Raw genomic sequence first — 57671 nt, 5'->3', positions numbered from 1 at the left:
GAACCAGACATGCACAAGCCCCTTGGCGACCTCGACCGTCTGAAGGCTGTGCTTGCCAAGGACTGGGGCTGGAAGGATCTGCGCGTCGCCCAGCACCTGATCCCGGAAGTCCAGAAGATCCTGCGTAAGGAAAACTGGGCGGTCACCGCCACGATCCACAAGGACATGGAATTCTCGCGCGCCACATTGATCGCGCTATATCCCGGCTTGAAAAACGAAGCCTACGGCGTCGCCTGCGATATCGGCTCAACCACCATTGCCATGCATCTGGTGTCGCTTTTGTCAGGCCGCATCGTTGCATCGGCGGGCGCGCCGAACCCGCAGATCCGTTTCGGCGAAGACGTGATGAGCCGCGTCTCCTACGTCATGATGAATCCGGACGGCCGCGAAGCCATGACCAAGGCTGTGCGTGAAGCGGTCAATGGCCTGATCGGAAAGGTCTGCGAACAGGGCGGCGTCGACCGCAAGGATATTTTCGACAGCGTTTTCGTCTGCAATCCGATCATGCACCACCTGTTCCTCGGCATTGACCCGACTGAACTCGGCCAGGCGCCGTTCGCGCTCGCAGTTTCCGGCGCTGTGCAGGGCTGGACGCACGACATCGGCATTGAGGTCAATCGCGGCGCCCGTTTCTACCTGCTGCCCTGCATCGCCGGTCACGTCGGCGCGGATGCCGCGGGTGCAACCTTGTCGGAAGGCCCTCATCGGCAGGACAAGATGATGCTGCTCGTCGACGTCGGCACCAATGCCGAGATCGTGCTTGGCAATCGCAATCATGTCGTGGCCGCATCCTCCCCCACCGGGCCCGCCTTCGAAGGTGCAGAAATCTCCTCCGGCCAACGCGCCGCTCCGGGCGCCATTGAGCGCGTGCGCATCGACCCCGAAACATTCGAGCCCAAGTATCGCGTGATCGGTGTCGACAAGTGGTCCGACGAAGAGGGCTTCGAGGAGGCCGCAAAGGCAACCGGCGTTACCGGCATCTGCGGGTCGGCAATCATCGAGGTCGTTGCCGAAATGTATTTGAGCGGGCTCATTTCCGAGGACGGCGTCGTCGACGGAGCACTCTCGGCACGCACGCCCCGCATTATCGAAAACGGTCGTACCTTCTCTTACCTGCTTCGTGACGGCGAACCACGTATCACCGTGACGCAGAACGATATCCGCGCCATCCAGCTCGCCAAGGCCGCGCTCTACGCCGGCATCAAGCTCCTGATGGAAAAGCAGAACATAACTGGCGTCGATACAATCCGCTTTGCAGGCGCTTTCGGGTCTTTCATTGACCCGAAATACGCCATGGTGCTCGGTCTGATCCCCGATTGCGATCTCTCGGAAGTCAAGGCCGTCGGCAACGCCGCCGGCACCGGCGCGCTGATGGCGCTGCTCAATCGCGATCACCGTCGTGAAATCGAACGCGAGGTCTCGAGGATCGAAAAGATCGAGACGGCGCTTGAGCCTGATTTCCAGCAGCTCTTCATCAACGCCATGGCATTGCCGAACAAGGTCGATCCATTCCCACGGCTTTCCGAACAGGTAACGCTGCCTGCGCGCAACACAGCCAGTGAGGAAGGTGGATCGATCGAAAGCGCCACTCCGCGCAGGCGTTCGCGGGAGGAACGCGCCGCGAGGCGTGGGCGGGGATGATGCCCTGGCGCTAGACTAGAACTTGCCGGTTTCGCGAAACACCTCAAACGTTGCCCGGATATGATCCGCAACCGCCTTTACCGGAGCACTGGCATCCGGTGAGACGACCATGGCAAGGTTGTAGTTGCCGATATTGGGCAGGCCATCCTTGGGGCCAAGCTCGATCATGTCGCTGCCGAGGAACGACTTAGGCAGCGGCGCAACAGCCAGGTCGGCCATGATTGCCGCACGCTGGCCTGCTGTGTGCGAGCTCATATAGGCAACGCGATAGTCACGCCCCTCGCGCCCGAGCGCTTCAAGTGCCCCGGCCCTCCAGGCACACCCCTCCTCCCAGATCGATACTGGAAGCGGTTCCCGTAGATGCGCGCAGCCGCCCTTGGCGCCAGCCCACACAATAGCTTCGGTCAAAAGCACTTCCGCCCCGTTTGCGCTGGACTTGTAGGAGTTGGTGAGCAGCGTGATGTCCAGCGCACGGTCGTCCATGCGCCGGCGCAGGTTGACGCTCTGGTCTATCGTGACATCGACGGCGATCGACGGATGGGATTGCGCGAAACGCTTCAGCACGTGCGGCAACACCCGTTCGCCATAATCGTCCGGGGAACCTAACCTTACGATCCCGACGATGTCGGGAATGATGAACTTGGAAACCGCCTCACGGTTGATAGCAAGAAGCCGACGGGCGTAGCCCAAAAGCATCTCGCCATCGGTGGTAAGCGTCACGGAGCGCGCGTCACGCGCAAAGACTGACCGGCCAAGGATATCCTCGAGCTTCTTGATCTGCATGGAAACGGCAGAGGGCGTGCGGAACACGGCAGTGGCCGCCGTGGTGAAACTGCCAGTCTCTGCGATGGCCACAAAGGTGCGCAGGACATCGAGATCCAGCAGCGGCAGGGGATGGTTCAGTGGAGCGTTCATTCGGATCAGCTTTCAATTTTTCTGATACAAAGCATCATTCCATTTCGATTGATTGAACATCAATTCGGGCAGATAGTCAACTCCATCGAAGGCAAAGCGATGAAACAGCAAGACCTTCTTCCGCCGCAACACTTCGATGGAACCGCGCACCCAGCGTATCGCGCACCCCCTCACACCACCGGGGATTCCCGGCCATTTTGGAAGGAGAATGAAATGTCCATCCTGTCCTCCATCGGCCGCATCGCGACCGAATTCAAATCAGCCCGCGCCCGCTACCAGACCGAGCGTGCGCTTCGTTCCCTGCCGGCCGAACTTCAGAAGGACATCGGCTGGCCGGAAGTAAGCGGCAACGAGCCGTCCTCACGGAGCTTTTCCACCCGCACCGGCGTCGGCGTCTGGGCCGGAGCGAAGTAAACATGTGTACTGAGCACCAGGACCTGCCATGCAGCAAACATGGCGGGTCCTTTTTTGTCTCTGAGACGAGCCATACCCGCGCTGCATGACGCATATGAACAAATCGCATAGCGCTTAAATATCACCATAACATACTGTATTAATTGTACTTTATCAAAAGGCGGCAACTACAACCACGAAACCGATGTCGCTTTTCCTGCTAACCGCTTCGTTTTTGCGATTTAATTTGCATACAAACAGGCTTATATGCAGTGCAACAAACGAGCTGCCCCACTCCATCAAGCGAAGGCGACCCGTCTTGGCAACCGAATGGAGATTGCAATGAAGCTTTTCGCTCGCCTGTTCGCCCGCCGCGAGATGAACCTGACGACCGCTTTGGAGCGTCAGCGCCTTGCGAAGACCATGCCCGGCCAGACCGGCGCTGTGGCTGCCGCCCGTCTCGGCTTCATCGCCTGATTATTGAAGCTTCAAGTCGCCGCGCACAGTTCGCGCCAGCTTTGACCAAGTAGCCGCGTCGGCCATCCGGCGCGGTTTTGCTTTGCGCGCATTCCATCGACGGCTCTCTCGCAGGTGCAAGCAACTGTCCGCATCCGCCATTGGTTGAAAACCGACCTCCCCATAAAAAAATATCCTGTTACCGACAGTCTACCGAATTGACACGAAAGCGTTTTCCTGATGACGCTGTGCTGATAGCGACGTTCTGTCTGCGTCATGGCATCGGGAGGGTACCTTGAACGCTGTTAAACAACCGATCAAAAGATCGTTTGTCTTTTTTCTCGTTCCCGACTTCACCATGATCGCCTTTGCAACGGCGCTCGACCCGTTGCGCTCAGCCAACCGAATGCTCGGCTACGAGGCTTACACCTGGCGTTTGGCGAGTATCGACGGCAAGCCGGTGCGCGCTTCCAACGGCGTCGAATGCGCGGTCAACACCTCGCTGGAAGAAGAACGCAAAAAGATGTCCGGCGCGGACCGGCCATCGATGGCTATCGTCTGTAGCGGCCTCGAGGTCGAAAAATACCACAACAAGTCGGCCTTTGCCTGGCTTCGCGAGGAATACAATCGTGGCGTCGCCGTAGGCGGTCTGTGCACGGGGGCCCATATCCTCGCCGCCGCCGGGCTGTTGTCCAACAAGCGTTGCGCCATCCATTGGGAGAACCTGCCGGGCTTTTCGGAAGCGTTTCCCAAGGCCAATGTCTTTGCCGACCTCTTCGAAATCGACCAGAACATCTACACTTGCGCCGGCGGCACCGCAGCCCTCGACATGATGTTGAAGTTGATCGGCGACGACTTCGACGAAAACCTCGTCAACCGTGTCTGCGAACAGGTCCTGACCGACCGCGTGCGCAGCCCGACTGACCGCCAGCGCTTGCCGCTGCGCGCCCGCCTCGGCGTACAGAACTCAAAGGTCCTGACCATCATAGAACTGATGGAAGCCAATCTGGCGGAGCCGCTGTCGCTGATCGAGATCGCCGATCACGTCGATCTGTCTCGCCGCCAGATCGAGCGCCTGTTTCGCTCGGAGATGGGACGATCCCCTGCCCGCTACTATCTCGAAATCCGCCTCGACCGGGCTCGCCACCTGCTGATCCAGTCGTCGCTACCGGTGGTTGAGGTGGCGGTCGCCTGCGGCTTTGTCTCCGCCTCTCACTTCTCAAAATGCTATCGCGAACTTTACGCCCGTTCCCCACAGCAGGAGCGTGTCGACCGCAAACAGCTACTGGCAGCCTGATGCATGTCTCCCGAAAGTGGAAACCGGTTTCGGGACAAAGACATGCATAAAATCAGAGAAGCAAAATAAGTTTGCGTCAGCTAGCGGCTTTCGTCATACATCCAGTAGCGATTGCGCCAAGCCTTTTCCCCCGCAAGGCAATCGGTGGCGACCTCGGCTTGCGCCTTTACAATTGGCGGGAACAGCGCCTCTTCGCTGGCCCAACGAGGCGATAGCGGCCCGGCAAGTTCAAGCACGAGCTTGCGCCGCACGGCCTCCGGGAACTGGCTCCAGTCGTTGACGGGGATCATGAAAGCCCCCGGGCCGCCAATCACGCAGTCGGTGTAGTACTGGTCCAGGTTGCTTACCTCGTATCCCCAGGCAGGGCCGCTGTTGGTCATCAGTGGCAAGCCGTTGATGGTTATTCCCTGCGCAACGAGTCTGTCTCGAACCACGGTCACGGGGGCACCCTGGTTGTTCGGCCCGTCACCGGATACGTCGATGACCCGCTTGGTTCCTTGATGGCCACTCTCCGCAAAAAGGTCCGCACCGAATTCCAGGCCGGCCGAAATCGACGTGCGGCGCGCACTGTTCGGCGGATGGGCCGAAAGCTGGGCAGCAACCGTCTCGGCGTCCGCCCTGCTGGCGATAATCGTCCAAGGCACGATCACATGCTGCGAGGTCACGCCTGCCCATTCAACGTAAGTTACGGCGATCTTGCCGTGAACCCCATCGGCTATAGCCTGCAGCACACTGTCGTGAACCAGGGCAGCGGCATAGCCATGTCGCTGGATTTCCAGTTCCATCGGAGACATTGACAGCGAGACATCCACGGCGAGAACGAGTTCGATATCGACGGGTTCGGCAGAAGCGCTCAGCGAGCCGCACAGACTTGCCAGCGCCCACGCAACGCCGGCCAAAAGGCAATGTCCTGCAGTACGCCGGAAAGCAGACATGCCGTAAGGTACGTGAGAATTGTTGCAGGTAAAAGAAAAGCCCGTCCAGCGGCCGGGCTCATCCCTTCACATTTTTGCGAACATGCAGCCTATCGGCGCAATACCTTGCCCGATCTCAGCTTCGCGGCTTGAGGTTTTGCGGGTCGTAGAGCGGCTTGTAGCCCACTCCAGCGACTTCCACCGGATAGGTCTCGCCGAAATACTCCACCGCCAGCTTGCGGCCTTCCTGGCAATAGGCCCACGGCAGATACGCAAGCGCGATGTTCTTGCCGAGGGTCGGACCGTAGGCGACCGAAGTCGTGAACGAACGGCGGCCAAGCTCATCGACCAGCGTCTCGCCCGTCGCCGGATCCATGACCGGCATGTTGCCGACCGGATAGCGGGCAACGCCTTGGCGGTCCACGTTTGCAGTCATCACCAGCGTGCAAAGCATCGCCGGCTGGTGTTCCCGCGCCTTGTATTCCTCATGCTTGGCTTTACCGCGGAAGTCCGCTTCCTTGACCTTCGGACGCGACAAATCTGCCTCGAACAAATTGTATTCGGTGAGCAGGTCGGCGTTCTGCAGGCGCAGGCTTTTCTCCATGCGCCGCGTATTGGCATAGGTTTCCACGCCGAACGGCATCACACCGGTCGAGCGCAGCGCGTCCCAAACAGCAAGGCCGTCCTCATAGCGCATGTGCAGTTCCCAGCCCTGCTCGCCCACGTAGGAAATGCGGAAGGCCATCACGTCCTTGCCGCCGATGCGGATCTGCTTGATCGCAGCAAAGGGGAAATTCTCAATCGAAAGCCCGTCCGGATTCTCGACCACCTTCTGCAACGTCGTGCGCGCATTAGGCCCCCAGATGCCGACGGTCACGTATTTTTCGGTTGTGTCGGTGACAGTTACGTTCAGCCCGCGATCCTGCGCCGTACGCTTGAGATAATTGAAATCGCGCGGGCCGGCATCCGCACCGTCGATGACGCGGCAGCGATCCGCCATGCGAATAACGGTCAAATCGGCCCGCACCATGCCCTCGTCATCGAGGAAATGGGTGTAGATGCCTTTGCCGATATTGGCATCGCCACCAATCTTGGCCGCGCAAACCCACTCCATCAGTTCGACATGGTCAGGGCCTTCAACGTCATACATGGCAAAGTGCGACAGGTTGACGATGCCGCAATCCTCGCTCATCGCCAGATGCTCGGCATTCGAAACGCGCCAGAAGTGGCGGTTGTCCCATTCGTTTTCGCGTAAGGGCACGCGATTGCCGTACTTTTCCAAGAGATGCTCGTTGGCGGCGTAGCCGTGGGCCCGCTCCCAACCGCCGAGTTCCATGAAATAGCCGCCGAGTTCCTTCTCGCGCTCGTAGAAGGGCGAATGGCGCACATTGCGGCCGGTAGCGTAGGGTTCGCGCGGATGAACCGCCGGATTGTAGATCTTCTGGGCGGCCTCGCCGCAACGGCCTTCGATGAAGCTCTCGTTCAACTGATGCGGTGAGAAACGCGCATAGTCGATCTTCGCGTGATCGATCTCCGTGCGGCCGTCCGTCATCCAGTCGGCGACCAGCTTGCCGAAGCCTGGGCCGTCCTTGACCCAGATCGCCACCGCGTACCACAGGCCGCGCACCTTCTGGCTTTCACCGATCGACGGGCCGCCGTCTGCGGTCACCTGCAGCAAGCCGTTGAAGGAATGGCTTTCATTATAGCCCAGCTCACCCAGGATTGGCGTCAGTTCCATCGCGCGCTCAAGCGGCGCAATGATCTGCTCCATATCCAGATCGCGCTGCGACGGAGACAAACGCGCCTGGTCCTTTTCCAGAAGGTCGCGCGGATGGCACAGGCGCGGATTGGTCTCCTCGTAGTACCCCCATTCGATCTGGCCGCCTTCAGCAGTCTTCGGATCGCCTGTGTCGCGCATATAGGCCGAATTGCCCTGGTCGCGCATCAGTGGCCAGCCGATTTCCTTGCTGGTGCCGGCGAACTCATTGTAGGGGCCGAAGAAAGTCAGCGGATGGTCGACCGGCATGACCGGCAGATCTTCACCTGCCATCTCGGCGATCAGGCGACCCCAAATACCGGCGCACACCACCACGTAGTCGGCCATGACCGTGCCGCGGTCGGTAACCACACCCTTGATGCGGCCGTTCTCGATGACGAGCGACTTGGCGGGCGTGTTGGCGAAGGCTTGCAATTTGCCCGCCGCAACCGCCTGATCGACAAGCTTGCCCGCCACGGTCTGCGAGCGCGGAATGACAAGCCCCGCATCCGGGTCCCACATGCCGCCCTGCACCATGCTTTCCTCGATCAGAGGGAACTTTTCCTTGATCTCGGCAGGCTCGATCAGGCGGGCGCGCGTGCCGAACGCCTTGCCGGACGTCACCTTGCGCTTGATTTCATCCATGCGGGCGTCATCGCCGACACGTGCGACCTCAAGGCCGCCGATGCGCGCGTAGTGGCCCATCTTCTCGTAGAAATCGATGGAATAGAGCGATGTCCAGCATGACAGGAAATCGTGGCTGGTCATGTAGCAGAAGTCGGAGGCGTGCGCGGTCGAACCGATGTCGGTCGGGATGCCGGACTTGTCGATACCGACGATATCGTCCCATCCGCGCTCAATCAGGTGATGAGCGATCGAGGCCCCGACGATACCGCCCAGCCCGATGATGACGACCTTCGCCTTTTCAGGAAACCCTGCCATTGCCTGTGACTCCGAAATCTGAATTTCGGGCAGACTATAGAGCAGTTAGGTCCGATTACAGCCTGTTTGCGACACGGCGCACATGCCCCGCGACCAGTACGATCAAGTCGGTCACGCTCGGGCGATTTATGGGGCTTCAGGCAAACGCCCAGACGTCTTCCGCATAGATGCCGACGCTGTAGCCGGCCGTTTTCAGCTTGACCACGACCTCGCCGATTTCGGCCGCGGGCAAGGCACCTACTTCGACCTTGATGAGCCCAGGCCGGTAGCGTTCGAGGTCGAGCTGATCGAAGACCGTCCAGTCCGCGCCCTCACAGTCTACGAGGAAGGCATCAATATGGTCGATGCCGTTGCGATCCAGCAGCACTTGCAAAGGCTCGGAGGCAACCTCGATATCCTTCAAATAGGGCTCAAACTTCGCGAAATTGTCATCCGCTTCGCCCCAGGCGTTCTTGCCGGACATCAGGTTCGTGTCGGTGGTGGAGGAACAGCCGATGAATTCGATGGGAAGTGTGCCCGCTTCAAGTGCGGCGGCGTCGAACGTCTTGACCTTGATCGTCCCCTTGGAACGGGTGACGGCGACCGGTTCGATGATGAATCGCTCCGCATCGGGATAGTTGGCGCGCAGGCGCTTCTGATTGTACGGGATCGGCTCGACCAGAAGCGCGCGCGAATTGGCGATGCGATGCAGCCAAGGCGTGACATCGTCAAACAATGCACCGTCGCAGGCGCCCACATTGACCATCTGGAACGGACGTCCTCGCCCCAAGCGCGCCTTCAAGGCAGCCTGGGCAAGGAACTTGGTTCCTCTAAGCGCCGCTCCACGGTCAAGAATGCCGACCGGCAGCCCGAAAGCCAGCACAATCCGCACGAACTCCAAGAATATCGACGCTTCGCCGCCATCCATCATGAATTTTCCTTCGGCGCACAGTCGAAACGCGGTTTCCATATCACCACGAGCAGCATCGCCATGCCCGCCGTGAAAACAAAGTAGAAGCGGTCGTCTGGCAGTGGGAAACTGGCGAATTTCCCAAGCAGGCCAATCGTCAGCGCAAACATCAGCGCCGTTTCGCGCGGAGTCCCCGCCCTGCCAGCGCGCCAAAGCAGCGCCCATCCCGCCAGCATCGCCACCATCAATGGTGGCCAGTCATTGTCGAGCAGTGCCACAGCGGCACCGCGCGCATAGCCCTTGGCGAAGTCGACGATCGAGAAATCTGGATGAAAACCCGTCATCGAGTTCTGGATTTCCACGCAAGAAAAATAGAAATGCGTCCACCAGCCCGGATGTCCGCCGTAGCGAGAAATCAAAATACATGCGGCAAACGATGCCACGAACGTCACGGCGATCGGCAACAACCGCCAGCCAAACAAGATTGCGGTCAAAAGCAGCGCGAAGATCAGGATGATGTTGTCCGGTCGCACGAGTATCGACAGGAACAGCAACAAGCACGCCGCCAAGTCGCGCTGCTTGGCCAAAAGGTACAACGCGGCCATGGAAACGACTGCCAGAAGCATGTCCGGCGTCGCCGCCGTCATCATATGGAAAACGTCGGCCAGTATCAGCAGCGGCGCCAGGATGATCGCCCCTTGCAACGCCTGCTCGCGGCCGAGCCACCACAGGCACAGGCCGGCAAATCCAAGCGCCGGAATGATCGACAGCAGGATCGCTCCGGACACGATACCGGTCACGGGCTCCAGCGCCCGCATCAGCCAGATGTAGCCAACCTTCACGCGGAACATGGAAAGCTGCGATTCAAAGTCGGCCGGGTTTTCCCATTGGTGCCGGTTGTACGGATTGCCGTACTGAAGATTGTAGAGTTGCGCCTCGCGCGCGCCTTCGCTGATCGCCGCCCATGTCTCGGCATGAAGCTGCTCGGGGGTTTCCGTGCGGTTTTCCAGCGCCGTCGCCACATAGGCGACCATGTCCCAATTGTAGTCGGGACGGACCCAACTATAGATCGACACCATCACGAACACGGCAATGAAAGCCGCAGCCGCTAGCTTGTCGAGTAGGCTGCGTCTAGCCCCTGCCCGCGCCAGCGCGTCGGCTGCACCGGTGCGCATCGCCCAGCCAACGGCTGTGCCCTGAAGGCCGCTCATCACTGCGCCTCCAAGTGGTCATGCACTGACATTACTTCACCTGGCTTTTCACGAAATCCTTCACGATCGCGATGATGCCGCGCGACAGCAGGCCATCCAAAGCGTCAATGAAGCGGTCGACATGTTCGCGCTGGCAAACCAGCGGTGGCTCCAGCCGGATGACGTTGCGGTTGTACTCGGTGAAGGCAACCAGCACGTCATAGTCGCGAAGTAGCAGCGCCCCGACAAAGCCCGACAGCGAACCTTTCAGCTTCTCGTCCAGCACGCTGACGATAGGCCGCAGCACCATGGGCAGCGTCTGCGAGAAATCGTGGAACTCGAGGCCCACCATGAACCCCTTGCCGCGAACATCCTTGATGATCTTGGGATGCTTCGCCTGCACCGCCTGCAAGCGCTCAAGCAGGTAGGCGCCGGTGTCGGCGGCATTGTCGATCAAGCCTTCATCGTAGAGCACGTTGAGGCCTTCGATCGCCGTAACGCAGGCTTCGCCCATGCCGCCGAATGTCGCCTGCGCATGGATCATCGCCGTCTTCGGCGTGCCATAGGCCTTCATGTAGACGTCGCGCTTGGCGATCATCGCGCCGACCGCCGCCTTGCCTGCACCCAGCGACTTGGCAAGGGCAGTGATGTCCGGCACCACGCCATAATGTTCAAAGGCGTAGAAACGTCCCGAGCGACCGTAGCCGCACTGCACCTCGTCCGCCACCCAAAGCACGCCGTACTGATCGCACAGTGCGCGCAGCTTCTGCCAGTATTCGGCGGGGGCCTGGATAATGCCACCGCCGCCCTGGATGGTTTCAAGAACGATGACCCCGATTTCGGGATCAGCACGAAACAGGCGCTCGACCGCATCAATATCGCCGAAGGGAACGCGCGCGGTGTTGTCCACCAGCTTGAATTCACCACGGTAAAGCTGCCCGTCGGTGATGGTCAAAACACCCTTGGTCTTGCCGTGGAACGAATTCTCCGCGTAGACGATCTTCGGTCGCTTCGGTCCAGCCGCGCGCTCGGCAAGCTTCACCGCAGCTTCCATCGCCTCCGAGCCGGACGAACCGAGGAACACCATATCGAGGTCACCCGGAGAGCACGCAGCGATGTTGTGCGCCAGCGCCGCCGCATATTGCGACATGAAGGCGATGGCGATTTCCTGCCGCTTCTCTTCCTGGAACCTGCGGCGCACCTCTAGGATGCGCGGGTGATTGTGGCCGAATGCCAGCGAACCGAAGCCGCCGAAGAAATCGAGGATCTTGCGGCCGTTCTGGTCGATGTAGAACATGCCTTCCGCACGCTCGATCTTGATCTTGTGGAAGCCGAGCAGCTTCATGAAATGGAGCTGGCCGGGGTTGATATGCGCCTTGAACAGGTCGGTGATGCGAGCCACGTCCATTGCCTTGGCCTGTTCGACGCTGATCAGGTTCGGCCTTGGAGTGGTTTCCGGCGACAGGCCAGGAGCGGTCACGACGGCGCGGGCTTTCGACTGTTCTAGTTTGGTCATGACGGTCATCCGATACTCCTGTCTGCTTGCGCCACCGGCAACCCTTCGCCAGCGTCGCTCGAAATGAAATTACTCGGCCGGGACGTGTCGCGCGGCTACCTTTTGCCCGTCCCTCTTGGCGCGATACTCGCTGTAGGCGGCAATCAGCATGTCTTCGTCGCGGTACTTCGGCACCCAGCCCAGTTGCCGCTCCGCCTTCGACACGTCGAGCACGCATTCCTCATCGGCTATCAGGTACTGTTCGGGGTCCATGATCGGCATGTTCATCAGATCGAACAGGTCGAGCGTGCGCTTTACCGCCCAGCCAGGCGTCGGAATGAGAAGCGACTTCGACCCGGCATGCTTGATCAGGTCGCCCAGCAGCTTCTTGACCGGCGGCGGATTGAGAGAGCCAAGATTATAGGCCTCGTCCGGCACGCCTGCCTTCCACGCCGCTCTCGCAGCTTCAGCGCAGTCGAACACAGAGATGAACTGGTAAGGGTTCTTGCCCGAGCCGATCATCGGCACCGGAAGGTTCATGTCGATCAGCTTGAACAGCTTTTCCAGGATGCCAAGCCGGCCGGGTCCGATGATGAGACGCGGGCGAAACAGCGAAATCTGCATGCCGCGCTTGCGCCATTCGGCAGCCAGTTCCTCTGTCATCTGCTTGGAAAGACCGTATTCGCCAAGCGGCGCGACCGGGTGGTCTTCCGTCATCGGCGTCACGACGGTGTGGCCATAGATCATGTCGGTGGTGAAATGCACCAGCTTCGAGGCGCCGACGGCATCCATCGCCTCGATGATATGAAGTGTGCCGTAGTAGTTCACCGGAAAGAAGAAGTCGTGCCGCTTCGCCCTTGTCTGGATCGGGGACAGCATCTTGGCCGACAGGTTGTAGACCATGTCGGCAGCCTTCAGCCCAACCGCCTCCACCGAAGCCGCATCGGTAACATCGCATTTCACGAAGCGGGCGGAGCGGTAATGCTTGAGATCGCTCTTGACGATGTCCGCCACGACCACTTCAGCACCGTCCGCAAGCAGCTTGGGAGCAAGGTGACGGCCAACAAACCCGTCGCCGCCAAAGATAACGTGTTTCATCGTGTGATCTCGCTGGTGGTAATCTTGTCGGTGGATTGGGCGGCCGTGACCTCATCGTGCCCGGCTCCACTTTCGCGGCCGCTCTGCGCGATCAGCACTGTGCCAACGCAGATGAAGGCGATGCCGGCGATGCGCCAGCTATTGAGGTCTTCGCGGAACACGAAATAGGCAAAAACCGCCACCGCCACATAGGCAAGGCTGAGGAACGGATAGGCGAAGGACAGTTCCACTTTGGAGAGCACATAGAGATGCGACGCCATCGAAATGACGAATGTGCAAAGGCCGAGGAATACCCACGGGCTGAACACGATCTGCAGCAGTCTCACCAGTGGATTGACCCCCTCAAAAGAAATGGGGCCAAGCGACATCATGCCTTGCTTCAGCATGAGTTGTGCCGCAGCGTTGGTCATCACCGTAAACAGAATGAAAGCCAAGTATTTCATGTTTGTCCCACGTCGTTCCAAGCAATACTGGGAACAGAAAAATATTCCGTGAAGCAGCGCGAATATTTTTATTAAATTGCTTGGTAGCTTCGTTTCTACCAACAGCAATTCAAGTCCTGTCTATTCCGCAGCTTCTATCAAGCTCGCTCCATTTGCTCCCAGCCGGCCGGCCGTCCGCACCCAGAACGAAGATCGAAACGCCGGGTCGCGCACCGATTCCAACCTACGCCAATCGGGGAAGGACGCCGCGAATGTCTCTGCGCTCATACGCGCATCCTTGTAGGGATTGACCGCGCCACCGGATCTGACCGTTATGTCGTCAAGTTCGGCTAAAAGCTTCAGCGTCGCCTCGCCGCGATTGGGAAAGTCAAGCGTCAGCGTGTAGCCGGGGCGTGGAAATGACAGAAGCGCCGGCGAGCGCACCGAACCGAAGCGCTTCAAGACCGTGAGGAACGAGCCCTGCCCTGCCCGCCGGGTTGCTTCCAGCAAGGCCGGCACCACTTCACGAGCCAAGGCTTCGGGCACCACGCTTTGATGCTGGAAAAGGCCCTTTGGCCCGTAAAGTAGGTTCCAGTCGCGAACCCCGTCCAGCGGAAAGAAAAATCCCTGGTAGCTGCTCTGGTGCGGTTGGCCGGATCGTCCTTTACTCCAGCGGTAGGCAGCGTTGAAGGCGCGCAGGAACGGACGGTTGAGCGCTGTGAAAGACGGCTGGAACGGAACGCGCAGCCTCGCGGACGTATCGCTTGCCGCCCGCGATCCGGTCTCGGCGTGGTTACCGGTGAAGAGCAGACCGCGGCCAGCTTTGCGCCCACCTGCCAGTTGGTCGATCCAAGCCACCGCATACTCATTATCCTGATCCGCCGCCTCGGCGAGATCGAAGAATTCCGCAGTGCTTCGAAACGGCGTTACCTGCTCGACAATATCGAGCGACGGAACGCGCATCAGGCGGATCGAAGCGGACAGGATCAGGCCTGTCAGCCCCATGCCGCCGATCGTCGCCCAGAAAAGACGCGTATTCTCCACCTGCGAGCAACGGTATGTCTGCCCGTCCGAGCGCAGCAGCGTAAGGGCTTCGACATGGCATCCGAAAGTGCCGCGCCGATGGTGGTTCTTGCCATGGACATCGTTGGCGATTGCGCCGCCAAGGGTAACGAACTGCGTGCCCGGCACGACTGCCGGGAAATAGCCGAACGGCGCGGCAAACCCGATGACGTCAGACAACAGCATGCCTGCATCGGCTTCCAGCAAGCCCGTTTCAGGATCGAACGCGCGTAAGCTCTTGAGAGAGCGCATGTCCACGACCGTCCCGGTCAGGTTCTGGCAGGAATCGCCGTAGGAGCGGCCATTGCCGTAGCCCAGCAAGGAATTATCCGGCACCTTGCCAGACTTGAGCAGGTCGATAGCCTCGCCGGGCGTCATGGCTTTCGGGGCCGGCAATGTTGCGCGGCCAAAGCTTGAATAAGTGCTGGAGCGCTTCACGGCCACAGGCTTCCCACAACCAGAAGCAGCGCACCCGCAACAATCACGATCTGGCTGCGCCAGTCGCGAATGACGAAGACGACCGGATCGTCATGCATCTCGTCCCTGCGCGCCAGGATCCACACACGCATGGTCATGTAGAGTACGATGGGCGGCAGCGGCCACATCATCCAGGGATGAGCATAGAGTTCGCGCACAGCCGTGCTGTCCAGGTAAAGCGCAAGAACGAGCGCCGACGAAAACGCCGACGCCATGCCGGCTTGGGCCACGATTTCCTGGTCTTCGTAGCGATAGCCACGCCCGGCGATCCGCTCTCCTGCGGTTAGCCTTGTCGAGCGCAGTTCCACAAAGCGTTTCACCAATGCCAATGACAGGAAGTAAAAGATCGAGAATGCCAGAAGCCAGAACGAGACATCGGTGCCCGTGGCGGCTGCCCCTGCCACGACGCGGATCGTATAGAGACCGGCCAGCGTCAGCACGTCGATCAGCAGCATGCGCTTCAGCGACAGCGAGTAAGCAGTCGTAATGACGAGGTAGCCACCCAGCACGATCAGGAACTCCGGCGGCAGCAAAAACGCGCAACCAAGGCCGATGCCAAGCAGGCCGACGATCGACCACAGGCCGAACGGAATGGACAGCGCGCCGCTTGCGAATGGCCGATTGCGCTTGGTGGGGTGCTGGCGATCAAGCGACAGGTCGAAAAAATCGTTGAGAATGTAGATCGCCGAAGCCACCGCGCTAAACGAGACGATGGCGAGCATGCATTGCAGCACCATCTGCACATTCAGATACTCATGCGACAGCACCATAGGCACCGCGATCAAACCGTTCTTGAGCCATTGATGGCAACGCAGCATCCTGACTATGGTTTTTGCCGTTGGCTTAGCCCCGGCCATCGCCTCGCAATCGTGCCTCGCCTGCCAGCGCGCCGCGCTACGGTCAGGCGCCACGACGATTGCCGTGCGCGCTGCATCGAACACATCGAGGTCGTGGCGGCTGTTTCCCGCGTAGTCGAAACCGCCGTCGCCATAAGCGGCGACGAGCGCCTCGCGCTTGCGCGATGAAGTCAGGTTATGCGGCCCATCCGTTGCAAGCACATGGTCGAAGATACCGAGATGCGCCGCGACCGCTTCCGCAAACTTGCGTGGCGTGCCAGTCGCTAGGACGATCTTGCGGCCATCGGCGTGATCGGCTTGCAACCTGGCCAACAAATGTTCGCGATAGGGCAGCGATGCAGCGTCGATATCGACCCTTTCCGCAATTTTCTGCTTCAGGCGCGCGGGACCGGCGGCAAGCCAGATCGGTATCAAGAACAGGTAAAGCGGGTTCTGCCTGAGCAGCGCAAACAGACCTTCCCAGAGAAGGTCGGTCGCGATCAACGTGCCGTCGAGATCGACGGCAAGCGGCATCGCATTCCTTTCCGACCTTACGTCCATGTTCGCTGCCCCAGTCTGTTGCCTGCCCGCTGTGGATATAGCGGCGCGTGGCCAAGCGAACGTTAAAAAGACGGATGGAGAGCCGAACAGCCAATCGGATTTCAGGCGTTATCGTTAAGCATGTCTTGCGCGAAAACATAAGAGGCCGGGCGATTGCCCGGCCTTTCCTGCTCGCGAAAGAAGCACGGCGGTTACTTCACCTTGGCGACGCCACCGGAAATTTCGACCGTTTCAGAACCGGTCAAGGCTTCCAGGTCACCATTGGGCAAGGTCACGAAGCAGCCGCTCGGGCAGAATTCCACGGTCTCGCCGGCCGCCAACGCCAACTCGGACTTGCTGCCGCCTTCCGTAACCACGAGCGTCCGCGTTTCCGCGTCCTTGTTGACGGCGCTTGCTGCGAAAGCCGCGCCGCTCGCGGCCAACAGCATTGTGCCGGTGATCAGTGACTTCCACATTGCATTTCCGGTGTTGCCACCGCCTCTGTTGCCACTTGCAAGGCGTTTTTCGCCATTGCGGACAAGCTTATAGGAGAATGAAGCTGAACCGCAACTGAATGCCCTATTCATGCCGCAATTGGTTTCGGAAACGTTCAGGAGCTTGGCAAGAAGCCTAATTCGGGTCGGGTTTTCGTGGTTTGCGGCGGCTTTTCAGCGCCTTCTGCTCCGCCTCGGCTTTCAGCCGTTCGCGTTCGGCGTGTTCCACTTCCATCTTGTCGTCGTCACCCGGCCAAGGCTCCAGCTTCGGCATTTCGACGACGGCGCGCGGCGTCGATGGTATCTCGATGCACTCGCGATTGAAGGCTTCGAGGATGGCGAACCGGATATCGTTCTGGACACCGCCGCCGTTCAATATATCCGCAAGATAGATGCGAACCTCGAACTCCAGAGCCGCCGTGCCAAAATTGGTGAACTGAACAAACGGCTCTGGATTCTTAAGAACCATTGGATGGCTGCGCGCTATTTCAAGCAGAACTTCATGCACCCGCTTCACATCGCTGCCATAGGCAACGCCAACCTTGATCTCGACCCGGCCAAGCTTGTTGCGGTGCGTCCAGTTGCCGACGGCGCCATTGATGAGGTTGGAGTTGGGAAGGATGACCGACTGGCGCTGGAACGTCTCGATCTCGGTAGCGCGCACGCTGATCTTCCTGACGGTGCCGCTGACGTCGCCCGCCACGATCCAGTCACCGACCTTGAACGGGCGTTCGGCCAGCAGGATGAGGCCGGAGACAAAATTCGAGACGACATTCTGGAGACCAAAGCCGATACCAAGCGAAAGCGCACCTGCGACCAGAGCAAGGTTGGACAAATCTATGCCGGCTGCCGAAACGCCGACCAGTGCGGCCACCGCGACACCGGCATAGCCCACGGCCAGGCGTATGGAATTGCGCACGCCGGCGTCCACCTTGCCGCGCGCCATCACCGAGCCATCGAGCCAACCCTGGAACCAGCGGGTGAGGAAATAGCCGATGGCGAAAACGACAAGGCCGGAAAGGATGCCGGTGAAGGATATGGTCACCGAACCGATGCTGAGGCCGGTCGCCAGCTTGTAGCCCCAAGTCTGGATATCACCGGGCTGGAAACCCCACATCAACAGGATCAACGGCAGGAACACCACCACGATCAAAAGGTTGAGTGCGACGCTTACGGCAAGGCCGAGCTGATCGAGTGTGTTGTCTTCCATATTGGCGTTGGAGGTCAGCCAACGACCAGCGGACGAGCCGCCAAAACCGCCCTCCTCGCCGATCGCTTTGGCCGACAGGAAGCCGATATAGGCAGTAATCAGGATCGTGCCGGTGACGACGACCTGAAGGGAGACAAACAGCGCAAGTCCGATGTAACCGAAAAGCGCTGCGCCGATGGTAAAACCGCCGAGCAGGAAGGCACTGTAGCGCAGCCACGCCGGCCACGGTCGCCACACGCCTTCATGGGTCCTGAACGGCTTCACCAACCCCATCAGGATCAGGATCACGCCGACGATGATCGTGGCGATGAAGCTGCGGGCGATGGTCAGCGAGAGCGGCGAACCCATCTGCTCGTTGACGACTGAAAGGAAGTTGCTGATTCCGACGACGACGGCCATCGCCGTCGCCAGATGCACCAACCAACGAGCCGCGCTGGATTCGACCGGGATCAGCCGCCAGTTCGGCAAATTCGGCGCAAGTGCTGCATTTGCCAGCCTGTTGACCAAGAAGATCGTGGTCAGGATCAGCATCGCGGCACTCAGGAAAACGCCGATATCGCCACGCAGCACATTGGATGAATTGAAGAAGAAGTAGGTCGCCGAGAAGAACACCCCAACTGCGGCTGTGGGAAGCAACGTCGACCAGAACGCAACCGAGAGACGGCTGAGATAGGATGGCTCCTCCGCTGCAGGATCTGCTTCGATCAACCGGCCAAACAAGCGTTTGCCGCCAATCAACAGCACAGCCGCAGCAATCAGCGCCAGGAAGGTGGCAATCACTACGGCCTGGAATTTGAACTTGAAGGCAAACGAAATCCACGACGACAGCGAACTTACGAAGTTCCGGAATTCCTGGTTGGCGTCCGAGATCACCTCGCCGCTCAGCGCATCGGTAAGCTGACGGCGCTTGGTCAAAAGGCTGCGGAATAACTCGCTGCGCATCAAGGCGATCTTGTCGATCATCCCGTTGCTGCGAAGCGAAAGGTTTTGCGCCGCGGCAAGCACGCCATTGATCTGGGCCTTTTCGGCCGCCAGTTGACCACGCTCGGTCGTGACTATGTCAGGCTCTGGGGCTTGGCCGTCGGCGGGAGCTGGCCCCAGTTGCTCGAGCCTCGCATTGATCTCGGCAAGCCTTGGCCTGAAGGCGAGCGCGCTCTGCAGCGCCTCGCGCGATATGTCCTCAAGCCCGAGACGAATCTCGACCAGCTTGGCGTCGTCTTCCCCCTCAAGAGATATCTGCTTCTCAAAGCCATCGGCCATACGCGTAAGCGTGTCGAGGGCTTTTTGCTGTTCAGCGACAAGCGGCGTCGAGGCCGGAGCCTGGTCCTGCGCCGTTGCGGTCTGTGGCAACAGCACCGTGACCGCAAGCGTCAGGGCAACAATGTAGCGAAGCATCCGAAAGGGCATATCGAGGCTAGCGACTCGCTGACGAAACAAGGGGATGAAACACCTCCATTGATAGAGACGGGAGCTTGAAGGAGCAAGCCGCCTTGCCATAACTGCCGGAGTCGGTTTGTTGAAAAGCGGCGGCGCAATATTGGCCTTTTGAAGTTACCCTGCTCTATAGTCTGCCCGCGCACAGAACGAACAATTGGAAAACGGCGGAATATCGACGATGGCGGAATATTCGGCCTTGGCGCTGATCAAGAACGCGCTCAACGGCAACAAGGACTGGAAGCCGGCCTGGCGCAAGCCGGAGCCGAAGGCCTCCTATGATGTCATCGTCATTGGCGGCGGCGGCCACGGCTTGTCGACGGCCTACTACCTCGCCAAGGAACACGGCATCAACAATGTCGCCGTGCTTGAGAAAGGCTATCTCGGATCCGGCAATGTCGGCCGCAACACCACCGCCGTGCGCTCCAACTACCTGCTGCCCGCCAACACCCGCTTCTATGAGCATTCGATGAAGCTATGGGAAGGCTTGTCGCATGACCTCAACTACAATGTGATGTTTTCCCAGCGTGGGTGCCTGAACCTCGCTCACACCCCGGCCCAACTTGATGATTTCGCCAGGCGCGGCAATGCCATGCGCCATCTGGGCGTCGATGCCGAACTGATGACGCCGGCTGAGATATCACGGCTGATTCCCGCCATGGACGTCTCACCGGATGCCCGTTTTCCAATCTATGGCGGCCTCATGCAGCCACGCGCTGGCACGGCGCGCCACGATGCCGTCGCCTGGGGTTACGCCCGCGCCGCCGACCGCCGTGGCGTCGATATTGTCGAGAACTGCGAGGTGACCGGCTTCATTCGCGAGGGCGACCGCATCGTCGGCGTAACGACCACACGCGGTGACATCCGCGCCAGGAAGGTTGCGCTTGCAGTAGCCGGCAGCACGGGCCGCGTCATGCAGTTGGCCGGCATCGAGCGCATGCCGATAGAGAGCCACCTCTTGCAGGCCTTCGTCACCGAATCGCTGAAGCCGTTTATCGACACGGTCGTGACCTTCGGCATGGGCCACTTCTATATGTCGCAGTCCGACAAGGGCGGTCTCATCTATGGCGGCGATCTCGACGGCTACAACAGCTACGCCCAGCGCGGCAACCTGCCCATCGTGGAAGAGGTGATGGCCGAAATGCTGGCATTGTTCCCGAGCCTCGGCCCTGCGCGGGTGCTGCGGTCCTGGGGCGGCGTCTGCGACATGACCATGGACGGCTCGCCCATCATCACGACCGGCCCGTTGCCCGGCATGTATCTCAACTGCGGTTGGTGCTACGGCGGCTTCAAGGCGACGCCTGCTTCAGGTTGGTGCTTCGCCCATACGATTGCCAAGGACGAACCGCACGAGCTCAATGCCGCCTTCACGCTTGAGCGTTTCCATCACGGTGCCATCATTGACGACAAGGGCCAGGGCGCAACGCCCCGGCTGCATTAGTCCATGACCTTGGCCGAGCAAAAAGATTCGAAGCCATGCTGATCACCTGTCCATATTGCGGGCCGCGCGACGTGTCCGAATTCACCTACCAGGGTGACGGCAACCGCGAGCGCCCTGCGCCTGCTTCGCAGAACCTCGATGCTTGGAACGAGTATGTTTATGACAGGCTGAATCCGGCCGGTGACCACAACGAGGTCTGGCAGCACTCCGGCGGATGCCGGTCGCATCTCAGGGTGGTGCGCAACACGCTTACCCACGAAATCTCGAGCGTCGTATTCGCGCGCGGACATGTTCCGCACCGGTCCCCGTCCAAGCGGGGAGCCAAGGCATGAGTGCGCGCCGCGCGACTTCCGGTGGGCGCATTGACCGACTGCGCACTATCCGCTTCACCTTCGATGGCAAAGCCTTCACCGGCCACGCCGGCGACACGCTGGCCTCCGCCCTGCTCGCCAACGGCGTTACACTGTTCGGCCGTTCATTCAAATACCACCGCCCCCGCGGTGTGTTGACTGCCGGCGTCGATGAGCCGAACGCATTGGTGACAGTATTGCGAGGCGACGTGCGCGAGCCGAACGTGCCGTCAACCGCCGTCGAAATCTATGACGGCCTCGTGGCTGAAAGCCAGAACCGCTTCCCGTCTCTTAAGTGGGACGTCAGCGCCGTCAACCAGCTTGCTGGCAAGCTGATCTCGGCCGGCTTCTACTACAAGACCTTCATGGGTCCCGCGATCGGTCCCTTCAAGGGAACGCGCTTCTGGATGTTGTGCGAGCACTTCATTCGTCGCGCGGCGGGTCTTGGCCGCGCGGGCCGCGCAGCCGATCCTTCGCGCTACGAGCGCATGAATGCGTTTTGCGACGTTCTGGTGGTGGGTTCCGGGCCAGCGGGATTGATGGCGGCGGCCGCAGCAGCCGACAAGGGCGCGCGCGTGATCGTGGCCGAACTCGATGCAAGGCTTGGTGGTTCGGCCAACTGGTCGGGCGAAACCATCGACGGCATGCCCGCTGCGGAATGGGCCGCCGGTCTTGCCGAAGGCCTCAAGACCCACGCGAATATCCGTGTGTTGCCGCGAACCACTGTATGGGGCTTTTACGACGGCAACACGCTTGCCGCGCTTGAGCGCGTCACCGATCACAAGGAGCGGCCCGGCAAGGGCGAGCCGCGCCATCGTCATTGGGTCATCCGGACCAAGAAGGTGGTGCTGGCGACCGGTGCCATGGAACGGCCGTTGATATTCCCAGGCAACGACAGGCCAGGTGTCATGCTGGCAAGTGCAGCACGGCGTTATGCCAACGAATTCGGCGTTCTGGCTGGCAGCAAGGTGGCGCTTTTCACCAACAACGACAACGCCTACCACGCTGCCGTTGCGCTGCAGAAGGCCGGGGCTGGTATCGCCGCGATCATCGACGTGCGCGCAAATATTTCCGATGCCATGCGCAATCTGGCCAGCGACGCGGGTGCGCAGATCCACACGGGTCACGCCGTCGTTGCAACCGATGGCAGCACAGCAGTTGCCGGCGTCAAGGTCCAGCGGTTCGACGCCACGAACGGCAGCTTGAGCGGTGAAGCGCGCACCATTCAGGCCGATTGCCTGTTGATGTCGGGTGGCTGGTCGCCGGCGATCCATCTCGCCAGCCAGGCGGGCGCAAAAGCCCGGTGGGACAACGAACTGCAAGCGTTCCTGCCGCCCGAGCCAACGCAAAGCTGGATCGGCGCCGGCGCCTTCAACGGCAGCTTCTCCACCACGGAGGCAATCGCCGAAGGCCATGCTGCGGGACTTGCGGCAGCGGGCGCAAAGGCCGCTGCCAATGACGATTTGCCCGTTGCCGATGCCGTTGCCGGCGATCCTGCGCCAGCGCCGGTGTTCGAGATCCGGGCCAACGGCAAAAGCTTCGTCGACTTCCAGCACGATGTCACTTCCGAAGATGTGCGTCTGGCTCACCGCGAAGGCTTCGTCTCGGTCGAGCACCTGAAGCGCTACACCACCCTTGGCATGGCGACTGATCAGGGCAAGACCTCGAATATCCCCGGCCTCGCCATAATGGCCGCAGCGCTCGGAAAGCCGATTCCCGAAGTCGGCACCACGCGGTTCCGCCCACCCTTCGCGCCGGTGTCGATCGGCTCGCTCGCGGCGGAACGGTATGGCGACATCCGCCCCGAGCGGTTGACGCCGATGCACGACTGGCATGTCGCAAATGGCGCGAGCTTCTATGCGGCAGGTCTCTGGCACCGCCCGATGATCTATGGTCATGCCGGTGAAGCGATCGAGCAAGCCTATGTGCGCGAGGCCAAGGCCACGCGTGAAACCGCCGGCATCGTCGACGTCTCCACGCTCGGCAAGATCGCCGTGCAAGGGCCGGACGCCGCCGAATTCCTCGACCGCGTCTACACCAACATGTTCTCCACGCTCGCCATCGGCAAGGCTCGCTACGGACTGATGCTGCGCGAAGACGGCATCGCGATGGATGACGGAACAACCTGGCGTCTGGGAAAGAACGATTTCCTCATGACCACCACCACCGCCAACGCGGGCAAGGTCATGCAGCATCTGGAATATTTCCTCGACATGATCTGGCCGGATCTCAAGGTCACCCTGACCTCCGTCACCGACCAGTGGGCAGGTGCGGCAATCGGCGGGCCGAAAGCCCGGGACATACTGGCAAGCTGCGTCAAGGGAACGCCCGTCGACAACGCCGCCCTTCCCTTCATGGGAATTGTCCACGGCAAGATTGCCGATGTCCCGGTGATGATCTGCCGTCTTTCCTTCTCCGGCGAGATGGCCTTTGAAGTCTACTCCGGCGCCGACTACGGCACCCATGTCTGGCAAGCCCTCATTAATGCCGGCAAGCCGTTCGGGCTGGTTCCTTACGGGCTGGAAGCGCTAGGTACGATGCGCATCGAAAAGGGTCACGTGACCGGCGCGGAAATCGACGGGCGAACGACCGCGCGCGACCTGCATCTCGACTGGATGCTATCGTCCAAGAAGCCGTTCATCGGTTCGGCGATGATGGACCGCAACGGCCTCACCTCGTCAGACCGCCTGCAATTGGTCGGCCTGCTCTCGCTTGACAACCGCCCGTTCAATGGCGGTGCGCATATCGTTGAAGAACTGGACGAGCGGAACCCGCATGGCTCCATTGGGCACATAACGGCGGCCTGCTACTCGCCCGCACTCGGCAGGTACATTGCGCTCGCCTTGGTCAAGGGCGGAAAGGCACGCCACGGCAGCCGTGCTTTCGTCTCCGACCCGCTGCGCAAGCGCTTCGGACCTGTCCAGATCGTCAGCCACCACTTCTATGACCCGGAAGGGAGCCGCATGCATGGCTGAGCGCTTGTCACCACTGGAGCCTGTTCTGCGTCCGGGTTCGCACGGCCAGTTCGAAAACGGCGTTGGCGTGGTGCTGTCCGAGATCGCACCCGGCTCCATTGTTCAACTGGCCGCTTGGCCCGGCCAGGAAAAAGCGATCATCGCAGCTATCAAGAAGGTCACCGGCCTTGCGTTGCCGGACGGCGCGGGTGGCGGTGTCGCGAACGGTTCAAAAGCCGCCTTTGGCTTCGCGCCGGCCAAATTCATGGTCGTGGACGACGTCGAAAGCATCTCCGAGGCTCTCACCAAGGCCGTGTCGCCGGAAATCGGGACGGTTACCGACCTTTCACATGGCCGCACTGCCATTCGCATCAGCGGCGCCAAGGCGGCATGGGTGCTCGCCAAGTTCTTCGCCATCGACTTCTCGCTCGTCGCCTTTCCCGTTGGCGCAGGGCGTTCTACGGTGCACCACGACATCTTCTCCCAGATCCAGCGCTCCGCCCCTGATCAGTTCGATGTCTACGTGTTCCGCTCCTTCGCCCGCAGCTTCTGGCACGCACTTTGCCGTGCCAGCGAGGAAGTCGGCTACGAAGTAAGATAAGTACCCCCTCGATCAGTTTTGCATGGGTCAGACCACCGTCTGGCCCATGAAATTTTTCTTGATTCCTTCATGAGATTCCCATCTCATGAAAACACAGGTCATTTTTTCATGAGCTTCCCCGTTTCCATCAAGGTCGTCACCGTGCCATCGACAGCAATCGCCATTGAGCCAGAAAGCCAGGAAGGCGAACGCCTTCTCGCCAGCGACATTCGTGCGCTGCGCAAGGCGCGAAGCTTGACGCTCGCCGAAGTGGCTTTGAAGCTTGGCCGTTCGATCGGCTGGCTGAGCCAGGTTGAGCGCGGCATGTCGATCCCTTCGCTTGGCGATCTGCGCGCTTTTGCAGAACTGTTCGAAGTCCCGGTCAGTCTTTTCTTCAGTCACGACGTTCCCGATGAAAGCGAGCGCGGCTTGATCGTGCGCGCGGAGCGCCGCCGGTCACTGGGAACAAGCGAAACCGGGCTGGTTGAAGAGCTCCTCTCGCCGGACCTTGGCGGCAGCTTCGAGATGCTGCGTTCGGTCTTTGCGCCGGGTGCGGAGCTGCGCGAGCCGTCGCTACGCCCCACGGAAGAAGCAGGCTACGTCGTCTCGGGTATTTTCGAACTGGAGATTGCCGGCGATTGGCATCGGCTGGAAGTCGGCGACAGCTTCCGCTTCGAGCACAAGCCGTTCCGTTGGCGCAATCCAGGCACCGAACCGGCTGTGGTGATCTGGACCGTTTCACCGCCGGTTTATTGAAGCGGATTTGGGAGGGTTGAATGGCTGATTTTCCAAAAACAGCGCGCGTGGTGATCATCGGCGGCGGTGCGGTTGGCACCTCCTCGCTCTACCATCTTGCCCAGGCCGGATGGACGGACTGCGTGCTTCTGGAGAAGAACGAACTTACCTCCGGCTCAACATGGCACGCGGCAGGCAATGTCCCGACGTTTTCGACCTCTTGGTCGTTGATGAACATGCAGCGCTATTCGACCGAGCTCTACCGCGGGCTTGGCACGGCGGTCGACTATCCGATGAATTACCACGTTACCGGTTCGCTGAGGCTTGCGCATGGCAAGGAGCGCATGCGCGAATTCCAGCGCGCCAAGGGCATGGGCCGCTATCAGGGCATGGATATTGAGGTCGTCGGCACCGACGAGATCAAATCCCGTTATCCATTCATCGACACACAAGACCTGCTGGGTGCGCTGTACGACCCAAGCGACGGCGACATCGACCCGGCCCAGCTTACACAGGCGCTGGCCAAGGGCGCCCGCGACATGGGCGCTAAGATCATCCGCTTCTGCCCCGTCACCGGCGTGCGTCGCGACAAGGGCGAATGGGTCGTAGAGACCACACAAGGCGAAATCCGCTGCGAGATCGTCGTCAATGCGGCAGGCTATCGTGCAGCCGAAGTCGGCAAGATGTTTGGCCGCAAGGTGCCGATGATGGTGATGAGCCATCAATACATCCTGTTCGAAGAGATCCCCGAACTCGCCGCATGGTCGAGGGAAGCCGGCCACAAGCTGCCGCTGCTGCGCGACGTCGACACCTCATGGTATCTGAGGCAAGAGAAGAACGGCATGAATCTCGGCCCTTACGAGCGCAATTGCCGCGCGCATTGGGCGAGTGCCGACGATCTGATGCCGGATGACTTTTCCTTCCAGCTTTTCCCGGATGATCTCGACCGGCTCGAACATTATCTGGCCGACGCGGTGTCCCGCGTGCCGATCCTCGGCACTGCCGGCCTGTCCAAGGTCATCAATGGCCCGATCCCTTACGCCCCGGACGGCAACCCGCTGATCGGGCCGATGCCGGGCGTGCCCAACGCATTCGAGGCTTGCGTCTTCACCTTCGGCATTGCCCAGGCCGGCGGCGCAGGCAAGGTGCTGGCTGAATGGGTCACCGAAGGCCAGACGGAATGGGACATGTGGTCGTGCGATCCGCGCCGGTTCACGCCGTTTGCCTCCGACCCCGCTTACGCCGTCGCCAAGGGCAAGGAAGTCTACGGCCACGAATATGCCATCTACTTCCCGCGCCACGCTTGGCCGGCAGCACGTGACCGCAAGCTCTCGCCGATCCACGACCGCATCAAGGCGCTCGGCGCGCAGTTCGGCGCAGCCAACGGGTGGGAGCGCGCCAATTGGTACGCACATCCGGGTGACGACACGTCCGAGGAGGCAACCCAAACCTTCCGCCGTGAAGGCCCATGGCAAAAGCGCATTCGTGAGGAGTGCCTCGCCGTGCGCGACGCAGCCGGCATCCTCGATTTGCCCGGTTTCTCGCGTTTCGAATTGGAGGGGCCGGGTGCTACCGAATGGCTGAGCACCCAGATCACTGGTTCCGTGCCGAAGCCGGGGCGCATCGGCCTCGCCTATTTCGCTGACGACAAGGGTCGCATCGTCACCGAAATGTCGGTCGTGCGCCATTCCGAAGATGCGATGACGTTGATCACGGCAGCCGTCGCGCAACTGCACGATTTCGAATGGCTGAAGCGTCATATGCCTGATGATGCGCCGTTCACCCTCACCGACCGGACGGAAGAGTATTCGACGCAAATCCTGTCTGGCCCGAAGTCGCGCGAAATCCTTGCCGAAGTCTGCGCAGCAGATCTTGCCATGCCTTGGCTGACCCATCAGGAAACAGCCATTGCGGGCCGCGCGGTGCGCCTGATCCGCGTCTCGTTCGCGGGCGAACTCGGCTGGGAAATCCACTCGAAGGTAGCCGACACGCCCGCTGTTTTCGACGCGATCTGGCAGGCCGGCCAAAAGCACGGCCTGAAGCCCTTTGGCATGTTCGCGCTCGACTCGCTCCGGCTGGAGAAAGGCTACCGCGCCTGGAAGCAGGACCTTTCGACCGACTATTCGGCACTTCAGGGCGGCATGGAGCGCTTTGTTCGTTGGCAGAAGCCCGATTTCAGGGGCAAGACCGCGCTCGCAAACGAGAAGCAGCAGGGCGTCTCCAAGCGCTTTGTCACGCTGATAGTCGAAGGCCCCGGCGAATGCGATGCGCCTTACATGTCGACGCTCTGGCATGACGGCAAGATTGTCGGCGAAACGCTGTCAGGAGGCTGGGGTCACCGGATAGACAAATCAATCGCGTTGGGCATGCTGCGCGCAGACCTCACCGAACCGGGAAGCACCGTCGAGATCGAAATCTTCGGTGATCGCTTCAAGGCCATCGTCCAGAAGGACGAGCCGCTTTGGGACCCGGACAATCAAAGATTGAAAGCCTGATCCATGCCCAAACCTTCAAACCGCATCTCCGGCATCATTCCATCCGGCAAGGATGGCTGGGAAGTTCACTTTGCCGCATGGACCCGCAAGCAGGCTGGCGAAGACATCATCATGCTGTCGGTCGGCGACCATGACTTCCATACACCAAGCGAGACCGTGGAGGCCTGCGTCAGCTCGGTGCGCGCCGGCCACCACCACTACACCCAGCTTCCCGGCATTCCCGCACTGCGCGCCGCCATGGCCAAGCTGTCTACCCGCTGCACCGGCGTTGAGACCTCACCCAACGAGGTGATCGCCACGCCCGGAGGGCAAGCGGCCCTTTATGCTGCTGTGCAAGGCACCATCGATCAGGGCGGGCACGCCATCGTAGTCGCGCCTTACTATGCTACCTACCCCGGCACATTCCGGTCGGCCGGTGCGGATTTCACCGTCGTTGAAACGCGCGCCGAAGACGGCTTCCAGCCTGACGCCACAGCAATCGAAAAGGCCGTAAGGCCAAATACGCGCGCCATCCTCATCAACTCCCCGAACAATCCAACAGGCGCGGTCTACACCCGCAAATCCTTGGAAGGCATCGCCGACGTCTGCCGTCGTCATGACCTGTGGCTGTTTTCCGACGAAGTCTATTGGACGCTGAGTGGCAGCGAACACCTTTCGCCTCGCGCGCTGCCCGGCATGGCCGAACGCACTCTGGTCATCAATTCGATGTCGAAGAGCCACGGCATGACCGGATGGCGCGTCGGCTGGCTGACAGGTCCCGAACATATCATCACCCTACTCATCGACCTCAACCTCGTTTCCACCTACGGCATGCCGGACTTCATCTCGCGCGCTGCCGTCGAGGCAATCGAGAATGACTACGGCGTGGCAGAGATCGCCCGGCTTTATGAGGGCCGCCGCAATCTGTTCATCGACGCCATGCACGGCATGAACGACGTTACCGTACGCGGCTCGGAAGGCGGCATGTACGTGATGCTCGACATCAGCGCCGTTGAGCCTGACGACGAAAAATTTGCTTGGGCCTTCCTTGAAGCGGAAAAGGTCGGAATCATGCCGGGGTCGAGCTTCGGTGACGCCGCTGCCGGCCATCTGCGCATCAGCATGTGCCAGCCGGAGCCTGTGCTTCTGGAGGCTGCGCGCCGCCTTCGCCACTTCATTTCAATCTATCGTCGCGAGGCGGCATGAACGCTCAGTCTGCAAAGCCGCTGCCGTCGAAGGCACGCGCCGTCATAATCGGCGGCGGCGTTTCCGGTTGCTCCGTCGCCTACCATCTGGCCAAGCTTGGCTGGACCGACATAGTCCTTCTGGAGCGCAAGCAGCTCACTTGCGGCACGACATGGCATGCGGCAGGCCTCATCGGTCAGTTGCGCGGCTCGCAGAACATGACGCGCCTGGCGAAATATTCCGCCGACCTCTACGTCAAGCTCGAGGAAGAAACCGGCGTCGGCACCGGCATGCGGCAGGTCGGCTCGATCACCGTGGCGTTGACCGAGGAGCGCAAGCACGAAATCTACCGGCAGGCCACCGTTGCCCGCGCCTTCGATGTCGATGTGCGTGAAATCTCGCCCACAGAGGTCAAGCAGATGTACCCGCATCTCAACACCTCGGACGTCGTAGGAGCCGTGCATCTGCCGCTCGACGGCCAATGCGACCCGGCCAACATCGCAATGGCGCTTGCCAAAGGTGCGCGCCAGCGCGGTGCAAAGGTCGTCGAAGGGGTCAAGGTCACCAAGATCCACACGAGAAATGGACGCGTCAGCGGCGTATCGTGGGCTCAGGGCGACGACCAGGGAACGATCGAAACCGATATCGTCATCAACTGCGCCGGCATGTGGGCGCGGGAACTCGGCCAGCAGAACGGCGTCAACATCCCGCTTCACGCCTGCGAACACTTCTACCTCGTCACCGAGCCGATTCCCGGCCTATCCCGACTGCCGGTGCTGCGTGTTCCCGACGAGTGCGCCTACTACAAGGAAGACGCCGGCAAGATGATGCTGGGGGCCTTTGAGCCGGTCGCCAAACCCTGGGGAATGAACGGGATCAGCGAAGATTTCTGCTTCGACCAGTTGCCGGAGGACATGGATCACTTCTCGCCAATCCTCGAAATGGGCATCAACCGCATGCCGATGCTGGAAACGGCCGGCATACATACGTTTTTCAACGGTCCGGAAAGCTTCACCCCCGACGACCGCTACTACCTCGGCGAAGCCCCGGAACTCGCCGGCTATTGGGTCGCGGCGGGCTACAACTCCATCGGCATCGTCTCGTCCGGCGGCGCCGGCATGGCGCTGGCGCAATGGATCAATGACGGCGAAGCGCCTTTCGATCTCTGGGAAGTCGATATCCGCCGCATGCAGCCTTTCCAGAAGAACCGCCGATATCTGAAGGAGCGCGTCAGCGAAACGCTCGGACTACTCTATGCAGATCATTTCCCTTATCGGCAGGTGACGACTGCACGGGGCGTCCGTCGCTCACCGCTGCATGAGCATCTGAAGGCGCGAGGTGCAGTCTTCGGAGAGGTTGCCGGCTGGGAGCGTGCCAACTGGTTCGCGCGGGACGGCCAGGAACGCGAATACCGCTATTCCTGGAAGCGGCAGAACTGGTTCGACAATCAGCGCGACGAGCATCTGGCCGTTCGCAATGGCGTCGGCCTCTTCGACATGACGTCCTTCGGCAAGATCAGGGTCGAGGGTCGCGACGCCTGCGCGTTCCTGCAGCGGCTCTGCGCCAATGACCTCGATGTCGAGCCGGGTCGCATCGTCTACACGCAGATGCTCAATCAGCGCGGCGGCATCGAGAGCGACCTCACAGTAACCCGGCTTTCCGAAACCGCCTTTTTCCTCGTCGTTCCGGGGGCAACCCTGCAGCGCGATCTTGCTTGGCTGAGAAAGCATCTGCGCGATGAGTTTGTCGTCATCACCAATGTCACCGCAGCGGAAAGTGTCCTCTGCCTCATGGGCCCTCGCTCCCGCGACGTGATTCAAAAGGTGAGCCCGAACGATTTCTCCAACGAAAACAATCCATTTGGAACGTTTCAGGAGATAGAAATCGGCCTCGGCACAGCTCGCGCTCACCGCGTCACCTATGTCGGAGAACTCGGCTGGGAACTCTATGTGCCAACCGATCAATCCGCACACGTGTTCGAGGAAATCGAGACGGCCGGAGCGGATCTAGGCTTGAAACTCTGCGGCCTGCACACACTGGATTCCTGCCGCATCGAAAAGGCCTTCCGCCATTTCGGCCACGACATCACAGATGAGGACCACGTCCTGGAAGCGGGTCTTGGCTTTGCCGTCAAGACCGCGAAAGCCGACTTCATCGGGCGCGACGCGGTCATGCGCAAAAAGGAATCCGGCCTGTCGCGCAGGCTCGTTCAGTTTAGGCTGAAAAGCCCTGAGCCGCTCTTGTTCCACAACGAGGCCATCGTGCGTGACAGCAAGATTGTCGGCACCATTACCAGCGGCAATTACGGCCACCATCTCGGCGGTGCGATCGGATTGGGTTACGTGCCAAGCGCCGGCGAAAGCGAAACTGATCTACTCGCCTCATCCTACGAGATTGAAATCGCAGGCGAGCGCTTCGCGGCCGAAGCGTCGCTGAAGCCCATATACGACCCGAAATCTGAACGCGTGCGGCAATAGCCTTTCCCCTCGCCCTGCCGGCTGGAAACAGATAAAACTCGCGGCAGAGCAAACAACAGTGCCGGAATGCGACATGGGCGGGACAACAAGGCGAGCTTGGTGGGGCGACTTCAAAGCGGCCGATTTTGCGCATATTGATCCTGAGGCGACCATCGCTGTATTGCCCGTTGCCGCAATCGAACAGCACGGCCCGCATCTGCCGATCTCGACCGACACGGCTATCATGACCGGAATGCTGGAAACGGTGGTTTCGCGGCTGCCCGACAACCTCGATGTGCGCATCTTGCCGATTCAGGCGGTCGGGAAATCCGACGAGCACGTTTACGCACCGGGCACGCTGACTTTTTCTCCAGCCACCTTGATCGAGGCGTGGACGGAACTCGGCGCGTCCGTGGCCCGCGCCGGCGTCAAGAAGCTGGTTTTCGTGAACTCGCACGGCGGCAACGAAGACATCGTCAGCATTGTCGCCCGCAACCTTCGTGTCCGCTTCGACATGTTGGCCGTCAAGACAAGCTGGGAACGGTTCGGTCGCCCTGAAGGCCTCTTCAGTGATCTTGAAGTGCGGCAAGGCATCCATGGCGGCGATATTGAAACGTCGCTCATGCTACATTTCAGGCCTGAACTCGTAGACATGCGCAAAGCCGAGAATTTCACTTCTCGCACGGCACAGGCCGAGCGCGAATTCGATCTGTTGAAGCCGCAAAGCCCGCATGCCTTCGCCTGGATCGCAACCGACCTCAACCCGAACGGCGTTGTCGGCGACGCAGCAGCCGCCACTGCGGACAAAGGTCGCCAGACCGCCGAGCATCAAGCGGCAGGTTTCGTCACCTTGCTGCACGACGTACGCAAAGCGAAGCTTTCCGACTGGCTCTCCTAACCGGTCAGCTAGGCATCAAGCGGCAATTCAAACGGCGTTCCCTCGAACGCGTCGGCCCCTCGGCCGATACCCTTGATGGCTTCGATCATTCTCCCCTGACGTCCCAACAGCACGTCTGCAACGGCTATGAGTCTGGGGTTGGGTGTTGCTGAGGGCGATAGCCAGCGCAGCGTTGCCGCCAACTCTTTCTCGTCTCGTTCAGGCCTGAGCGCGGAGGTGATGATGTAGGCTGCCGCGGTGGAGCGGCTTATCCCGGCATAGCAGTGAACGACCAACGGACGTGCACGATCCCAGCCATGTGCGAAATCGAGCAAGTTGCGCACATGACTTTCGCCGGGCAGAGTCATGCCGCTCTGCGCTTCCGCAATATCGTTCATCTCGAGATAGAGATGGTTTTCGGTCGTTATAGACACCGGCCGCGTCATCAACGTCCCCGCAGTCAAAAGCGAGACAACACGCTCAGCCCCGACGCGGGAAACCGTATCTTCCAATTTCGACAGTGAGCAAACGTGGATCAAAGATTCACTCATGCCTTTTCCACCTCGGACCATGCGGAGAGCGCCGACTCCAGGCGCTTCCACTCTTCCTCGCTGCCGGGCAATCCGATGCGCAGCACATTCGGGCGGTCGGCAAAATGGCGAAGCAGGATACCGCGCTCGCCCAGTGCGGAAAACAGCGATCCGGCCCGATCAAAATCGATGTATCGGAAAAGCGACGTGCCTCCTGACACCCGCACGCCGTGGAAATCCAGTAAACCGTCCAGCCGAGCCGCTTCCACGCCCAACCTTGCCCTCATTGCGTCCTGCCATCCGCTGTCGCCCAGAGCCCGCACACCATATTCCAGCGCCGGTCCCGCCACCGCCCACGGCCCAAGCTGAGCAGCCAGCCGGCTGGCTATCGTTTCACAAGCCAAGGCAAAGCCCAGCCGCACGCCTGCCAAGCCGAAGAACTTGCCGAAGGATCGCAACACGACCACGCCGCCCTGCCCCACGTCGCCTGCGATGCTCTGTTCGCGCGGCCCCACATCCATGAAAGCTTCATCTACCACCAGCAGACCACCCTTGGCGCGCAGCGACGCGGCAAGCTCCAGAAGCCGTTCGCGCTCGATCACCCGGCCATCCGGATTGTTCGGGTTGACGACGATGGCAAGGTCGGCATCGTGCAATTCGTCGAACCGGGAAACTTCCTCGACCTTGTGACCGGCAATGCCAGCCGCGCGCGCATGTTCGGCGTAGGTCGGCCCGAGCACGCGGGCCGTTCCCGGTGCAACGAGCGATGCCACACGCGGCAACAATATCTGAGTACCCGGTCCAGCTACCACTTGCGCCGCGGATCGAACGCCATACGCAACCGCAGCAACCGCTGCCAAGTCATCGGCACGCGCCTGCTCCGGCAGCCGCGACAATGCTGTGGCGGGCATATCGAAAAGCGGATAGGAGTGCGGATTGATCCCGGTAGAAAGGTCGACGAACGGTTCCGGCGCTTGCGGAAACAGCGCCTTGGCCCGACCGAGGCTTCCGCCATGATCGACCGCCGCAGCCACTTCGTCCGGAATTTCCATGTCGGTCCTGATTGCCTTCATTTCACTGGTCGTCGAATTGCCGTTCGGATATCCGGATCGAATCTATCGCGCGATCGGTCACCCGGTCACATGGATCGGCAAGCTGATATCCTTTCTCGATACGCGGCTCAACCGCGCCTCTCAGCCCGACACCACGCGTCGCCTGTGGGGAATTGCGGCGCTTGTCATCCTGATCCTGATCCCTGCATTAGCCGCATTTGCGATCTGCCTCATCCTTGGCGAAAGCGCGCTGGCTTTGCTGCTCATCGCCATTCTTGGCAGTTCGCTCCTCTCACAGCGCAGCCTCGCCGCACACGTGGAGGCGGTAGCCACAGCGCTGGAGACCGGCGGACTGGAAGGCGGGCGCAAGGCGGTTTCGATGATCGTCGGCCGGGACCCTGAAAAACTTGACGAAGCCGGCGTAAGCCGCGCTGCCATCGAGAGCCTTGCCGAGAATTTTTCCGACGGCATCGTCGCACCCGCCTTCTGGCTGGGTGCTGGCGGATTGGTTGGCGGCGTTGCCTACAAAGCCGTCAACACAGCCGATTCCATGATTGGCCACCGCACCCCTCGCCACGAGGCGTTCGGCTGGGCGGCAGCGCGGTTCGATGACCTCATCAACTTGCCGGCTTCGCGCCTCACGGCCCTGCTCATCGTGATTGCAGCTCATTTCGTGAAGGACGCCGACCCGAAGCGCGCAAGGGATGCCGTGTGGCGCGATGCCGGCAAGCATCGTTCGCCAAACGCCGGCTGGCCGGAATCTGCCATGGCAGGTGCTCTTGGGTTGGCGCTCGCCGGTCCCCGCACATATGGCGGCTTGATGGTCGACGACGCCTTCATGGGCGAAGGCGGCAGGCGCGAGGCGACCAGCGCGGATATCAGGCGTGCGCTTAGCCTTTACCGAATGGCCGATGCGCTGCTGATCGTCCTGTTCGCCATTCTTTCAGCGCTGATACTGATCTAGCCGCCCGCTCAAAACTCGATGCCTTGCTGGGCTTTGACGCCCGCTGCGAAATGGTGCTTGGTCGAGCCCATTTCAGTCACCAGGTCTGCCGCCTCGACCAATGCCGGCTTGGCGTTGCGACCGGTAATCACCACGTGCAGCCCTTCACGCCGCGCCTTGAGAGCTGCAATCACCTTGTCGAGGTCAAGATACTCGTAGCGCAGCGCGATGTTCAGCTCATCGAGCACCAACAGGCTGATCGTCGGGTCGGCCATTAGCTCAAGCGTTTTCTCCCATGCCGCTTCAGCCGCGGCAATATCGCGCTTCAGATCCTGAGTTTCCCAAGTGAATCCCTCGCCCATCGTGTGCCACGAAACGCGGTCTCCGAACGCCGCGAGCGCATCTTTTTCGCCCGTATGCCAGGCACCCTTGATATACTGGACAACGCCAACCCGCTTGCCATAGCCGAGCATCCGCAAGGCCAGGCCGAACGCTGCCGTCGACTTGCCCTTGCCGGGACCGGTATTGACAATCAACAGCCCCTTTTCGATCGTTTTCCCAGCAACTTCCGCGTCCTGCACGGCCTTGCGCTTGGCCATCTTTGCGCGGTGACGTTCCGCTTCCTTGTCGTCGATGGTCGGGTCTTGAATTTCCGTCATGTCATTTCACCTTGAGCGGCAATCCCGCCACCATAAGAAGCACCGTATCGGCAACTGCGGCCATCTTCTGATTCAGCCGCCCTGCTTCGTCGCGAAATTGCCTGGCCAAGGCATTGTCGGGCACGATGCCTTGCCCGACTTCATTGGAGACAACGAACCACGGCCCGCGTGGGCGGGCCAGAACGTCGGCCAGTCGCGTCGATTCGGCCTCGAGATCGTGCTCCGCCAGCATATGATTGGTCAGCCATAGTGTCAGGCAGTCAATCAAAATGGGTTGGTCGTCTGGCAGCGCCGCGATTGCACCCACCAGATCGAGCGGCGCATCCACCGTCAGCCAACCTTCACCGCGCCGCGAGCGGTGCAGGGCAATGCGCTCGCGCATTTCATCGTCATAGGCTTCCGCAGTCGCAATATAGGTCCATGGCCGCGGCAAGGTCGTCAGCAACTCCTCGGCGTGCCTGCTCTTGCCCGACCGCGCGCCCCCGATGATGAATGTCAGGCTTTTCATGCTGGCGACCATATCTCCGTATTTCCACGCAGGCCGCCTTTCTCCTAACGGAAAGATGTCGCTCGCGCCAAACCGAATTGCGACTCCCGGTGCGGCGCACCCGTCGCTACAAGCCAATGATTGACAAATGCGCCTGTCGGGTGTGGGCTCTGGAAAGAGGGTTGTTCCATGCAGCCAAGCCCAAGCGAACGCAATCCGTACAACGGCCTGACGCGTCTTGAACCCACCTTGCCGTCGGCGAGTTATTGGGACGAAGCCAGCTACAGCCGGGATCTTGAAGCGATCTGGTATCGCAACTGGATTTTCGCTTGCCGTGAAGCGGATCTTGCCGAGCCGCTCGCCTTTCGCCGATTCCGCATAGGGGCGCAGGAGATATTCATTCTGCGCGACGAAACAGGCACGCTGCGCGCCTTTTTCAACACCTGTCGCCACCGCGGGTCGCAGCTTTGCAGGCGGGAGTCCGGACGTCTCAAGGCAAGGCTGATCACCTGCCCTTACCACGCCTGGGGCTACACATTGCAGGGCAACCTTGCGCGCGTACCTTCAAAAGCCTTGCCGGACGGCTTCGATAAGGCAGACTATCCGCTCTACCCCGTCGCGCTGACGATCTGGCGCGGCTTTGTCTTCGTCAATCTGGCAGAGACCCCGGAGGCTTCGGCACAAACCCTCTTTGATCCGGCCTCGGGCGATCTCACCAACTGGCCCTTGGAGGATCTGGTAAGCGGCCATGCCTTCACAAAGGTGATGAACTGCAACTGGAAGGTCTTCTGGGAGAACTTCAACGAGTGCCTTCACTGTCCGGGCGTTCACAAGGACCTGTCCAAACTTGTGCCAATCTATGGCCGTGGCCTGATGACCCGCCAGGATGACCCGGAATGGATGCATCATGCAGACAACGACGCGCCTGAATTTTCAGGAAAATTGCGGCCCGGCGCCGAAACGTGGTCGCGCGATGGTATTGCGCACGGTCCCGTTTTCAGCGGCCTGACAGATGCCGATCGCGAAGCAGGCCAGACCTATGTCACCAGCCTGCCGTCCATGTTCGTTGTAGGCCACGTTGACTATGTCCGCGTCGTGCGCCTTGTTCCGCTCGGGCCGGAACAGACGGAACTGACCGCCGAGTGGCTGTTCCTTCCGGAAGCTGTGGCAGCCCCCCAGTCCGACATCGACAACATCATCGCCTTCGGAAAACAGGTGCTGGAAGAAGACGCCGCCATCTGTGAAACGAACCAGCTCGGCCTGCGCGCGAGGCCGCACAGGGCGGGCGTGCTCATGCCCGAAGAGTATGAACTGGCACGCTTCCACGCCTGGGTGAAAGAGCAGCACGCAGCCGCTGGTGCATAGCGAAGAGGCCTACATCGACTTCGGAACGTAGCGCCACGTGACGATGCCACACACCACCATAAGACAACCAAGCGTTACGAACACCGACCCCAGTCCGAAAAACGTCAGCACGACCGAATAGACCATCGGCGGAGTAAGCTCGGAAAAATCCAGATAGGTGCGGTAGACCGCCGCCATCTGTGGGCGTTCGTAAGAGTGAACCGATCGCATGAAAACGGTCGAGCCGAGCGCATCAAGCGCGATGGTGAAAAAAGCCCCGCACAACAACAGCGCGCCCGTAAGAAGTGGCGCCGCCGTGCCCACCGCACCGGCGGCAAAAAGGGCGATCGCCATGGCAATGAAGGCGAGCGTCATCGTGGGGCGCGCGCCGAAACGCTTGCCGGCCTTGCCCCAGAAGATCGCCATGAACAGCAAGGCATTGCCCGCCGATATCAGCAGGCCGCCGGCTATCTCGCCCTGTCCGGCAATGACCATGAACAACGGGCCATAGACGAAGAAAGTCGTCCAGAAGCATGACCGTCCAAATGCAATCAGCCAGGCCAGCCGCAGACGGGGTTGCGAAATGAAGCGGCCTATATTGGCAAGCGGATTGACGGCACGGCTCTTGCCGGCCGCGATAAGCGGATTGTCGCTCAGCCGGTAGAACCAGAACAGGCCAAGCAGCACGAAGGCGAAGATCGCCACCGCACCATGGGCCGCGTAAATCCCAAAGTGAGTATAGAGGAAAATGCCCATGGTCGGACCTCCGGTCCAAGCCACCATCGACCACGCCATCCGGAGCGATTCGGATCGCATGAAGTCGGTCTTGCGAATATGGTCCATGATGTAGAGGTTGAGCGTTATCGATAGCGCACTCGCCCCCATCACCCTGCATAGCATTCCGAGCATCTGGCCCGCCAGAGTGTGCGTGACGAAGAACAGCGAGCCGAAGGCGAGCAGGCAAGCCCCGGCCGTGTAGACCCAACGCCTGGCAAACCGCCTGATCAGCACCGGCATGAACAGCGTGACCGACAATCCCAACAACGAGACGACCGTGTAGAGTATCGATACGGTCTGCTCGTTTTGCAGGATTTCATACGCCTGGATCGGGATGACGCTCGAGACCGTGGCGCGGGCAAAAGACTCGGTGGCATAAAGCGACGCAAACGTGCGTGCCCCGGCGGGACGCACCGCCGAGAGCCACATAGGATGCCGCACGTGGGTACCCATAGACTCCTCCGAGGCCGAATCCATTGGCGGGATTCGCTTGGGCAAATCTGCAATTGCGAGTGCAGTGCCAGTAGCAGGAAATCGACACCCCGAAGCCGAAAAACGAAGCCGACCAAAGGCTTTCCTTCACTGGACCAACTGGTTGGGCGCTCCATTTCTGCTGCTTCGGCTCAGAAAGCCGTGATAGGGAGTTAGGGTCAGAACTTCAGGGACGACCAAGGCAGGACACGCATGACTGAAGCAATGGTAGATACAGTCAACGTGCCACGACGGCGCATCATTGCCATAGACGTCGCACGCGGTGTCGCCCTGCTGGCCATGGCGAGCTACCATTTCACCTGGGATCTCGAGTTTTTCGGCTACGCTCCGGCAGGCTTGACTGAGTTCGGTGGCTGGAAACTCTACGCTCGCAGCATCGCCTCAACATTCCTGTTCCTCGTCGGCGTCAGCCTCGTTCTGGCGCACGCGCGTGGCATTCGCTGGAACGGATTCTGGAAGCGTTTTGCCATGGTCGCAGCAGCCGCACTGGCGATTACCGCTGCCACCTACTTCGCCACGCCAAATGCCTTCATCTTCTTCGGCATCCTGCACCAGATCGCGCTGGCCAGCCTGCTCGGCCTCGCATTTCTGCGCTTGCCTGCATTGGCCACCTTGGTCATCGCGGCACTCGTCATCATGGCCCCCCACTACCTCCGCTCGCCATTTTTCGACCATACCTCATTGTGGTGGGTCGGTCTTTCGACCATCCCGCCCCGGTCGAACGACTACGTTCCACTCTTTCCATGGTTCGGGGCGGTGCTGGCAGGTATGGCGGCAACGAAGTTCGCTGGCTCTGCCGGTTTTCTGACGTGGTTGGCAGACCGCAAGCCTTTCCGCGCCTCGCGCCCGCTCGAGCTTGCCGGACGCCACAGCCTCGCTTTCTACCTCATTCATCAGCCGCTGCTCATCGCCTGCGTGTGGCTGTTTTCCCAAGTCTGGCCGGCGCAGGTCGTGAGCCTCGAAACGGGCTTTATGAGTTCTTGCCAAGCGTCATGTCAGGAGACGCGAGACGCCGATTTCTGTCCCCGCTACTGCGCCTGCATGCTTGGCGAACTGAACGTGGATGATGGCCTCGACAAGCTGTCCAAAGCCGACCAAACTGCCGATTTCCAGCGCCATGTCGGCGATCTCGCGGCTCAATGCACAGCAAGCACCGACGCAGGCGTCTCAGGCGGAGCAGTGCAATGACGGCAGCAGCAAGATCGACGGGAATTCCGTGGCCTCCACTGATCTATATGGCTGCAATTGCGGCGGCAGTCGTTCTGGGACTGACCGTCCCTCTGCCGTGGATTGCAGGGCCGCTTGGCGACATCCTGTTTGCCGTAGGCTGGCTTGTCATCCTCGCCGTCGTCGCCCTGTGGGTAACATCAGTCCGTACCATGACCCGCGCCAAAACGACGTTGAACCCCACTGGCGAGCCCAGCCATCTGGTCACTACCGGACCATTCGCCATTACGCGAAACCCGCTCTACCTTGCCAACACGCTTCTGATGATAGGCGTCGGCCTCGTCTCCGGCATCTTCTGGTTCATAGTGCTGGCTTTCGTCGCGGCATTCGCCACGCAGAAGGTATCCATCGAATTCGAGGAAAAGATGCTTTCAACGAAATTCGGCAAGAAATACAAGGATTACGCAAAGAAAGTTCGGCGCTGGATTTAACCAGCGTCAGGTGTTCACGCCAAGTTCCGCCAGCCTCTCGACGCAAGACTCTTCCGCCTGATCCAGCTCCGCAAGCGTGTCTTCGAGATCGCGACGCTTCTGGCGCAGTTCCTCGCGCTTTTCCTCGATGCGCTTGATCATCAGGTTGAGTTGCCCCACTTCGCCGGGCGGCTCGCGATACATCTGGATGATTTCGCGTATTTCGCTAATGGCGAAACCCAGCCTCTTGCCGCGAAGTATCTGACGGATCAGGTGCCGGTCGGAAGGCCGGAACAAGCGCGTGCGGCCACGCCGAACCGGCTGGACCAGGCCCTCGTCCTCGTAAAAGCGCAGCGTACGTGTCGAGATGCCGAACTCGCGGGTCAATTCGGTGATCGAGTAATATTCCCGCATCGTCACCCCGCGCATCAAGGCATGCTCGCGTTGATTTTCAACCATCCGCCGCCCCTGTTCGTCCACCCCAGCACAACACAACGGAATCGCCGCCGTTGTCGCGGGCGGAACTTCGCACGTCACTTACGTAACAGTCAATTGAACCACACAACCGTGGAGTTGGCTTGGTACAACCCTCAAGCGACGCCGAACCACCATGTCGCAAGACCGAGAAAGGCGAAAAAACCGACGACATCCGTCACTGTGGTTACAAACACTGCAGACGCAACCGCCGGATCGACGCCGAACCTGTCCAGGAAAAGAGGTATCAGGATGCCCGCAAGTGCCGCGACAAACATGTTGATGATCATGGCGGCCGCAATGATACCACCGAGATTGGGGTCACTGAACCAGGTCGCCGCAACAATGCCGATCAGGATCGCGAAAACCACGCCGTTGATGAAGCCCACGCCCATTTCTCGGCGAATGATGCGCCAGGCATTGTAGATATCGAGATCCTTGGTCGCCAGCGCACGCACCGTAACCGTCATTGTCTGCGAGCCGGCGTTGCCACCCATGCCGGCAACGATGGGCATCAACACCGCAAGCGCGACGATATGCTCGATCGTCTGGTCAAACAGCCCGATGACCGACGCTGCAAGAAAAGCTGTAAACAGGTTGACCAAAAGCCATGGCACCCGTGACCGCGACGTAGCAAACACGGTATCGGACAGCTCTTCGTCACCGACACCGCCCATGCGCATCAGGTCTTCCTCCGCTTCCTGCTGGATGACGTCAACGACGTCATCGATGGTCAGGATGCCGACGAGCCGCTCGTTTTCATCCACCACGGCGGCGGACAAAAGGTCATACTGTTCGAATTCGCGCGCCGCCTCTTCCTGGTCCATCGTGGCTGGAATGGCGTGGCGCGTTTCATGCATGATCTCCTCGACCTTGACGGCCCGCTTGGTGCGCAGAATCTGATCAAGGTCGATGGCGCCAAGCAGCTTGAAGGTCGGATCGATGACAAATATCTGGCTGAAGTGCTCAGGCAGGTCGTTGTCCTCGCGCATGTAGTCGATCGTCTGGCCGATGGTCCAGAACGGCGGCACAGCGACGAATTCGGTCTGCATGCGCCGGCCGGCCGTCTCTTCCGGATAGTCGAGCGACCGCCTGAGCCTGATGCGCTCGGTGAAAGGCAGTTGCGACAGGATCTCGTCCTGATCCTCCTGGTCGAGATCTTCCAGGATGTAGACGGCATCATCGGAATCGAGTTCCTGCACAGCCTGCGCAATTTGCGCGTTGGGCAGATTGTCGACGATGTCGAGGCGGATCGCCTCATCAACTTCCGTCAGTGCGGAAAAGTCGAAGTCGGCGCCAAGGAGTTCGACCAGCGTCAGCCGCTGCTCGGGTTGCAGCGCTTCCAGCAAATCGCCCAGTTCCGACTGGTGCAGTGCACCAACATCCTGCTTGAGGGTCAGGGTGTCGCGGTCGGCAATAGCCGCGCCGATATGCGCGAGGAAAGAGGCGAGGATAACGCCATCATCGCCATAGATGTCGTCGCGAGCCGCCTTGGCGGCCGGAGCGCCGGTCGCTGGTTCGTCCTGGCCTTCCAAACCTGCCTCGTACTCTGCTTTCGGGGAATTCTCCGTAGGTCTAGAGCATCTCGGGGCGAAATATCAAACGAAATGACTACTGATTGGCCGTCATCCGCATATCAGGAACCATAGCTGTTATCAGTGGTTGCGAACGCCGCTCAGGCCACAACAGCACGAGAGCTGTCGAGAGAATGGCACCCAGAACCATCATTATCGGAAAGGCAAGCAGCGACCGCAGTGAAAATAGAGAGCCGGAAACCGCGGGCGGGGAAAGCGGCACGTACAACTCCCCTGCTGCCTCTCTCATCCGCTGTCGCGCCGTTCCGAGCAATTCCTGGTACTCGGCGGTCAGGCTGGAAAATTCCTTAGCCGCAGCTTGAAGAAATTCAGGTGAAATCTCCACGCCAGACGAAGCTTGTGTCAGATCAAGCTCCTTCTGCAGTTCTGAAATCTCTTCCACGATGTTTTGGCGCTGCTGCAAGACGGATTTCATGTAGTCGGCAAGTGAGGCCTTGTCGCTCAGTTCTATGATCTTGCCCAAAGCACCATCGGCAACCTGGACATTCTGCCCGACCCCGACTTCGCGGCTCGTTGAATCCGCATCCCAGTTTCCAGCCACTTTTCCGGAATTCTGATATTCGTTGATTTGGGCCAGGGTTCGATCAAGGCCGGCAACCCTGCGTTTCCAATCCTCCACGGTCAGCGTCCGTTCACGTACGTAGATTGCGGAAACACGGTCGCCGCCATTGTTGCTTTCGGCGAATATCGGATTGAAATAGACATCCCTGAAATGGTCGAGGTCAGCGATCACATCGACGGCTGACTTGTTGCCACGCGTTGTGACAGATGCCAGCCTGTTGTCGCTGGACAGAAGCGTTAGCCCCTTGTCGATGCTGTCGAGCCTCGTTTTTGCGGTGATCACGTTCGCTGGATTGTTGAGCTCCTCGTCCGAGTACGTGACGGCCAAGCCCTGGATACGCGTGTCCGCAAATATCCGGAATTGCTTCGAATAGATGTCGCTCCATATCTGCGGAATCGCGACGGCAATAGCTGCGCCCGTGCTTTGATCGACTCCCAGACCGGTATAGTTGACGTCAATTCGCAGGCCGGAATGCATCAAACCCTGCAACTCCGACTTGTAGGCATCATTGATGTTTTCGATATCGGTCTGGCTAAGCCCTTTTGCCGCCAGCCTGTTGTTGTATTTCAATGAAAGGGCGGCGCTCATCGGAGAGCCATACTCGACCGAAACAAAATCCCGCACATTCGTTTCTGTGGGAATGTCGAATCGGCTCCGCAGCGCGCCGAGAACCTGTGGAATCAGCAAATCCTGCGGTGAAAAATCGGCGCCGTTGGGAAACTTCGAATTCTCGATGTTCCGCAGCGTTACAAAATAGCTGACAGGATTCCTGAAACTGGCCGCCGATTTCAACACCCAAAGCCCAGCCAGAAGAAGCGCGAGAAAAAATATTATAAAAACCAGACCACGCAATCGCCACGTCTTCGTGAGCAGATCACGAAGCGAAATTTCCACCGAATCCATAACTTCCAAGCCCAATCAATTCCCCGCTACTTGATTGAGGCCAGTTCGGGGGCAAGTCAAGCAAAGTTGGATGGTTCCATCAGCTTAGGATCGGTTTAGCCGCGCGCAGACAATACAGTCAAAATATCAAGGCAATACGTTTAATACTACATATCAAAAATTCTGCAGATAAAGTCGAGCGACAGAAAACCCACCACATTCTCCGCCCGGCCGAAGCCAGGAGAAGCTCTTTTCACAATGGGGAAAATCAAACGAGGAACAACGGTCAAATTGTTCAAAAATGGTGCGGTCGAGAAGACTCGAACTTCCACGGGTTGCCCCACAGCGACCTCAACGCTGCGCGTCTACCAATTCCGCCACGACCGCACGTGGTAGGCCGGACATGTCCGGCACGCGGCGTGTAGCAAATCACTTCCCCTGAAACAAGGGCACGAACTGCAATATTCGCGGAATAACCGAAGTCCTCCCGGAGAGCCTTAGACTTGCCAGGCCGACATCGCAAACCCCAGACGAACTGGACGTTCGCCAGATTTGTCGCCATATGAGAAGCTGAATTTGGAATTGTCGATGTCTCAACGCAGCCAGATAGCCACGTCGTTTCTGCCTTCTGCCGGTTCGGCGCCGGTCGAATGGCGCATCGAGAGCGGACAAACACTCTATCCGGACGCACTAGCATTCATGGAAACGCGAGCGGAAGCCGTTCGTGCCGGCACCGCATCTGAGCTGGTCTGGCTCGTTGAACATCCGCCGCTCTATACGGCCGGCACCAGCGCTCATGTCGAAGATTTGATCGAGCCGGATCGATTTCCCGTATTCGCTGCCGGACGTGGCGGTGAATACACCTATCACGGGCCCGGCCAGCGCGTGGCCTATGTCATGCTCGACCTGAAGCGCCGACGCGAAGACGTACGCGCCTTCGTCGCCGCGTTGGAAGAGTGGATCATCCGCACACTTGCCGCCTTCAACGTAAGAGGCGAACGGCGCGAGGACCGAGTCGGGGTATGGGTCGTAAGGCCAGACCGCCCCGCGTCCCCGGACGGTTCACCAGCAGAGGACAAGATCGCCGCGATTGGCATCCGCCTGCGCAAATGGGTCAGCTTCCACGGCATCGCCATCAATGTTGAGCCCGACCTTTCACACTTCGGCGGCATAGTCCCATGCGGCGTGCAGGACCACGGCGTCACCAGCCTCGTCGATCTTGGCCTGCCCGTTACGATGGCAGACCTCGACCTTGCCCTGAAAGCTGCATTTGAAGATGTCTTCGGGCCTGCAAAACAGGCGACGGTAGACAAAGCCGCCTGAGCCCACACTAGCCGCGGATCAGTTCAAACAACCTGAAACACGCTTTGCTCATAGCGCGCCAATCCACATCGCCATCGAAACCAGAAACGTACTCATGCACACGAGTGACACAACATCCTGAACAAGATCAGTCATCACTTTCTCCTGTTTGCTGAATGTTCGTAATTTGTTCTAATTTTGTTCGAATGTCAACGACCGAACGCGCATCACCTTGGGCCTGATCACCCCGATCATCACTAGAGTTAAGGAAGTGTTGCACAGCGCCAGACGGTGTTAACGTAGCCTCGGGCGCTGCCGAATATTCAACCCGGTCCAACTGCCGGAAGGTCGATCCTCACTGTCGCCCTGTGTCCACCCAGCCTGGATCAGAGCGTCACGACCTTGCCTTCGGAAAGCGTGACACGGCGATCCATGCGGCCGGCAAGCTCATGGTTGTGAGTTGCAATCAATGCAGCGAGGCCGGATTGCCGAACCAACGCCTCAAGCGCCTCGAAGACATAGGAAGCGGTGGCAGGGTCCAGGTTTCCTGTCGGCTCGTCGGCCAACAGCACCAGGGGCGCATTTGCGACCGCGCGCGCGATTGCAACGCGCTGCTGCTCGCCACCAGACAATTCCGATGGCCTGTGCTGCGCGCGCTGGCCGATCTTCATATAGTCCAGCAGTTGCGCCGCACGCTCGGCGGCTTCCTTGCGCTGCAAACCTTTGATGAGTTGCGGCATCATGATGTTCTCGAGCGCCGAGAACTCGGGCAACAGATGGTGGAACTGATAGACGAAGCCCACATCGTTGCGGCGGACCGCCGTGCGCTCGTCATCGGAAAGCTTGCCGCAAGCCCTGCCCGCGAGAATCACATCGCCACCGTCCGGGCGTTCGAGCAGCCCCGCCGTATGAAGCAGCGTCGACTTGCCGGTTCCCGACGGCGCCACCAGTGCCACCATCTCGCCGCGCTTCAACGAAAAATCCGCGCCGTTCAGGATGGTGAGCCTGCGCTCGGCCTGCACATAGTGGCGCTCCACCGCCTTCAGTTCGATAATGGCGTCCGCCATCATTCGTACCTCAGCGCTTCAACCGGATCGAGCCTTGCAGCCCGCCATGCCGGAAACAGCGTCGCCAGAAACGAGAGGACGAGCGCCATCAGCACGACCGAAGCCGTTTCGCTGAAGTCCATCTTGGCCGGCAACTGACTCAGGAAATAAAGCTCGGGGTTGAACAGCACCGTGCCGGATATCCATGAGAAGAACTCACGGATGCGCTCCACGTTCAGGCAGATCACGATGCCAAGGATAACCCCGGCCAAGGTGCCGATGACCCCGATCGCCGCGCCTGTCATCAGGAAGATACGTAGGACCGCGCCGCGCGTGGCCCCCATCGTGCGCAGGATCGCGATATCGTGGCCCTTGTCCTTCACCAGCATGACGAGGCCAGAAATGATGTTGAGCGCCGCCACCAGCACGATCAGCGTCAGGATCATGAACATCACGTTGCGTTCAACCTGAAGCGCCGAAAAGAAGGTCTGGTTGCGTTGCCGCCAATCAGTCAGATAGATTTGCCGCTGCGCAGCCTCCTCGACCTTGGGTCGAAGAGCATCGACGTTGTCGGGATTGTCGACATAGATTTCGATCGTCTGCGCCCTGCCCTCCATGTTGAAATAGAGCTGCGCTTCCGAAAGCGGCATATAGACGATGGAGCTGTCATACTCCGACATGCCCACTTCGAAAATGGCCGCAACGGGATAGCCCTTCAAACGCGGCGTCGTGCCAAGCGGCGTTACGTCGCCATCGGGCGAAACGAGCGTGATGGTGTCGCCGAGCACCAGGCCAAGATTTTCCGCCATGCGGCTGCCGATAGCGACTCCTTCACCGGTGTCGAAGCCGACGATCGAGCCTTGCTTGATGTTGTTGGCAACGATTGAGACCTTGCCAAGATCCTCGCCCCTGATGCCGCGCACCAAGGCACCTGTGCCCGAACCGACATTGCCTTGCGCCAGAACCTGGCCGTCAATCAGCGGCAGTGCGTACTTCACACCGGCAACACCGTTAATGCGGTTGGCGACCTCGGCATAGTCCTCCAGCGGCATATCTATCGGCGTCACGATAAGGTGGCCGTTGACGCCAAGGATGCGGGTCAAAAGCTCGGCGCGAAAGCCGTTCATCACCGCCATGACCACGATCAGCGTCGCAACGCCAAGCATGATGCCGAGGAACGAAATCGAGGCGATGACCGAGATCACCGTTTCCTTGCGGCGCGAGCGCAAGTAGCGCCACGCAACCATGCGCTCAAAACCGGAAAACGGCCCGGCGCCATCTGGCCGCTTTGTAGTCTGGCTTCCAGAAGCCGCTGCTGTAGCAGCTTGGCTCATGCCTTTTGCCCTAGGCTGGCGAGCAATGTTTCGATGGACTTGACGTCGCGCTCGCCCGTCGAGCGGCGCTTGACCTCAACCTCCCCGGCAGCCGCTCCCCGTGGGCCTACGATGACTTGCCACGGAATACCAATGAGGTCGGCGGTGGCAAATTTGCCGCCAGCACGCTGGTCGGTATCATCGTAAAGCACATCGAGGCCTGCAGCCTGATGTGCATTGTAGAGTTGCTCGCACACCCGATCACATTCTGCATCGCCGACCTTCATGTTGATGATGACAACATCGAAGGGCGCGACGCTTTCCGGCCAGATGATGCCGTTGTCGTCATGGCTTGCCTCGATGATCGCCGCGATCAGGCGCGTAGGTCCAATGCCGTAGGAGCCCATGGAGACAAAGTGCTCCTTGCCGTCCGGGCCTTGCACCTTGGCATTCATCGGCTTGGAATACTTCTCGCCGAAATGGAAGATGTGGCCGACCTCGATACCACGCGCCGACAGCCGCTCACCTTCGGAGATCTTGTCCCACGCAGCCTCGTCATGCATCTCGTCCGTCGCCGCATAGGGCGTGGTCCAGTCGCCGACGATGCCGGCGATTTCCGCGTCATTGCCATAGTCGACATCCTCGCCCGGCACCTTCATGTCGAGATAGTCGCGCGCACAATAGACCTGGCTTTCGCCCGTCTCGGCCAGGATGATGAACTCGTGCGAAAGATCGCCGCCAATCGGGCCGGTATCGGCACGCATCGGAATCGCCTTCAGCCCCATGCGCGTGAAGGTGCGCAGGTATGACACGAACATGCGGTAGTAGGCGGCCTTTGCGCCTTCGTAGTTCAGGTCGAACGAATAGGCGTCCTTCATCAGGAATTCACGGCCGCGCATGACCCCGAAGCGCGGACGCACCTCGTCGCGGAACTTCCACTGGATATGGTAGAGGTTGAGCGGCAGGTCCTTGTACGACTTCACGTAGGAGCGGAAAATTTCCGTCACCATCTCCTCGTTGGTCGGACCGTAGAGCAACTCGCGCTCCTGCCGGTCCTTGATGCGCAGCATCTCCTTGCCATAGGCGTCGTAGCGGCCGCTCTCGCGCCACAGCTCCGCCGACTGGATGGTCGGCATCAGGATTTCCAGCGCGCCGGCCCGATCCTGCTCTTCGCGGATGATGCGGCAGACCTTGTCGAGCACCCTCTTGCCGAGGGGCAGCATTGTAAAGGAGCCCTGCCCCTGCTGGCGGATCATGCCGGCGCGCAGCATCAGCCGATGAGAGACGATCTCGGCCTCACGCGGGTTTTCCTTGAGAATGGGCAAGAAGTAGCGCGACAAACGCATGAGCTGTTCCGTGAGAGAAAAGTGCGCCACCGGAATCGGTGCGCAGCAGGCTTGTTTGCTTGGGCTTCATAGCCATTTCAAGGCCGATTGGAAACCCGCGCCCGTCAGTTGATGGATCGCGATTATGCCGCAGTCACGGCCTGACTACTCCGCAGGCATTGACCGCAGTTTTATTGTGCAATGCAGCACATTTAAGTCGGTTTATGAGCAAAATATGTAGTGACTTTCTTGCGGGCGTTGGTCTAGTGTGCCTCGATAATCGAGAGGGCGGAGCAAAATCTGCCCTCCTACGCGGTCAAAGTCTTGGGAGGATGCGATCTAGGCGCGGTTACTCGCTGCCGCCGGACAACGGAACACAGATCGGACGCGTTTATTGCAAGGCCTTGTGCCTTGCATTTTTTTTGTGCAGCCGGAAAACCAAGCTGCGGTTCAAGATCGCGTTACTTGAACTCGGGAATGATCCTGGGAATGTCGTCGATGCCGAGTTCCAGGCCTCTCGTCACGCCGTAGAACACGCCCATGATGATAGCCGTGACCAAGGTGGTCCACAAAACGGCGCGCAGCATATGCGGCCCACGCGGCGCACTCGGTACTGTGCCCAGCGTGACGTCGCCGTCATCTTGCTGCGTCTTGACCCCAAACGGCAGGATCGCAAAAAGAACCAGCCACCACAGCACAAAGAACAGCGCAGTGAACGAGATCCAGCTCATGACTGTTCCAGTTCGATCAGTGTGCCGAAGAAGTCCTTCGGGTGCAGGAACAGCACCGGCTTGCCGTGCGCGCCGATCTTCGGGTTGCCGTCGCCAAGCACGCGCGCCCCACCGGCCTTGAGCTTGTCGCGCGCAGCCAAAATGTCGTCGACTTCGTAGCAGACATGGTGCATGCCCCCGGAGGGGTTCTTGTCCAGGAAGGCGGCAATGGGCGATGCGTCGCCCAAAGGCTCCAGAAGCTCGATCTTCGTGTTGCCGACATCGATGAACACCACCGTCACGCCATGCTCCGGCAATGCCTGCGGCTCTGTCACACGGGCACCGAGCGTTTCGCGATAGGTGGCGACTGCGGCGGCCAGATCAGGCACCACGACAGCAACATGGTTCAGGCGTCCAAGCATAGCGGCTCCGCGTGGCAGCAGGGCATCAAGACAGCAGGAGAACAATGGCGAAGGCTATCGCAATTCACTTCCCTACTGCCTTACTGCCCTATTCCCTTGCCCCTTGTTCCTCACCGCGTGACGAACACCGTCACCAGCGGCTTCTTCCCCCAGGCTTCGTTTGCCGCAGCCCTTACGGCGCGACGTACGGATTCCTGGACGAGATCGAGGTCTTTTCGGCGCTGGCGGGGTATCGAGTCCACCGCGCCGATTGCCGCATCGAGCATCAGATCCTCCAGCGTCTCGCCGCTGGCATCGGTTTCGGCAACGCCGATGGCTACAAGATCGGGATCGCCTGCCAATTCATACTTGTCATCAAGCACGACATTGACAGCGACATGGCCGGCAAACGACAGCTTGCGGCGATCCTTGATACCCATCGCTTCGTCGGAACCGACCAGCCGTCCGTCCTTGTAGACGCGCCCGAATGGCACCTGGTCGATGATTGCTGCAGACCCCGGATAGAGCCGCAGCATGTCGCCATCGCGAATTTGCGCCACCTGCGCAATGCCTGACATCGCCATCAGCGAGCCTTGCGCAACCAGATGCGCCGCCTCGCCATGCACTGGCACGCCAATTTGCGGACGCACCCATTCGTACATGCGCTTCAGTTCACTACGCCGTGGATGACCTGAGACATGCACCAGAGCATCGCCGTCTTCGATGATCTTCATGCCGAGATCGATGAGGCGGTTCTTGATCTCAAGGATCGCCTTCTCGTTGCCCGGAATGGTACGGGACGAAAAGATCACCGTGTCGCCAGCCGTCAGCGAAACGGTCTTCATCTCGTCGCGCGAAAGTTTCGCAAGTGCGGCCAGCGGCTCGCCCTGGCTACCCGTGCAGATGATGACGAGGTTTGTCCGGTCGATGAAACCGTAGTCTTCTTCGGCGACGAATTCCGGCAAGCCGTCCATATAGCCAAGCTCATCGGCAACATCGATCACTCGTTTCAGTGAACGGCCAAGCACAAGGCATTTGCGGCCCGCATCACGCGCCGCGCGCGCAATGGAGATGATACGGCCGACATTCGAGGAAAAGGTCGTGATGGCGACACGGCCCTTGGCTTGCTCGATCAACGTCTTCAGGCTGGCGCCGACCTCCTGCTCCGAGGGCGAATCCCCTTCCCTCAACGCGTTGGTGGAATCGCACACCAGCGCCAGAACGCCTTTGTCGCCATAGCTGCGGAAACGGGCCTCGTCGGTCTTGGGGCCTAGCGTCGGCGCGGGGTCGATCTTCCAGTCACCGGTATGGATAACCGTTCCGGCAGGCGTCGTGATCGCCAGCGACATCGGTTCGGGAATGGAGTGCGCCACCGGAATGGCCTCGATCTCGAACGGTCCAATGGTGAATTTCTCGCCGGCTCGATAGACCGTCACCGGAATTTTCGGCGCACCCTGCTCACCCTGTCGCTTGGCCTCCAGCAGCCCGGCCGAGAACGGCGTCATCCACACCGGCGCCTTGAGGCGTGGCCAGATGTCATGCAAGGCTCCGTAGTGGTCCTCATGCGCGTGAGTGATGACGATGCCGCGCAAATTGGCGACATTCTCTTCGATGAAACGGGTATCAGGCAGGATCAGGTCGACGCCGGGATGCGACGGATCCGGAAAAGTCACGCCAACATCGACGATAAGCCACTCGCGCGCGGTCGCCGGCCCATAGCCGTACAGCGCGAAATTCATGCCGATCTCGCCGACGCCGCCAAGCGGCACGAAAACCAGTTCGGCATTTTCCGCTTGCGCCATCGTCATACCTTTCTTGAAGACAGCCCGATCACGTCTCAGGGCCACCTTGCCTCGTTGCGTCGCTTCGGCCCGGACGCTTCTTCAAACCGCCGCTGCCGACGCGACCGCACCGAAATGAACATCGCCCGCCGCGATCGTCACGACGGAACCGTTCTTATCGCGGATCACGAAACGGCAGTCCTCGTCAATGGTCTCGAAAGTGCCGCGCACCACATTACCGTCAATTCTGACAGCAACCTCGCTGCCGATCCCCGCCGCACGCTCAAGCCACCGGCGGCGTATAGCGGCAAGGCCGCGCCCGTCCCCCCATAGGCGCGCATTTTCCTGCCAGGCATCCGAAAGGGCCAGGAACAGCATTTCAGCGTCGCAATTGGCGCCCAGCGCGTTTAGCGAAGTGGCTGGATAGGGAACGTCCTGCGGATGGGCAACGACATTGACCCCGATGCCGACCGCCACCGCAAAGCGGCCGTTGTCGAGCAGCGTCGACTCCAGCAAGATGCCGGCCATCTTGGCCCCGGAGGCCAGCACATCGTTCGGCCACTTCAATTCGAAGAGGTTGCGTCCTTCGCCACTGCCGCCGTCCACGCCGATTGAAATGCGCCCCTTCGGTGCGACCGCGTCGAGCGCATCCGCAAGCGCCAGTCCCGCAACAAAGCCGAGCGTAGCCGCCAGCCTCAGTTCAAAGTCGGCGACCACCAGCAAAGTTGCCGCAAGATTGCCTTCAGGCGAAAGCCACGCCCGACCACGGCGGCCACGCCCGCTTTGCTGGTTCTTCGACACGACCCAGAGCTTGCCCGGGTCACCGGCGCGGGCGCTTTCCAATGCCTGCGCATTGGTAGAGCCGACCGTATCATACGCGTCGAGGCGATATCCCTGGGATGCCGCTGTCGGCGCGAGCGCGAAAGCCATCAGAAGAACGTCTTGGCAGCCGCCTGCGCATAGGTGCCGATCGGACCGCCAATCAGCACGTAGAACAGCACGAAGGCCCCGGATGCACCCAGCACCAGACGCAATTCGACAGGCATCGGCTCAAAGCCGCCGACCGGTTCGTCGAACCACATGATCTTGATGATCCTGAGATAGTAGAATGCGGCCACGACAGAAGACAGCACGCCGATAACCGCCAGCGCGTAGAGTTCGGCATTGATGGCTGCGAGGAACACGTACCATTTCGCCCAGAAGCCCGCGAGCGGCGGAATGCCTGCCAGCGAGAACAGAAGGATGGTGAGAATGGTCGCCATCACCGGATTGGTGCGGGAAAGCCCGGCCAGATCGCCGATCGTCTCGACCTGCCCTTCCTTGCGTCGCATGGCGATGATGAAGGCAAAGGTGCCCAGCGTCATCGCCACATAGATCAGCATATAGATGATGACGCCCCGCACGCCGGCCTCGCTGTTGGAGGCAAGCCCCACCAGCGCGAAACCCATATGACCGATCGAGGAATAGGCCATCAGGCGCTTGAAGTTGCGCTGGCCGATGGCCGCGAACGAGCCAAGCGCCATCGAAGCGATCGACACGAAAACGATGATCTGCTGCCAGTCGGCAGCCGATGGCTGGAACGCTTCCATGACAAGACGCAGGATCAGAGCCATGGTCGCCACTTTCGGTGCCACGGCAAAGAAAGCTGTCACCGGCGTCGGCGCGCCTTCGTAAACATCGGGCGTCCACATGTGGAACGGCGCTGCCGAAATCTTGAAGACCAGGCCGGCCAGAATGAAGACCAGGCCAAACAGCAAGCCGACCTGCCGTTCCGCTCCCGTAAGGGTCTGGGCGATGACATTGAAGTCGATGGAGCCGGTGTAACCGTAAACCAGCGAAATACCGTAGAGCATCATGCCCGTGCCGAGCGCGCCAAGCACGAAATACTTCAGGCCGGCCTCGCTCGAACGCAGGCTGTCGCGATTGATTGCAGCCACGATATAGAGCGCCAGCGATTGAAGCTCGAAGCTGAGATAGAGCGCGATCATGTCGTTGGCGGATGCCATCAACAGCATGCCGGTGGACGAAAGCATCACGAGTACCGGGTATTCGAAACTGTCGAACTTCTCTGCCCTTGCAAAGCCGACCGACATGATAAGCGTCACGGCGGCGCCCGCGAGCGTCAGCACCTTCATGAAACGTGCGAACGGATCGACCACGAACGAATTGCCGAACGCCTTGCCCTCGCCAACCGAGAAAAGCAGCCATGCCGCGGCTGCGGCCATCACCAGCACGGCAAGCGTGGTGACGAGCGTGCTCGAACGGCTGTTCGAATAAACGCCGATCATGAGCAGAACCATCGCGCCTACGGCAAGGATGAGTTCCGGTGTTAGCAGTGCGAGACTGGCGGAGAGTTCCGGCGTCATGGTTCGCTAAATCTCCAGTCAGTTTGCAGCCGCGGTCTGCGCGGCATTGATGGATGCAGTGACATTGGTCACCAGCGCCTTGACCGACTGCGCTGTCGCGTCGAACACCGGCGCCGGATAGACGCCGAAGAATATCGTCAGCACCACCAGCGGATAGAGGATTGCCTTTTCGCGCCCGGACAGGTCGAGCATACCTTTCAAGCTGTCCTTGGTCAGCGTACCGAACACCACTCGCCGATAAAGCCAAAGCGCATAGGCAGCCGACAGGATCACGCCTGTCGTCGCAAAGAACGCCACCCAGGTGTTGGCTTTGAAAGCACCGAGCAGCGTCAGGAATTCACCAACGAAACCGCTGGTGCCGGGCAAGCCGACATTGGCCATGGTAAAGATCAGGAAGGCCACCGCATATTTCGGCATGTTGTTGACGAGGCCGCCATAGGCATCGATCTCGCGCGTGTGCAGCCGGTCGTAGATGACGCCGACGCACAGGAATAGCGCACTGGAAACCAGGCCGTGCGACAGCATCTGGAAGATCGCACCTTGGATGCCCTCGGCATTCATCGCGAAGATGCCCATGGTCACGTAGCCCATGTGGGCGACGGAGGAATAGGCAATCAGCTTCTTCATGTCCTCCTGCATCAACGCGACCAGCGACGTGTAGATGATCGCAACGACCGACAGTGCGAACACCATCGGCGCGAACATTTCCGATGCGAGCGGGAACATTGGCAGCGAGAAGCGCAGGAAGCCGTAGCCACCCATCTTTAGCAGGATACCGGCCAGAATGACCGAACCAGCGGTCGGCGCTTCCACGTGCGCATCGGGCAGCCAGGTATGAACCGGCCACATTGGCATTTTCACCGCAAACGATGCGAAGAAGGCGAGCCATAGCCATGTCTGCATCGAAGCCGGGAACGCATGCGTCAACAGCGTCGGGATATCGGTCGTGCCCGATTGCCAGAACATCGCCATGATGGCGAGCAGCATCAGCACCGAGCCGAGCAGCGTATAAAGGAAGAACTTGAAAGAGGCATAGACGCGCCGCTTGCCGCCCCAGACGCCGATGATGATGAACATCGGGATCAGGCCGGCTTCGAAGAAGACGTAGAACAGCACGATGTCGAGCGCGCAGAAGACGCCGATCATCAGCGTCTCCAGAAGCAGGAAGGCGACCATATAGGCCTTCACGCTCTTCTGGACCGATTGCCACGAAGCCAGGATGCACAGCGGCATCAGGAAAGTCGTCAGGATGACGAACAGCATCGAAATGCCGTCCACGCCCATATGGTAGGAAATGCCCGAGTCCAGCCACTCGTGCTTCTCGACCATCTGGAACCCGGCCTGCGAGTTGTCGAAGCCGATCCACACGAACAGCGACACCACGAAGGTCACGACCGTCGTCAACAGCGTGATCGAGCGGATGTTGCGCTTGCCGTTCTCGTTGTCGTCGCCGATCAGCAAAATGAGCAGCACGCCAACCAGCGGCAGGAATGTGACCGTCGAGAGAATTGGCCAGTCGGTCATTAGAGCATCATCCAGGTGACGAGTGCAGCAACGCCGATCAGCATGGCGAAGGCATAGTGATAGAGGTAGCCGGACTGCAACTTGACGACGCGATCGGTGACATCGACCACGCGCGCCGAGATCCCGTCAGGGCCAAGCCCGTCAATGATCCTGCCGTCGCCCGTCTTCCACAGGAAGTGACCGAGCCGCTTGGCCGCACGCACGAACAGGAAGTCGTAGAGCTCGTCGAAATACCACTTGTTGAGCAGGAACGCGTAGAGCCCGCGGTGCTGTGCGGCAAGCTGCTTCGGCGTTTCCGGAGAGCGGATATAGAACTGCCACGCGAACAGAAGCCCGATGAGCATCGCGATGAAAGGCGACAGCTTCACCCACAGCGGCACGCCGTGCATGTCGTGCAAGATATGGTTATCCGGCAGCGTGAACAAAGATGCCTTCCAGAACTCGCCATAGGCTTCGCCGATGAACTGGTCGTGGAACAGGAAACCGGCCAAGAGTGCGCCAGCAGCAAGGATGAAAAGCGGCACCAGCATCACCGGCGGCGATTCATGAACGTGGTGCATCACCTCATGGCTTGCCCGCGGTTTGCCGTGGAACGTCATGAAGATCAGGCGCCATGAATAGAAGCTGGTGAAGCAGGCAGCCACGACAAGCAGAATGAAGGCGAAACCGGCGACTGCGTTATGGCCGACAAAGGCGCTTTCGATGATGGCGTCCTTGGAGAAAAAGCCCGCCGTGCCGATAACCGTTACCGGAACACCAACGCCTGTCAGCGCCAGGGTGCCAATGACCATCATCCAGTAAGTGGTTGGGATCAGCTTGCGCAGCCCGCCCATCTTGCGCATGTCCTGCTCGTCCGAAACGGCATGGATGACCGAACCCGAACCAAGGAACAAAAGCGCCTTGAAGAAAGCATGCGTGAAAAGGTGGAAGATAGCAGCGCCATAGGCGCCGACGCCCAGCGCCACGAACATGTAGCCGAGCTGCGAGCAGGTCGAATAGGCGATCACGCGCTTGATGTCGTTCTGCACCAATCCGACCGTCGCCGCAAAGAAAGCCGTGATCGCACCGACAAAGGTCACCACGAGAAGCGCCGTGTGGGAAAGCTCGAACAACGGCGACAGGCGCGCCAGCATGAAGACACCGGCCGTCACCATGGTCGCCGCGTGGATCAGCGCCGAAACCGGCGTCGGGCCTTCCATGGCGTCAGGCAGCCAGGTGTGCAGCGGCACCTGCGCCGACTTGCCCATCGCTCCCATGAAGAGAAGCAGGCACACCACGGTGATCGCCGCCTGCTTGTCGAGCGCATAGCCGAGGAAATTCAGCACCGCCTCGCCGCCCGCGGCAGCTTCCGCGCCATGTTCGGCAGGAATGAACGAGGCGGCATTGGCGAAGATCGTGCCGAGGTTCACCGAACCGAACAGCACGAACACGCCGAAGATGCCGAGCGCAAAGCCGAAATCGCCGACGCGATTGACCACAAACGCCTTGATGGCGGCAGCGTTGGCGGACGGCTTCTTGTACCAAAAACCGATCAGCAGATAGGACGCGAGGCCCACGCCTTCCCAACCGAAGAACATCTGGATCAGATTGTCGGACGTCACCAGCATGAGCATGGCGAAGGTGAACAGCGACAGATAGGCAAAGAAGCGCGGCCGGTTCGGATCGTGGTGCATGTAGCCGATCGAGTAGATATGCACGAGCGCCGACACGGTGTTGACGACGACCAACATCACCACCGTCAGCGTGTCGATCCTGAGCGCCCAGGCCGTATCGATACCGCCCGACTGGATCCAGCGCAGCACGGGAACGGTAAACACCTCGGTCTCCGAAAAACCAACCGAGAAGAACGCGACCCACGAAAGTGCCGCCGAAATCACCAGCAGCCCGGAGGTGATGTATTCCGAAGCCTTGGCGCCGAGCGACGTGCCAAACAGGCCGACGATCAAAAAGCCGATG

At 60.1% G+C, this 57671-nt stretch carries 48 protein-coding genes and 1 tRNA gene (2 of these 49 running past the window's edge); 18 read left to right on the top strand and 31 right to left on the bottom strand.

What is annotated here, in order from left to right:
* On the top strand, positions 1 to 1641 hold the 3' portion of the coding sequence (locus tag ACODTY_RS08310; protein WP_488993814.1) for an ASKHA domain-containing protein. Its footprint begins 432 nt before the window's first position; the window shows 1641 of its 2073 coding nt (coding positions 433–2073); its start codon lies beyond the left edge, outside the window; its stop codon occupies positions 1639 to 1641.
* A 15-nt stretch (positions 1642 to 1656) separates the two neighbouring features.
* On the opposite strand, the gene ACODTY_RS08305 is transcribed toward ACODTY_RS08310, so the two are convergent.
* The gene (locus tag ACODTY_RS08305) at positions 1657 to 2556 is read right to left on the bottom strand and encodes a LysR substrate-binding domain-containing protein (protein ID WP_488993813.1); all 900 of its coding nucleotides are present in this window, start codon (positions 2554 to 2556) and stop codon (positions 1657 to 1659) included.
* A gap of 213 nt (positions 2557 to 2769) precedes the next feature.
* On the opposite strand from ACODTY_RS08305, the gene ACODTY_RS08300 reads away from it, so the two are divergent.
* From ACODTY_RS08300 to ACODTY_RS08290, 3 genes are all read left to right on the top strand, one after another.
* On the top strand, positions 2770 to 2970 hold the full coding sequence (locus ACODTY_RS08300) for a hypothetical protein (protein ID WP_488993812.1): 201 nt from the start codon (positions 2770 to 2772) through the stop codon (positions 2968 to 2970).
* A 321-nt stretch (positions 2971 to 3291) separates the two neighbouring features.
* Complete coding sequence (locus tag ACODTY_RS08295; RefSeq protein ID WP_112099240.1) at positions 3292 to 3426, top strand: hypothetical protein; 135 nt, start codon at positions 3292 to 3294, stop codon at positions 3424 to 3426.
* 337 nt (positions 3427 to 3763) lie between these two features.
* Entirely contained in the window at positions 3764 to 4702 is a 939-nt protein-coding gene (locus ACODTY_RS08290) for a GlxA family transcriptional regulator (protein ID WP_488993860.1), read from the top strand.
* Between the two features lie 80 nt (positions 4703 to 4782).
* Here the strand turns inward: ACODTY_RS08290 and ACODTY_RS08285 are convergent, their stop codons facing one another.
* From ACODTY_RS08285 to ACODTY_RS08235, 11 genes are all read right to left on the bottom strand, one after another.
* On the bottom strand, positions 4783 to 5637 hold the full coding sequence (locus ACODTY_RS08285; RefSeq protein ID WP_488993811.1) for a DUF1194 domain-containing protein: 855 nt from the start codon (positions 5635 to 5637) through the stop codon (positions 4783 to 4785).
* Positions 5638 to 5752: 115 nt separating this feature from the next.
* Positions 5753 to 8314, bottom strand: a complete 2562-nt coding sequence (locus tag ACODTY_RS08280; protein ID WP_488993810.1) for a GcvT family protein — start codon at positions 8312 to 8314, stop codon at positions 5753 to 5755.
* 136 nt (positions 8315 to 8450) lie between these two features.
* The gene (locus ACODTY_RS08275; protein ID WP_488993809.1) at positions 8451 to 9224 is read right to left on the bottom strand and encodes an FkbM family methyltransferase; all 774 of its coding nucleotides are present in this window, start codon (positions 9222 to 9224) and stop codon (positions 8451 to 8453) included.
* Positions 9221 to 10414: a hypothetical protein gene (locus tag ACODTY_RS08270; RefSeq protein WP_488993808.1), complete on the bottom strand. Its 1194-nt coding sequence runs from the start codon at positions 10412 to 10414 to the stop codon at positions 9221 to 9223. The genes ACODTY_RS08275 and ACODTY_RS08270 overlap by 4 nt, the downstream gene beginning before the upstream one ends.
* 31 nt (positions 10415 to 10445) lie before the next feature.
* Entirely contained in the window at positions 10446 to 11918 is a 1473-nt protein-coding gene (locus ACODTY_RS08265; RefSeq protein WP_488993807.1) for an aspartate aminotransferase family protein, read from the bottom strand.
* A gap of 60 nt (positions 11919 to 11978) precedes the next feature.
* Positions 11979 to 12986, bottom strand: a complete 1008-nt coding sequence (locus tag ACODTY_RS08260; protein WP_488993806.1) for an NAD-dependent epimerase/dehydratase family protein — start codon at positions 12984 to 12986, stop codon at positions 11979 to 11981.
* On the bottom strand, positions 12983 to 13429 hold the full coding sequence (locus ACODTY_RS08255) for an EamA family transporter (protein ID WP_488993805.1): 447 nt from the start codon (positions 13427 to 13429) through the stop codon (positions 12983 to 12985). Before ACODTY_RS08255 ends, ACODTY_RS08260 begins: the two co-directional genes overlap by 4 nt.
* Positions 13430 to 13549: 120 nt before the next feature.
* Positions 13550 to 14848 carry an FAD-binding oxidoreductase gene (locus ACODTY_RS08250; protein ID WP_488993859.1) on the bottom strand — a complete coding sequence of 433 codons (1299 nt, stop codon included), beginning with the start codon at positions 14846 to 14848 and terminating at the stop codon, positions 13550 to 13552.
* A gap of 56 nt (positions 14849 to 14904) precedes the next feature.
* Positions 14905 to 16344, bottom strand: coding sequence for a UbiA family prenyltransferase (locus ACODTY_RS08245; RefSeq protein ID WP_488993804.1), 1440 nt, complete (start codon positions 16342 to 16344; stop codon positions 14905 to 14907).
* Positions 16345 to 16535: 191 nt separating this feature from the next.
* On the bottom strand, positions 16536 to 16799 hold the full coding sequence (locus tag ACODTY_RS08240) for a hypothetical protein (protein ID WP_488993803.1): 264 nt from the start codon (positions 16797 to 16799) through the stop codon (positions 16536 to 16538).
* A 154-nt stretch (positions 16800 to 16953) separates the two neighbouring features.
* On the bottom strand, positions 16954 to 19434 hold the full coding sequence (locus ACODTY_RS08235; protein WP_488993802.1) for a mechanosensitive ion channel domain-containing protein: 2481 nt from the start codon (positions 19432 to 19434) through the stop codon (positions 16954 to 16956).
* 208 nt (positions 19435 to 19642) lie between these two features.
* Here ACODTY_RS08235 and ACODTY_RS08230 point away from each other — a divergent pair, with 208 nt between their 5' ends.
* The 9 genes from ACODTY_RS08230 (at position 19643) to ACODTY_RS08190 (ending at position 32534) form a co-directional block, all read left to right on the top strand.
* The gene (locus tag ACODTY_RS08230) at positions 19643 to 20902 is read left to right on the top strand and encodes a sarcosine oxidase subunit beta family protein (protein ID WP_488993801.1); all 1260 of its coding nucleotides are present in this window, start codon (positions 19643 to 19645) and stop codon (positions 20900 to 20902) included.
* Between the two features lie 35 nt (positions 20903 to 20937).
* The gene (locus tag ACODTY_RS08225) at positions 20938 to 21234 is read left to right on the top strand and encodes a sarcosine oxidase subunit delta (protein ID WP_488993800.1); all 297 of its coding nucleotides are present in this window, start codon (positions 20938 to 20940) and stop codon (positions 21232 to 21234) included.
* Complete coding sequence (locus tag ACODTY_RS08220) at positions 21231 to 24227, top strand: sarcosine oxidase subunit alpha family protein (RefSeq protein ID WP_488993799.1); 2997 nt, start codon at positions 21231 to 21233, stop codon at positions 24225 to 24227. Before ACODTY_RS08225 ends, ACODTY_RS08220 begins: the two co-directional genes overlap by 4 nt.
* A complete protein-coding gene (gene soxG / locus ACODTY_RS08215; RefSeq protein ID WP_488993798.1) occupies positions 24220 to 24807 on the top strand; it encodes a sarcosine oxidase subunit gamma family protein in 588 nt (195 codons plus the stop codon). The genes ACODTY_RS08220 and soxG overlap by 8 nt, the downstream gene beginning before the upstream one ends.
* A 108-nt stretch (positions 24808 to 24915) precedes the next feature.
* Positions 24916 to 25542 (top strand): helix-turn-helix domain-containing protein, encoded by a 627-nt coding sequence (locus ACODTY_RS08210; RefSeq protein WP_488993797.1) that lies wholly within the window; start codon positions 24916 to 24918, stop codon positions 25540 to 25542.
* A 20-nt stretch (positions 25543 to 25562) separates the two neighbouring features.
* On the top strand, positions 25563 to 28016 hold the full coding sequence (locus ACODTY_RS08205) for a GcvT family protein (RefSeq protein ID WP_488993796.1): 2454 nt from the start codon (positions 25563 to 25565) through the stop codon (positions 28014 to 28016).
* Positions 28017 to 28019: 3 nt separating this feature from the next.
* Positions 28020 to 29201 carry a pyridoxal phosphate-dependent aminotransferase gene (locus ACODTY_RS08200; protein WP_488993795.1) on the top strand — a complete coding sequence of 394 codons (1182 nt, stop codon included), beginning with the start codon at positions 28020 to 28022 and terminating at the stop codon, positions 29199 to 29201.
* Positions 29198 to 31657, top strand: a complete 2460-nt coding sequence (locus ACODTY_RS08195; protein ID WP_488993794.1) for a GcvT family protein — start codon at positions 29198 to 29200, stop codon at positions 31655 to 31657. Before ACODTY_RS08200 ends, ACODTY_RS08195 begins: the two co-directional genes overlap by 4 nt.
* Positions 31658 to 31730: 73 nt before the next feature.
* Positions 31731 to 32534 carry a creatininase family protein gene (locus ACODTY_RS08190; protein WP_488993793.1) on the top strand — a complete coding sequence of 268 codons (804 nt, stop codon included), beginning with the start codon at positions 31731 to 31733 and terminating at the stop codon, positions 32532 to 32534.
* An 8-nt stretch (positions 32535 to 32542) separates the two neighbouring features.
* Here ACODTY_RS08190 and ACODTY_RS08185 read toward each other — a convergent pair whose 3' ends face one another.
* Positions 32543 to 33052, bottom strand: coding sequence for a tyrosine phosphatase family protein (locus tag ACODTY_RS08185; RefSeq protein WP_488993858.1), 510 nt, complete (start codon positions 33050 to 33052; stop codon positions 32543 to 32545).
* An 8-nt stretch (positions 33053 to 33060) separates the two neighbouring features.
* Complete coding sequence (gene cobD / locus ACODTY_RS08180) at positions 33061 to 34116, bottom strand: threonine-phosphate decarboxylase CobD (RefSeq protein WP_488993792.1); 1056 nt, start codon at positions 34114 to 34116, stop codon at positions 33061 to 33063.
* Between cobD and cbiB the strand changes: the two genes are divergently transcribed.
* Positions 34094 to 35059: an adenosylcobinamide-phosphate synthase CbiB gene (cbiB, locus tag ACODTY_RS08175; RefSeq protein ID WP_488993791.1), complete on the top strand. Its 966-nt coding sequence runs from the start codon at positions 34094 to 34096 to the stop codon at positions 35057 to 35059. The genes cobD and cbiB overlap by 23 nt on opposite strands.
* A gap of 8 nt (positions 35060 to 35067) precedes the next feature.
* Here cbiB and cobO read toward each other — a convergent pair whose 3' ends face one another.
* On the bottom strand, positions 35068 to 35697 hold the full coding sequence (gene cobO / locus ACODTY_RS08170) for a cob(I)yrinic acid a,c-diamide adenosyltransferase (protein WP_488993790.1): 630 nt from the start codon (positions 35695 to 35697) through the stop codon (positions 35068 to 35070).
* A 1-nt stretch (position 35698) separates the two neighbouring features.
* Positions 35699 to 36205 carry a bifunctional adenosylcobinamide kinase/adenosylcobinamide-phosphate guanylyltransferase gene (gene cobU / locus ACODTY_RS08165; protein WP_488993789.1) on the bottom strand — a complete coding sequence of 169 codons (507 nt, stop codon included), beginning with the start codon at positions 36203 to 36205 and terminating at the stop codon, positions 35699 to 35701.
* Between the two features lie 168 nt (positions 36206 to 36373).
* Here cobU and ACODTY_RS08160 point away from each other — a divergent pair, with 168 nt between their 5' ends.
* A complete protein-coding gene (locus tag ACODTY_RS08160) occupies positions 36374 to 37549 on the top strand; it encodes an aromatic ring-hydroxylating oxygenase subunit alpha (protein ID WP_488993788.1) in 1176 nt (391 codons plus the stop codon).
* A gap of 9 nt (positions 37550 to 37558) precedes the next feature.
* Here the strand turns inward: ACODTY_RS08160 and ACODTY_RS08155 are convergent, their stop codons facing one another.
* The gene (locus tag ACODTY_RS08155) at positions 37559 to 38758 is read right to left on the bottom strand and encodes an MFS transporter (protein ID WP_488993787.1); all 1200 of its coding nucleotides are present in this window, start codon (positions 38756 to 38758) and stop codon (positions 37559 to 37561) included.
* Positions 38759 to 38989: 231 nt separating this feature from the next.
* Between ACODTY_RS08155 and ACODTY_RS08150 the strand changes: the two genes are divergently transcribed.
* Positions 38990 to 39985 (top strand): acetyltransferase domain-containing protein, encoded by a 996-nt coding sequence (locus ACODTY_RS08150; protein WP_488993786.1) that lies wholly within the window; start codon positions 38990 to 38992, stop codon positions 39983 to 39985.
* Positions 39982 to 40455 carry a methyltransferase family protein gene (locus ACODTY_RS08145; RefSeq protein ID WP_488993785.1) on the top strand — a complete coding sequence of 158 codons (474 nt, stop codon included), beginning with the start codon at positions 39982 to 39984 and terminating at the stop codon, positions 40453 to 40455. Before ACODTY_RS08150 ends, ACODTY_RS08145 begins: the two co-directional genes overlap by 4 nt.
* 6 nt (positions 40456 to 40461) lie before the next feature.
* On the opposite strand, the gene ACODTY_RS08140 is transcribed toward ACODTY_RS08145, so the two are convergent.
* The 4 genes from ACODTY_RS08140 to ACODTY_RS08125 form a co-directional block, all read right to left on the bottom strand.
* Complete coding sequence (locus ACODTY_RS08140) at positions 40462 to 40848, bottom strand: MerR family transcriptional regulator (RefSeq protein ID WP_056243748.1); 387 nt, start codon at positions 40846 to 40848, stop codon at positions 40462 to 40464.
* A gap of 176 nt (positions 40849 to 41024) precedes the next feature.
* A complete protein-coding gene (gene mgtE / locus ACODTY_RS08135; protein WP_488993784.1) occupies positions 41025 to 42443 on the bottom strand; it encodes a magnesium transporter in 1419 nt (472 codons plus the stop codon).
* Between the two features lie 76 nt (positions 42444 to 42519).
* Complete coding sequence (locus ACODTY_RS08130) at positions 42520 to 43983, bottom strand: hypothetical protein (RefSeq protein ID WP_488993783.1); 1464 nt, start codon at positions 43981 to 43983, stop codon at positions 42520 to 42522.
* Positions 43984 to 44249: 266 nt separating this feature from the next.
* Positions 44250 to 44334, bottom strand: a tRNA-Leu gene (locus tag ACODTY_RS08125).
* A gap of 201 nt (positions 44335 to 44535) precedes the next feature.
* Here ACODTY_RS08125 and lipB point away from each other — a divergent pair.
* The gene (gene lipB / locus ACODTY_RS08120; protein ID WP_488993782.1) at positions 44536 to 45270 is read left to right on the top strand and encodes a lipoyl(octanoyl) transferase LipB; all 735 of its coding nucleotides are present in this window, start codon (positions 44536 to 44538) and stop codon (positions 45268 to 45270) included.
* Between the two features lie 365 nt (positions 45271 to 45635).
* Here the strand turns inward: lipB and ACODTY_RS08115 are convergent, their stop codons facing one another.
* The 10 genes from ACODTY_RS08115 to nuoL form a co-directional block, all read right to left on the bottom strand.
* Complete coding sequence (locus tag ACODTY_RS08115) at positions 45636 to 46316, bottom strand: ABC transporter ATP-binding protein (RefSeq protein WP_488993781.1); 681 nt, start codon at positions 46314 to 46316, stop codon at positions 45636 to 45638.
* Complete coding sequence (locus tag ACODTY_RS08110) at positions 46316 to 47629, bottom strand: lipoprotein-releasing ABC transporter permease subunit (RefSeq protein ID WP_488993780.1); 1314 nt, start codon at positions 47627 to 47629, stop codon at positions 46316 to 46318. The genes ACODTY_RS08115 and ACODTY_RS08110 overlap by 1 nt, the downstream gene beginning before the upstream one ends.
* Positions 47626 to 48954 (bottom strand): proline--tRNA ligase, encoded by a 1329-nt coding sequence (proS, locus tag ACODTY_RS08105; RefSeq protein WP_488993779.1) that lies wholly within the window; start codon positions 48952 to 48954, stop codon positions 47626 to 47628. Before proS ends, ACODTY_RS08110 begins: the two co-directional genes overlap by 4 nt.
* A gap of 440 nt (positions 48955 to 49394) precedes the next feature.
* Entirely contained in the window at positions 49395 to 49664 is a 270-nt protein-coding gene (locus ACODTY_RS08100) for a DUF1467 family protein (RefSeq protein WP_488993778.1), read from the bottom strand.
* Complete coding sequence (gene mce, locus ACODTY_RS08095) at positions 49661 to 50065, bottom strand: methylmalonyl-CoA epimerase (protein ID WP_488993777.1); 405 nt, start codon at positions 50063 to 50065, stop codon at positions 49661 to 49663. Before mce ends, ACODTY_RS08100 begins: the two co-directional genes overlap by 4 nt.
* A 110-nt stretch (positions 50066 to 50175) precedes the next feature.
* On the bottom strand, positions 50176 to 51846 hold the full coding sequence (locus ACODTY_RS08090; RefSeq protein WP_488993776.1) for a ribonuclease J: 1671 nt from the start codon (positions 51844 to 51846) through the stop codon (positions 50176 to 50178).
* An 81-nt stretch (positions 51847 to 51927) separates the two neighbouring features.
* Positions 51928 to 52755 carry a biotin--[acetyl-CoA-carboxylase] ligase gene (locus ACODTY_RS08085; RefSeq protein ID WP_488993775.1) on the bottom strand — a complete coding sequence of 276 codons (828 nt, stop codon included), beginning with the start codon at positions 52753 to 52755 and terminating at the stop codon, positions 51928 to 51930.
* Positions 52755 to 54191: an NADH-quinone oxidoreductase subunit NuoN gene (gene nuoN / locus ACODTY_RS08080; protein WP_488993774.1), complete on the bottom strand. Its 1437-nt coding sequence runs from the start codon at positions 54189 to 54191 to the stop codon at positions 52755 to 52757. The genes ACODTY_RS08085 and nuoN overlap by 1 nt, the downstream gene beginning before the upstream one ends.
* An 18-nt stretch (positions 54192 to 54209) precedes the next feature.
* Positions 54210 to 55715: an NADH-quinone oxidoreductase subunit M gene (locus ACODTY_RS08075; RefSeq protein ID WP_488993773.1), complete on the bottom strand. Its 1506-nt coding sequence runs from the start codon at positions 55713 to 55715 to the stop codon at positions 54210 to 54212.
* Positions 55715 to 57671, bottom strand: partial view of an NADH-quinone oxidoreductase subunit L gene (gene nuoL, locus ACODTY_RS08070; RefSeq protein ID WP_488993772.1) — the 3' portion only. The gene runs 29 nt beyond the window's last position; only the last 1957 of its 1986 coding nucleotides appear in the window; the start codon falls outside the window, past its right edge; it ends in the stop codon at positions 55715 to 55717. The genes ACODTY_RS08075 and nuoL overlap by 1 nt, the downstream gene beginning before the upstream one ends.

The organism is Mesorhizobium sp. FG116, from assembly GCF_057809835.1.
Note: the sequence above shows the minus strand (reverse complement) of the source record. Positions and strands in the feature narration are given on the sequence as shown.

What these genes read in the sequence shown, in the direction of transcription:
- ACODTY_RS08305 (WP_488993813.1), bottom strand. Translation starts at nt 2,556, where the DNA reads ATGAACGCTCCACTGAACCATCCCCTGCCGCTGCTGGATCTCGATGTC.
- ACODTY_RS08300 (WP_488993812.1), top strand. Translation starts at nt 2,770, where the DNA reads ATGTCCATCCTGTCCTCCATCGGCCGCATCGCGACCGAATTCAAATCA.
- ACODTY_RS08295 (WP_112099240.1), top strand. Translation starts at nt 3,292, where the DNA reads ATGAAGCTTTTCGCTCGCCTGTTCGCCCGCCGCGAGATGAACCTGACG.
- ACODTY_RS08290 (WP_488993860.1), top strand. Translation starts at nt 3,764, where the DNA reads ATGATCGCCTTTGCAACGGCGCTCGACCCGTTGCGCTCAGCCAACCGA.
- ACODTY_RS08285 (WP_488993811.1), bottom strand. Translation starts at nt 5,637, where the DNA reads ATGTCTGCTTTCCGGCGTACTGCAGGACATTGCCTTTTGGCCGGCGTT.
- ACODTY_RS08280 (WP_488993810.1), bottom strand. Translation starts at nt 8,314, where the DNA reads ATGGCAGGGTTTCCTGAAAAGGCGAAGGTCGTCATCATCGGGCTGGGC.
- ACODTY_RS08275 (WP_488993809.1), bottom strand. Translation starts at nt 9,224, where the DNA reads ATGATGGATGGCGGCGAAGCGTCGATATTCTTGGAGTTCGTGCGGATT.
- ACODTY_RS08270 (WP_488993808.1), bottom strand. Translation starts at nt 10,414, where the DNA reads ATGAGCGGCCTTCAGGGCACAGCCGTTGGCTGGGCGATGCGCACCGGT.
- ACODTY_RS08265 (WP_488993807.1), bottom strand. Translation starts at nt 11,918, where the DNA reads ATGACCGTCATGACCAAACTAGAACAGTCGAAAGCCCGCGCCGTCGTG.
- ACODTY_RS08260 (WP_488993806.1), bottom strand. Translation starts at nt 12,986, where the DNA reads ATGAAACACGTTATCTTTGGCGGCGACGGGTTTGTTGGCCGTCACCTT.
- ACODTY_RS08255 (WP_488993805.1), bottom strand. Translation starts at nt 13,429, where the DNA reads ATGAAATACTTGGCTTTCATTCTGTTTACGGTGATGACCAACGCTGCG.
- ACODTY_RS08250 (WP_488993859.1), bottom strand. Translation starts at nt 14,848, where the DNA reads ATGACGCCCGGCGAGGCTATCGACCTGCTCAAGTCTGGCAAGGTGCCG.
- ACODTY_RS08245 (WP_488993804.1), bottom strand. Translation starts at nt 16,344, where the DNA reads ATGGACGTAAGGTCGGAAAGGAATGCGATGCCGCTTGCCGTCGATCTC.
- ACODTY_RS08240 (WP_488993803.1), bottom strand. Translation starts at nt 16,799, where the DNA reads ATGTGGAAGTCACTGATCACCGGCACAATGCTGTTGGCCGCGAGCGGC.
- ACODTY_RS08235 (WP_488993802.1), bottom strand. Translation starts at nt 19,434, where the DNA reads ATGCCCTTTCGGATGCTTCGCTACATTGTTGCCCTGACGCTTGCGGTC.
- ACODTY_RS08230 (WP_488993801.1), top strand. Translation starts at nt 19,643, where the DNA reads ATGGCGGAATATTCGGCCTTGGCGCTGATCAAGAACGCGCTCAACGGC.
- ACODTY_RS08225 (WP_488993800.1), top strand. Translation starts at nt 20,938, where the DNA reads ATGCTGATCACCTGTCCATATTGCGGGCCGCGCGACGTGTCCGAATTC.
- ACODTY_RS08220 (WP_488993799.1), top strand. Translation starts at nt 21,231, where the DNA reads ATGAGTGCGCGCCGCGCGACTTCCGGTGGGCGCATTGACCGACTGCGC.
- soxG (WP_488993798.1), top strand. Translation starts at nt 24,220, where the DNA reads ATGGCTGAGCGCTTGTCACCACTGGAGCCTGTTCTGCGTCCGGGTTCG.
- ACODTY_RS08210 (WP_488993797.1), top strand. Translation starts at nt 24,916, where the DNA reads ATGAGCTTCCCCGTTTCCATCAAGGTCGTCACCGTGCCATCGACAGCA.
- ACODTY_RS08205 (WP_488993796.1), top strand. Translation starts at nt 25,563, where the DNA reads ATGGCTGATTTTCCAAAAACAGCGCGCGTGGTGATCATCGGCGGCGGT.
- ACODTY_RS08200 (WP_488993795.1), top strand. Translation starts at nt 28,020, where the DNA reads ATGCCCAAACCTTCAAACCGCATCTCCGGCATCATTCCATCCGGCAAG.
- ACODTY_RS08195 (WP_488993794.1), top strand. Translation starts at nt 29,198, where the DNA reads ATGAACGCTCAGTCTGCAAAGCCGCTGCCGTCGAAGGCACGCGCCGTC.
- ACODTY_RS08190 (WP_488993793.1), top strand. Translation starts at nt 31,731, where the DNA reads ATGGGCGGGACAACAAGGCGAGCTTGGTGGGGCGACTTCAAAGCGGCC.
- cbiB (WP_488993791.1), top strand. Translation starts at nt 34,094, where the DNA reads ATGTCGGTCCTGATTGCCTTCATTTCACTGGTCGTCGAATTGCCGTTC.
- cobD (WP_488993792.1), bottom strand. Translation starts at nt 34,116, where the DNA reads ATGAAGGCAATCAGGACCGACATGGAAATTCCGGACGAAGTGGCTGCG.
- cobO (WP_488993790.1), bottom strand. Translation starts at nt 35,697, where the DNA reads ATGACGGAAATTCAAGACCCGACCATCGACGACAAGGAAGCGGAACGT.
- cobU (WP_488993789.1), bottom strand. Translation starts at nt 36,205, where the DNA reads ATGAAAAGCCTGACATTCATCATCGGGGGCGCGCGGTCGGGCAAGAGC.
- ACODTY_RS08160 (WP_488993788.1), top strand. Translation starts at nt 36,374, where the DNA reads ATGCAGCCAAGCCCAAGCGAACGCAATCCGTACAACGGCCTGACGCGT.
- ACODTY_RS08155 (WP_488993787.1), bottom strand. Translation starts at nt 38,758, where the DNA reads ATGGGTACCCACGTGCGGCATCCTATGTGGCTCTCGGCGGTGCGTCCC.
- ACODTY_RS08150 (WP_488993786.1), top strand. Translation starts at nt 38,990, where the DNA reads ATGACTGAAGCAATGGTAGATACAGTCAACGTGCCACGACGGCGCATC.
- ACODTY_RS08145 (WP_488993785.1), top strand. Translation starts at nt 39,982, where the DNA reads ATGACGGCAGCAGCAAGATCGACGGGAATTCCGTGGCCTCCACTGATC.
- ACODTY_RS08140 (WP_056243748.1), bottom strand. Translation starts at nt 40,848, where the DNA reads ATGCGGGAATATTACTCGATCACCGAATTGACCCGCGAGTTCGGCATC.
- lipB (WP_488993782.1), top strand. Translation starts at nt 44,536, where the DNA reads ATGTCTCAACGCAGCCAGATAGCCACGTCGTTTCTGCCTTCTGCCGGT.
- ACODTY_RS08115 (WP_488993781.1), bottom strand. Translation starts at nt 46,316, where the DNA reads ATGGCGGACGCCATTATCGAACTGAAGGCGGTGGAGCGCCACTATGTG.
- ACODTY_RS08110 (WP_488993780.1), bottom strand. Translation starts at nt 47,629, where the DNA reads ATGAGCCAAGCTGCTACAGCAGCGGCTTCTGGAAGCCAGACTACAAAG.
- proS (WP_488993779.1), bottom strand. Translation starts at nt 48,954, where the DNA reads ATGCGTTTGTCGCGCTACTTCTTGCCCATTCTCAAGGAAAACCCGCGT.
- ACODTY_RS08100 (WP_488993778.1), bottom strand. Translation starts at nt 49,664, where the DNA reads ATGAGCTGGATCTCGTTCACTGCGCTGTTCTTTGTGCTGTGGTGGCTG.
- mce (WP_488993777.1), bottom strand. Translation starts at nt 50,065, where the DNA reads ATGCTTGGACGCCTGAACCATGTTGCTGTCGTGGTGCCTGATCTGGCC.
- ACODTY_RS08090 (WP_488993776.1), bottom strand. Translation starts at nt 51,846, where the DNA reads ATGGCGCAAGCGGAAAATGCCGAACTGGTTTTCGTGCCGCTTGGCGGC.
- ACODTY_RS08085 (WP_488993775.1), bottom strand. Translation starts at nt 52,755, where the DNA reads ATGGCTTTCGCGCTCGCGCCGACAGCGGCATCCCAGGGATATCGCCTC.
- nuoN (WP_488993774.1), bottom strand. Translation starts at nt 54,191, where the DNA reads ATGACGCCGGAACTCTCCGCCAGTCTCGCACTGCTAACACCGGAACTC.
- ACODTY_RS08075 (WP_488993773.1), bottom strand. Translation starts at nt 55,715, where the DNA reads ATGACCGACTGGCCAATTCTCTCGACGGTCACATTCCTGCCGCTGGTT.